The 57671-nt window shown below is 45.8% G+C and carries 48 protein-coding genes (1 of these 48 cut by a window edge); 20 read left to right on the forward strand and 28 right to left on the reverse strand.

The window, feature by feature from the left end:
• Positions 1-618 (forward strand): substrate-binding periplasmic protein (locus V1358_RS08970; RefSeq protein WP_347393296.1); only part of this gene is annotated, 618 nt, incomplete at its 5' end.
• Between the two features lie 86 nt (positions 619-704).
• Positions 705-1361, forward strand: coding sequence for a hypothetical protein (locus V1358_RS08975; RefSeq protein WP_347393297.1), 657 nt, complete (start codon positions 705-707; stop codon positions 1359-1361).
• Here the strand turns inward: V1358_RS08975 and V1358_RS08980 are convergent.
• From V1358_RS08980 to agaR, 13 genes are all read right to left on the reverse strand, one after another.
• Entirely contained in the window at positions 1344-2033 is a 690-nt protein-coding gene (locus tag V1358_RS08980; protein ID WP_440589703.1) for a hypothetical protein, read from the reverse strand. The two genes, V1358_RS08975 and V1358_RS08980, sit on opposite strands and share 18 nt — an antisense overlap.
• Complete coding sequence (locus V1358_RS08985) at positions 2033-2749, reverse strand: hypothetical protein (RefSeq protein WP_347393298.1); 717 nt, start codon at positions 2747-2749, stop codon at positions 2033-2035. Before V1358_RS08985 ends, V1358_RS08980 begins: the two co-directional genes overlap by 1 nt.
• Complete coding sequence (locus tag V1358_RS08990) at positions 2746-3084, reverse strand: cupredoxin domain-containing protein (protein ID WP_347389645.1); 339 nt, start codon at positions 3082-3084, stop codon at positions 2746-2748. Before V1358_RS08990 ends, V1358_RS08985 begins: the two co-directional genes overlap by 4 nt.
• Positions 3072-4358 carry a sensor histidine kinase gene (locus V1358_RS08995; RefSeq protein WP_347389646.1) on the reverse strand — a complete coding sequence of 429 codons (1287 nt, stop codon included), beginning with the start codon at positions 4356-4358 and terminating at the stop codon, positions 3072-3074. The genes V1358_RS08990 and V1358_RS08995 overlap by 13 nt, the downstream gene beginning before the upstream one ends.
• Before the next feature lie 2 nt (positions 4359-4360).
• Positions 4361-5029, reverse strand: a complete 669-nt coding sequence (locus tag V1358_RS09000; RefSeq protein ID WP_347389647.1) for a response regulator — start codon at positions 5027-5029, stop codon at positions 4361-4363.
• A 9-nt stretch (positions 5030-5038) separates the two neighbouring features.
• Complete coding sequence (locus V1358_RS09005) at positions 5039-5683, reverse strand: tetratricopeptide repeat protein (protein WP_347393299.1); 645 nt, start codon at positions 5681-5683, stop codon at positions 5039-5041.
• A 3-nt stretch (positions 5684-5686) separates the two neighbouring features.
• On the reverse strand, positions 5687-6472 hold the full coding sequence (locus V1358_RS09010) for an SDR family oxidoreductase (protein ID WP_347393300.1): 786 nt from the start codon (positions 6470-6472) through the stop codon (positions 5687-5689).
• Positions 6469-7158: an iron-containing redox enzyme family protein gene (locus V1358_RS09015; RefSeq protein WP_347389650.1), complete on the reverse strand. Its 690-nt coding sequence runs from the start codon at positions 7156-7158 to the stop codon at positions 6469-6471. Before V1358_RS09015 ends, V1358_RS09010 begins: the two co-directional genes overlap by 4 nt.
• A gap of 6 nt (positions 7159-7164) precedes the next feature.
• Positions 7165-8598 (reverse strand): AMP-binding protein, encoded by a 1434-nt coding sequence (locus V1358_RS09020; RefSeq protein ID WP_347393301.1) that lies wholly within the window; start codon positions 8596-8598, stop codon positions 7165-7167.
• The gene (locus V1358_RS09025) at positions 8595-9302 is read right to left on the reverse strand and encodes a thermostable hemolysin (RefSeq protein WP_347393302.1); all 708 of its coding nucleotides are present in this window, start codon (positions 9300-9302) and stop codon (positions 8595-8597) included. The genes V1358_RS09020 and V1358_RS09025 overlap by 4 nt, the downstream gene beginning before the upstream one ends.
• A 353-nt stretch (positions 9303-9655) precedes the next feature.
• Complete coding sequence (tatA, locus tag V1358_RS09030) at positions 9656-9811, reverse strand: twin-arginine translocase TatA/TatE family subunit (RefSeq protein WP_347389653.1); 156 nt, start codon at positions 9809-9811, stop codon at positions 9656-9658.
• A gap of 57 nt (positions 9812-9868) precedes the next feature.
• Positions 9869-12688: a TonB-dependent receptor gene (locus V1358_RS09035; RefSeq protein ID WP_347393303.1), complete on the reverse strand. Its 2820-nt coding sequence runs from the start codon at positions 12686-12688 to the stop codon at positions 9869-9871.
• A 306-nt stretch (positions 12689-12994) separates the two neighbouring features.
• Positions 12995-13759, reverse strand: coding sequence for a transcriptional repressor AgaR (gene agaR, locus V1358_RS09040; RefSeq protein WP_347393304.1), 765 nt, complete (start codon positions 13757-13759; stop codon positions 12995-12997).
• A gap of 148 nt (positions 13760-13907) precedes the next feature.
• Between agaR and V1358_RS09045 the strand changes: the two genes are divergently transcribed.
• The gene (locus tag V1358_RS09045; RefSeq protein ID WP_347393305.1) at positions 13908-15242 is read left to right on the forward strand and encodes a sugar MFS transporter; all 1335 of its coding nucleotides are present in this window, start codon (positions 13908-13910) and stop codon (positions 15240-15242) included.
• 35 nt (positions 15243-15277) lie between these two features.
• On the opposite strand, the gene V1358_RS09050 is transcribed toward V1358_RS09045, so the two are convergent.
• The 6 genes from V1358_RS09050 to V1358_RS09075 are packed head-to-tail and all read right to left on the reverse strand — an operon-like array spanning position 15278 to position 21995.
• A complete protein-coding gene (locus tag V1358_RS09050) occupies positions 15278-15775 on the reverse strand; it encodes a hypothetical protein (RefSeq protein WP_347393306.1) in 498 nt (165 codons plus the stop codon).
• Between the two features lie 2 nt (positions 15776-15777).
• Positions 15778-17478, reverse strand: a complete 1701-nt coding sequence (locus V1358_RS09055) for a GMC oxidoreductase (protein WP_347393307.1) — start codon at positions 17476-17478, stop codon at positions 15778-15780.
• A gap of 11 nt (positions 17479-17489) precedes the next feature.
• Positions 17490-18665, reverse strand: a complete 1176-nt coding sequence (gene nagA / locus V1358_RS09060) for an N-acetylglucosamine-6-phosphate deacetylase (RefSeq protein WP_347393308.1) — start codon at positions 18663-18665, stop codon at positions 17490-17492.
• Positions 18649-19566 (reverse strand): ROK family protein, encoded by a 918-nt coding sequence (locus V1358_RS09065; protein ID WP_347393309.1) that lies wholly within the window; start codon positions 19564-19566, stop codon positions 18649-18651. Before V1358_RS09065 ends, nagA begins: the two co-directional genes overlap by 17 nt.
• Before the next feature lie 21 nt (positions 19567-19587).
• Positions 19588-20703, reverse strand: coding sequence for an SIS domain-containing protein (locus tag V1358_RS09070; protein ID WP_347393310.1), 1116 nt, complete (start codon positions 20701-20703; stop codon positions 19588-19590).
• Positions 20704-20726: 23 nt separating this feature from the next.
• A complete protein-coding gene (locus tag V1358_RS09075) occupies positions 20727-21995 on the reverse strand; it encodes a D-tagatose-bisphosphate aldolase, class II, non-catalytic subunit (RefSeq protein ID WP_347393311.1) in 1269 nt (422 codons plus the stop codon).
• A gap of 280 nt (positions 21996-22275) precedes the next feature.
• Here V1358_RS09075 and V1358_RS09080 point away from each other — a divergent pair, with 280 nt between their 5' ends.
• The gene (locus V1358_RS09080) at positions 22276-23736 is read left to right on the forward strand and encodes a Gfo/Idh/MocA family protein (RefSeq protein WP_347393312.1); all 1461 of its coding nucleotides are present in this window, start codon (positions 22276-22278) and stop codon (positions 23734-23736) included.
• Between the two features lie 112 nt (positions 23737-23848).
• Here the strand turns inward: V1358_RS09080 and V1358_RS09085 are convergent, their stop codons facing one another.
• A complete protein-coding gene (locus V1358_RS09085; protein WP_347393313.1) occupies positions 23849-25300 on the reverse strand; it encodes a RimK family ATP-grasp domain-containing protein in 1452 nt (483 codons plus the stop codon).
• A gap of 73 nt (positions 25301-25373) precedes the next feature.
• On the opposite strand from V1358_RS09085, the gene rimI reads away from it, so the two are divergent.
• Positions 25374-26465 (forward strand): ribosomal protein S18-alanine N-acetyltransferase, encoded by a 1092-nt coding sequence (gene rimI / locus V1358_RS09090; RefSeq protein WP_347389666.1) that lies wholly within the window; start codon positions 25374-25376, stop codon positions 26463-26465.
• Between the two features lie 62 nt (positions 26466-26527).
• Here rimI and V1358_RS09095 read toward each other — a convergent pair whose 3' ends face one another.
• On the reverse strand, positions 26528-30511 hold the full coding sequence (locus tag V1358_RS09095) for a rhombosortase-dependent M36 family metallopeptidase (RefSeq protein WP_347393314.1): 3984 nt from the start codon (positions 30509-30511) through the stop codon (positions 26528-26530).
• Between the two features lie 79 nt (positions 30512-30590).
• On the opposite strand from V1358_RS09095, the gene V1358_RS09100 reads away from it, so the two are divergent.
• From V1358_RS09100 to V1358_RS09120, 5 genes are all read left to right on the forward strand, one after another.
• Entirely contained in the window at positions 30591-31016 is a 426-nt protein-coding gene (locus V1358_RS09100; RefSeq protein WP_347393315.1) for a serine protease external chaperone, read from the forward strand.
• A 183-nt stretch (positions 31017-31199) separates the two neighbouring features.
• Positions 31200-32381 carry a BamA/TamA family outer membrane protein gene (locus V1358_RS09105; protein WP_347393316.1) on the forward strand — a complete coding sequence of 394 codons (1182 nt, stop codon included), beginning with the start codon at positions 31200-31202 and terminating at the stop codon, positions 32379-32381.
• 65 nt (positions 32382-32446) lie between these two features.
• Positions 32447-33232 (forward strand): hypothetical protein, encoded by a 786-nt coding sequence (locus V1358_RS09110; RefSeq protein WP_347393317.1) that lies wholly within the window; start codon positions 32447-32449, stop codon positions 33230-33232.
• 268 nt (positions 33233-33500) lie between these two features.
• The gene (locus tag V1358_RS09115; protein ID WP_347393318.1) at positions 33501-35693 is read left to right on the forward strand and encodes a tetratricopeptide repeat protein; all 2193 of its coding nucleotides are present in this window, start codon (positions 33501-33503) and stop codon (positions 35691-35693) included.
• 17 nt (positions 35694-35710) lie between these two features.
• The gene (locus tag V1358_RS09120) at positions 35711-36166 is read left to right on the forward strand and encodes a methyltransferase family protein (RefSeq protein WP_347393319.1); all 456 of its coding nucleotides are present in this window, start codon (positions 35711-35713) and stop codon (positions 36164-36166) included.
• A 38-nt stretch (positions 36167-36204) separates the two neighbouring features.
• Here the strand turns inward: V1358_RS09120 and V1358_RS09125 are convergent, their stop codons facing one another.
• Positions 36205-37698: an arylsulfatase gene (locus V1358_RS09125; RefSeq protein WP_347393320.1), complete on the reverse strand. Its 1494-nt coding sequence runs from the start codon at positions 37696-37698 to the stop codon at positions 36205-36207.
• Positions 37699-37913: 215 nt separating this feature from the next.
• Here V1358_RS09125 and V1358_RS09130 point away from each other — a divergent pair, with 215 nt between their 5' ends.
• Positions 37914-39440, forward strand: a complete 1527-nt coding sequence (locus tag V1358_RS09130) for an arylsulfatase (RefSeq protein ID WP_347393321.1) — start codon at positions 37914-37916, stop codon at positions 39438-39440.
• A gap of 39 nt (positions 39441-39479) precedes the next feature.
• On the opposite strand, the gene V1358_RS09135 is transcribed toward V1358_RS09130, so the two are convergent.
• Positions 39480-40172 carry a class I SAM-dependent methyltransferase gene (locus V1358_RS09135; protein WP_347393322.1) on the reverse strand — a complete coding sequence of 231 codons (693 nt, stop codon included), beginning with the start codon at positions 40170-40172 and terminating at the stop codon, positions 39480-39482.
• A gap of 89 nt (positions 40173-40261) precedes the next feature.
• On the opposite strand from V1358_RS09135, the gene V1358_RS09140 reads away from it, so the two are divergent.
• Entirely contained in the window at positions 40262-40864 is a 603-nt protein-coding gene (locus tag V1358_RS09140) for an acyl carrier protein phosphodiesterase (RefSeq protein ID WP_347393323.1), read from the forward strand.
• Here the strand turns inward: V1358_RS09140 and V1358_RS09145 are convergent.
• The 3 genes from V1358_RS09145 to V1358_RS09155 form a co-directional block, all read right to left on the reverse strand.
• Positions 40861-42810, reverse strand: a complete 1950-nt coding sequence (locus V1358_RS09145; RefSeq protein WP_347393324.1) for an LTA synthase family protein — start codon at positions 42808-42810, stop codon at positions 40861-40863. The two genes, V1358_RS09140 and V1358_RS09145, sit on opposite strands and share 4 nt — an antisense overlap.
• Positions 42811-42963: 153 nt before the next feature.
• Positions 42964-43176: a transcription antiterminator/RNA stability regulator CspE gene (gene cspE, locus V1358_RS09150; protein ID WP_347389678.1), complete on the reverse strand. Its 213-nt coding sequence runs from the start codon at positions 43174-43176 to the stop codon at positions 42964-42966.
• A gap of 298 nt (positions 43177-43474) precedes the next feature.
• On the reverse strand, positions 43475-45019 hold the full coding sequence (locus V1358_RS09155) for a glutamate synthase-related protein (RefSeq protein WP_347393325.1): 1545 nt from the start codon (positions 45017-45019) through the stop codon (positions 43475-43477).
• Between the two features lie 243 nt (positions 45020-45262).
• On the opposite strand from V1358_RS09155, the gene V1358_RS09160 reads away from it, so the two are divergent.
• On the forward strand, positions 45263-45721 hold the full coding sequence (locus tag V1358_RS09160) for a hypothetical protein (RefSeq protein WP_347393326.1): 459 nt from the start codon (positions 45263-45265) through the stop codon (positions 45719-45721).
• Position 45722: 1 nt separating this feature from the next.
• Positions 45723-46166, forward strand: a complete 444-nt coding sequence (locus V1358_RS09165) for a hypothetical protein (protein WP_347393327.1) — start codon at positions 45723-45725, stop codon at positions 46164-46166.
• 34 nt (positions 46167-46200) lie between these two features.
• Here V1358_RS09165 and V1358_RS09170 read toward each other — a convergent pair whose 3' ends face one another.
• Positions 46201-46884, reverse strand: a complete 684-nt coding sequence (locus tag V1358_RS09170) for a M15 family metallopeptidase (protein ID WP_347393328.1) — start codon at positions 46882-46884, stop codon at positions 46201-46203.
• A gap of 85 nt (positions 46885-46969) precedes the next feature.
• Here V1358_RS09170 and V1358_RS09175 point away from each other — a divergent pair, with 85 nt between their 5' ends.
• Complete coding sequence (locus tag V1358_RS09175) at positions 46970-48346, forward strand: M14 family zinc carboxypeptidase (RefSeq protein WP_347393329.1); 1377 nt, start codon at positions 46970-46972, stop codon at positions 48344-48346.
• A gap of 61 nt (positions 48347-48407) precedes the next feature.
• Here the strand turns inward: V1358_RS09175 and V1358_RS09180 are convergent, their stop codons facing one another.
• The gene (locus tag V1358_RS09180) at positions 48408-53477 is read right to left on the reverse strand and encodes a S8 family serine peptidase (protein WP_347393330.1); all 5070 of its coding nucleotides are present in this window, start codon (positions 53475-53477) and stop codon (positions 48408-48410) included.
• A 376-nt stretch (positions 53478-53853) separates the two neighbouring features.
• Here V1358_RS09180 and V1358_RS09185 point away from each other — a divergent pair, with 376 nt between their 5' ends.
• From V1358_RS09185 to V1358_RS09205, 5 genes are all read left to right on the forward strand, one after another.
• Positions 53854-54696: a MipA/OmpV family protein gene (locus V1358_RS09185; RefSeq protein ID WP_347393331.1), complete on the forward strand. Its 843-nt coding sequence runs from the start codon at positions 53854-53856 to the stop codon at positions 54694-54696.
• Positions 54697-54708: 12 nt separating this feature from the next.
• Positions 54709-55083 carry a DUF3019 domain-containing protein gene (locus tag V1358_RS09190; RefSeq protein ID WP_347393332.1) on the forward strand — a complete coding sequence of 125 codons (375 nt, stop codon included), beginning with the start codon at positions 54709-54711 and terminating at the stop codon, positions 55081-55083.
• A 2-nt stretch (positions 55084-55085) separates the two neighbouring features.
• Complete coding sequence (locus tag V1358_RS09195) at positions 55086-55775, forward strand: response regulator transcription factor (protein WP_347389687.1); 690 nt, start codon at positions 55086-55088, stop codon at positions 55773-55775.
• Positions 55768-56967, forward strand: a complete 1200-nt coding sequence (locus V1358_RS09200) for an ATP-binding protein (protein WP_347393333.1) — start codon at positions 55768-55770, stop codon at positions 56965-56967. Before V1358_RS09195 ends, V1358_RS09200 begins: the two co-directional genes overlap by 8 nt.
• A gap of 204 nt (positions 56968-57171) precedes the next feature.
• Positions 57172-57671 carry the 5' portion of an endo alpha-1,4 polygalactosaminidase gene (locus tag V1358_RS09205; protein ID WP_347393334.1) on the forward strand. 430 nt of this gene lie beyond the right edge of the window, so only the first 500 of its 930 coding nucleotides appear in the window; the start codon lies at positions 57172-57174; its stop codon lies beyond the right edge, outside the window.

A 57671-nucleotide genomic window follows, 5' to 3' on the forward strand; every position in this document is an offset into this window, starting at 1 on the left:
AGCACCGACATCGTCAACCATGTTCTGCAAGAAGCTGATATTGAATCTCATATCCGCGTTTACCCATGGGCAAGGGCCTTTCATATCGCTAAAAGAATGCCCAATACCCTAATTTACAGTGTCGCTAAAACGCCGGAGCGAGAGTCTCAATTTCATTGGCTGGGTAAAGTTGCATATTTTCGGCTTGGTTTTGTCAGCCTTACTCAACGCGATGATATAAAAATCAACAAATTTGAAGACGCAAAAGCCTATCGCATTGCTGTACAACGTGGCGATATTAGTGCCTTGTATTTAGCTGAGAAACAATTCGCCATTGTTGAAACCACGGATATCAAGCAATCTTATCAGTTGCTGATATCCAAAAAAGTCGATTTGGTCATTGACGATCCTCAATACATTAACTCTATGTCGCAACACTTCAACCTTGCACCCACGCAGTTAAGTTTTATCAAAGCAATTGACGACTTGAGCGTTTATGGCTATCTGGCCGCGAATAAAGACACTGATCCTCAGCTTATTAAGCGGCTTCAAAAAGCGTTTGAAATAGTAGAAAAAACGAGTTGGTATCAGCAAAAACTGCTCAATCCCTACTACAATATCGAAGCGTTCAACGACTGAGGCTAACAATGAATACTGCGCAACGACCCACCCTCTCATCTCACACTTTTATTCGTTGCGCACTTATCAGCAGTTTGTTGCTGTTAATGTCTTTGCTCTGTCTCAAGGTGTTTAGTAGTGAGAAAGAGCCACAACTTCGCATCAGCTATATTGAACACCCCAGTGTCCAACAAACAGCGCTGCCCTTGGTTAAACTCGCGTACAAAAATGCCGGTATCGATGCTAAGTTCATCCGTCTTCCGGATTTCAGGTTTGTAAATGAAATTCACCATGAAAATATCGATGGTGACGTAGTGCAAATTGATTTCATCATAGATAAACACAGTGAACTCAAAAGAGTCGGCCCGCCAATTTCAGAGGTGGAGTTTTTGTTGATTTGTTCTAAGAAAGTTGAGTGTAAAAAGACCGTGCTGGGAGACAAAGACATCGCCATTGTTACCACCGATATTGGCAGGCGTGCAATTAAAACATTGTTCCCGCAAGCAGCCAACAACCGTTACTTCATCGTCAACCACCTTGGGAGGATGCCGAAAATTTTGGCAACCGGTCACGCCGACTACGCGTTTTATATTGTTTCGAGCTCTTGGTCACGCCCGGCAGAACTGACGTCTTTACAGCAAATTACATTATTCAAATCCAAGGCCTATCATATTCTTCACGAACGTCATGAAGAGCTTGCCGAGCGAATCGCCCCTGAAATAGAGGCTTTGCTTGCCAACCCGCCATCAGAACTCAAATTCTAGCGCTAAACGAAAGCTATGATCTTTACCACCATGGCCTACTTCGCTAATAAAGCCCGCTTCCCACTTTAACTGGTGTTGTCCATCGTAACGATGCAAGCCAATGAAGCCAGGGCCAACACCGAGGAAGTCTTCACCGGAATAAAGTTCTATCGAAGGTTGAAAAGCGCTGCGCAGACGGTAACGATATTGAGCACGAAATTCAGTTTCCCACTCGTTGTCAATGTCGTTGCCCCATTCATACACGGCGAAAGCATTCATTGTTAAGCTAGTTTGCCCAAATTCTTTTTCGAACAACAAGCCTGATGTAATTTCATAGCTGTCTTGACGATGTTGTTTTTCAATTTCAAACAACGCTCCCCAATCTGCCCAATAGCGACCTTGTTCAACAAGTTGCCAACGCAATTCGGCTTCATATGCTGAGAGTCCAAAGTCGCCGTTGTCATCGCGTTCACCAACGCCATAGAGTTCTAAACTCAAGGTCTCGCTAATTGCCCCGCCAACACCAAAGCGCTGCGCCAATATGTTGCCTTGGTCGGTTTGACGAGACACTAAACGCCATTCAACTTCTTTTTCGTAAGGCATAACATAAGGATGATAGACCTTGTCGACCACTATGCCATCAGCCCAGCTAAGAGAGCTAAACAGCAAGCACACAACACTTACGTAACGCATCATTGTAAACTCCTTTGCCACCTAGCTGCAGCAATCAAACTGAGCAAAGTGGACATATATACGACCGAGGAGAGCAAACTTGGAGTCGCTTCGTAACCCACCACCACTTTTGCTAAGCGCCCCAACACGGAGTGCTCATCTAGCACGAAACGCAAATCAAAAAACGCTGTGGGCATCGTCAGCACCCCAGCCCCCGCGGCTATATCAAGCATGGCCACCATACTCCCAGCGATGTGCATACTGAACAAAAGCACCACTGCGAACTGACCGTAGCGTACTTCTAGCCAATCTAAGAAGAAAAAGAACAAGATTGAAAAGCTGGTAACTATACCTACTCCGAGAAAAACACCTAAGCCCCGCGCTGCATCAAGCTCACCTTGCATCAACCAAGGCAAGTAATGGCTGGCATACAACCCTAATGCACTGGCTATCAACAATACAAACGCGGCCCAATGACGAAGGGCTAAACCAACAATTGCGCAAAGTGCCATAACAACGATAAGTAGCATTTGTGAGTATTCAAAGCCAAGGTAATCAAACCACTGACTGATGGATTGCATCGACTGGATATAAACAAATGTGGGGGCCAATACAGCACCAAGTACCCAGGGCCACTGATTGCGGGCGGGCGGGCATTTACAGAGGCAACGGGCGAACACACAAAGCACAGCCAGTGGTAATAATTGATTAATGGTCACCAGTAAGCTGTTGATCATGGCTGCCCCACCTTTTGCGGCACTGCGACTACTGAGCCGCGGGCTGTATCGGGAGCGAATTCTCCAAAGAAGAAATATTCCCCTGGCTCTAGAGGACCGATATAAATAACATTTACACGCCCGGGAAACAGAACTTTTTCTCGGTTAAGGTCGAAGCTGTCGAACTCTTCAGGGTCATTATCTTCATTCCTGATAAGCAGGCGTATCTTCTCATTGCTGGGGACTTCTAAGCGAGCTGGATAAAAGAGATGGTCTTTTAATACCAGCTCAAACTCTTTGAGTTGGGCTTGCGCAGAGACGCTGATGAAGAGCAATATACCGATTAATCGCTGCATAAAGTCTCCCGATGTACGCCAAGCGTTACCACCACTTCTAACCCACCCCATTGACTTTCTTGTAAAGCGACGTCGCCACGATACAAACCTACAACGTGCTGGACTATCGCCATGCCAAGTCCAGCGCCAGGAATGTGAGTAGGGTGTGAGTCACCGCCAACGCGGAAAAATCTATCGAATATGCGCTCACGTAACTGTGCAGGAATCCCTGGGCCAGAGTCGGAAACTCTCAGCTCTAGTTGTTCACCTTTATCTGCAAGGCTCACTCTAATTTTACCGCCGCGGGGCGTGTATTTTACGGCGTTGCTGATCAAGTTTTTAATCATAACACTCAAGGTGAAAGGCTCACCGATGACATGTTGGCACTCGCCATCGAGGCTGATCTCCAGCTCTTTGTCTTCTATCTGTGGGTAGAGCTGCGCAATAATTTGCTGACAAATAACAGGCACTGACTGGGGTTGTAGTTTATCTTGCCACTGCTGTGATGAAGTGCGACCTAATGCCAGCATTTGTTCGACTAAATGGTTGAGTCTGTCGACACTCAAATTGATTGCCTTGGCATCTTCATCATCATAGCGCTTCAGCAAATTATGAAGACTGATTTTCATCGCGCTCAACGGGGTTCTCAGTTCATGGGCTGCGTCACTGGCAAAATAACGCTCTCGCAAATATGCCTGCTCTGTACGGCGCAGCAGTGCATTCAACGTTTGTACCACAGGTTTAATTTCTTGCGCTTTGGGCTGTGTTTTAATCATAGAAAAATCATTAGCGGCACGGGCGCGTAATTCTTTGGAAAGTAACGTCAGAGGTTGCAATGCGCGCTTCACTACTAGACTAATAAACACCGCTAAGATGCCAATACCCAGCAACATGGGGGCCATGAGCGCCAAGATAAGCTGCTCAGATAAAGCGAATCGCTCAGCAATAGGCTCTGCCAGCACGGTGCATTGCCCATCCTTGCAATAGTTAGCGACTCGCAACCTTTGCCCTCGACTATTCACTGTTTGCAGCGGTTCTGTTGGAGCCGTTGCTAAGAGCTTGGCATCACCCGCAATTAAGGTTTGCCCATGCCATTTTTGCCACAAGGTTTCCCCTACAATCACGGTATTTTGCACAGGAATATCGCTAAGTAGTTGCGCACGCTCTAAAAGGTGGTTGTCGAACAAAGAATCAGCACGCTCAAGGCTGCGCTGATAGCCCTGCACCAAGGCAATAAACAGGATGAGTACCAGCATGGAGATAAGCAACATCACCAGTTTAGCCCGTATACTCACACCTAGTGCCCCTCGTGCTTATTCATTACATAGCCAATACCGCGCAAAGTTTTAATGGCATTGGAAGGTAATTTTTTACGTAAATGGTGAATATGAACTTCTATAGCATTGGAGCCTAATTCTTCTCCCCATTGATAAAGCTTCTGTTCAAGCTGCTCTTTAGATTGCACCCGCCCTTGATTCTCAAGCAGTGCTTTTAGCAACATGTATTCTTTGCGCGGCAGGTTCAACTGTGCACCATCAATAGTTACTAGATGGGCAGCCAAATCCATCACCACAGAACCACATTGCAACGTGCTCGAAGTTACACCACTCACACGTCGCCCAAGCACCCGCAAACGCGCTAAAAGCTCGTCAACCTCAAAGGGTTTGACTAGGTAATCATCAGCACCCAGATCCAAACCTTTAATTTTGTCATCGAGGGCATCTCGCGCCGTTAATATCAACACAGGTAAAGGCTTCTTTCTTCGCTTGATATCTGCAAGCAGGCTCAAGCCATCACCATCGGGTAACCCTAAATCGAGGATAACCAAGTCAACTTCGTCGTTGGCAACTAACGGGCGTGCATCCGCCAAACATAGTGTGGACTCAACTGCATACCCTTCACTAGAGAGCGTGCGCGTGAGCCCGGCATTAACCACTTGGTCATCTTCTACCAATAACAATCGCACCTAGCACTCCTATTTGCGACTTAGCTTGCGCTCCACTTTAGCCAAAAGTTCAGCCACTTCTTGTTGACGGTATTTGTCGGCAAGGGGTCTATCTACTCTGGGCGCAGCAGATTGAGCTTTAAGCAAGTGCGCTTTGGCTTTTTCATACTTTCTTTCATCATAGAGGAACTGTGCATAAAAGTAATTAATATCAATGCCATCTGGATTAATTGCCAAAGATTTATTAAACAACTCTTGCGCCTTTTTATCGCTACCGAAGCCAACGGGCCAACCTGGAACTTGCGCATATAAGGTCCCTAAGCTGGTGTAGGCCGAGCCTTGTAAGGCATTACCGTCGATAGCGATGGCTTTTTCGAAGTCCTTTTTCGCTTCCTTGGCTAACCCCAGTGCTCCGAGTCCACCTTTGGCACCCGCAAAACTAGAATGCACAATACCTGCCCAGATATGGCCTTCTGCTTGTCCGGGATGTGCTTCGCTATACAATGCGATCTCTTTGGCTAAACCTTCGAATGCCTTTTCCTGAGCATCACCGTCAATTTCGTAATTCACATGCGCCCACTGACGCATAATATTAGTTAAGTCAGCATCCACGGCGGCTGTTGCATTTGTTGACAGCAAAGCCACTAAGAATGCAGTTGCGATAAAAGGTTTCATAACTCACCTCATGGTTTGTTTAATTGTTGCTAGTTGTTTTGCCAATGCGTTATCAACCAAGTTTGGCCACAACGCATTTATTTTTGCGAAGAACGACTCCTTAGTACCCACACTGCGGCGGCGCTCAGTGGAGTCTAAAAGTTGGATAAATTGCTGAGCCACATACTCAGGCGAGTCCATGGTATTACCCAGCACTTTATTCAATTCATTCACTTTGTCTGTATTGATCGCGGTTTGGGTGGCGCGCGGCGCAAAATATTTTACTTGTACGCTCGAATCACTCAGCTCTCGAGCCAATGCTTCACTGAATCCACGCAATGCAAATTTACTGGCACAATACTGCGCTTGCAGCGGATAGCCGATTGCCCCGAACGAGGAACCCACATTGACGATGATGCCATTGTTGCGCTCAAGCAGCGGCAATAAGCCTTGTGCGAGCAGCATAGGTGCGCGCACGTTTACATCTAACGTGGCATCCAATTGCTCTTTACTGAGTGATGTAAACGGCACCATAGTGTTCACACCGGCATTGTTAACCAGCAAGTCGACCCGACCTATGTCATTAACCAACTCAATAACGCGGTCGAGATCCGCGTCACTAGCCAAATCCACTTGCAGCGCAATGTGAAAAGACTGCTCTTGACTCGGTAACTCGTTTTGCAAGGTCTCAAGCGCTTTCAAGTCCCTACCGAGTAACAGCAAACGATAGTTGCGCGCAGCCAACTGCTTGGCGATATGACGACCAATACCGCCACTGGCTCCGGTTAACACCGCTATTGGCGCGCTCATGATGCAACCTGTTCGAGTTCCAGAGCGCAAATACCATGGTCCTCGTTCAATGTATGGAAAATATCGCCATATAAACGGTAGAAGCGCTTCGCTGCGTGAATAATGATGTTTTGTTCTTTCTCATCAGTAATGCGGTTCATCAGACCTTCGAAAAACTTGACGTGTTCTTGGTCTAGAGCGCCGTGCGAAGTAAGATAAGTGAACGCTTTTTTTGGTAACCCAAGTTGCTCTCTGACTTGCGCCGCGGCATTATCAGCCAAAGCAATAGAGGTTCCTTCAAGCACATGCACCATACCGAAAAAACTCAGCGGTGAAATGCGGGCGATACTGTCATAGGCATAACTGACCATCATTTCAGTCGCAAAACTTGGTGCGCTGGCACGAACCTGTTCTTTGTCGAAACCACAAGCGGCAATGTCGTTGAGAATCCACTCTTGGTGCCCTAGCTCTTCTTCAATGTATTCAGCAATGGCGTTTCGTAACCATTCTTGCTTCTCATCAACGCGCGCACCACAGGCCATTAATAAAGGAACCGTATGTTTTACATGGTGATAAGCCTGTTGCAAAAATGCGACGTATAAATCCAAACTGACCTCACCCGCTAGGGCCTTTTGAATCACCTCAGCGCTCAATAAATACTGACGATCCTGTTGTGTTTGCTCTACAAGTTTTTGGAAAAATAGCATAGGGGACTACTCCTGAAATAACTGAGAAATCTGTGCTGCAAAACCGAGATTAATCGCATCGCGCTTAGGTCTTTGATTTGCACTTAAATAACCGTCGTCCACAGATAACGGCGTCGATAAACGTAAGAAATTGGCGATCTTGGCATAGCTGGGCAGTTGTTCATTAGCTGCGGCCACCAAGGCTGATAACTGCATGTTGTTTGCTCGCGGGTCACAATAAATTAGCGCACATAAACAGGCCTCCCCCTCCCCAACAACGACCGCTTGGGAGATTGCACTGTTGCTCAACAGGAGAGACTCCGGCCATTCCGGTGAAACATTGCGTCCATTGCTTAAAATGATTTGGTTTTTCTTGCGCCCAAGGATATGAATTTCACCTCCTTCTAGCGCAACGAGATCGCCCGTAGCATAAGCCTCTTCCTGCGGCGCGGGTTCACCGAGGTAACCAAGGAACTGTGGGCTTTTTAGGACCAACTCACCATTGATGATGTCGCAGTCAACGTGCTCAAGCGGTTGCCCGACACTGGCGCTATCCACGTCAATACTGCTTGCCAAACTCACTACTGAGCCCGCTTCGGACAAGCCATAACCTTGATAGACTGGTAAGCCTAGTTTGCGTGCACGCTCTATCAAGTCAGGCGCTACTTTTGCGCCGCCTACGGCGATAAAAGCGAGAGACTCGGGTGCGCTCCAGCCCATTTCGCAAGCGCCAACAAGCCCCTTGAGTAGCTCAGGAACGAGGATAAGGGTATTGGGCTGTACTTGCGAAATGGTCGCCAATAGTTTTTGCGGCTCTTTTAAGGCTGTGCCATCAAATCCTAAACTCGCCAGCGAAGGAACATGGATAGAGCCACCCGCCAACATCGGGGCATAAACACCGGCAACGTTTTCTAACAGCACTGCCAGCGGCAATAAACACAAATGTTGAGGTTGGCTTATGGCACAACGATTAACTAAACTCGCGCCGACCTGGAGTAACTGTTGTGCACTCAAACACACGCCTTTTGGCTGACCAGTTGAGCCTGAAGTAAAGGTGATTTTTTGGGTACCTTGTGGAAACTCGATAGACTCAACCGCCCCCATATCAACAACTTCTAACGCGATGTATTGCTCACCGATTGACCATAAATACTGCTCTTCGAATTCAGGTTTTGCCGCACGAATAATTAGCTGCGGCTGCGCTTTTTGCAGTGCATGCTCACGCTGAGATGCTGAGAAAAAATGTGGTAAAGGCAATGACACAATGCCTGCTTGCATCAACGCAAAATCGACAACTAACCAAGGCAGTCCGTTATCTAGCTCAACAGCAACACAGCGTAAGTTCATATCGCGTAGCTGAGTGCTCAGCGCTTCAACGTGTTGCCAAAATTCATTGGCAGACATACGCTGCTCATTTGCAATGACTTCGCCTTGCCAGCGAGTTACTAAATCCACCATCATAACTGCGCCACCTCAGCAGCAAGGTTGTTAATGTCCACAGCATAAGACTTTGCAAAAAAGGACAAGGTATCGATGGCGTCAACATGACTTGAAACTTGTTGCACATCCACCACACACACCTTAGGGCCGTTGGCATAATAGCTTCCCCAATTTTTACCATAATCGCTTAGGCGCTCGGGCAAAGCCTCTTCTAGCTCCTCGAAATGGGCACCAACGCGCATCAATAAATTGCGGATATGCGCAGTGGCACAAAACACCAATTTCTTCTTACCTGCTTGCTGCAAGGCTTTCGCTAGCACTACAAAGTGCGCTAAGGTCGCTTGGGAGTGGGTAGACACTAGGTTTCCTAGCTCCACACATTGGTTCGCTGCACAGTGCCACTGCTGAAGGTATTCCGACAGAGGTTGAGATAGATACTGACTTAAAAACAATGTGTTAGAAGCACTGCGTAAGCCGAAACAACAATAACGTTGTTGTGAATAGGCAAGACAGGCTAACAAAGGCATAAACTCATGCACTTTCGCGTCATAATGTTTGGCAAATCCGGCTTGGATACGCTCAGCTAAACGCGAGTACACGTGCTGGCCAAAATCATTTGGCTGCGCTTGTTTGTTGGCAACATAATACCCTTGGGATATATCGGCTGTTTCCTCATTTAGGTATTGAGGTTGGATTGCTGCAACATTAACTGACATTGTTTCCATAGCAATAACTCATAATTTAAGTCTCTAGGATTAAAGTAAAATCCGAAACTTAAGAAATTCTTAAGAAACCTTAAAAATTGAAAATTATTTCTCTATGGAGCTAGTTATACTGCCATAAGACTCGGCTAAACATATACAAACTTATGTATTTATTAGTTTTTATTACAAAACGAGGAGTTACCTAGGTAGCCAATTAATCTAGGAAATATAAAAAATAAAGCCACTTTTAATGGTGGCTTTAGCTACTGGGTTACACAGGATACAACTAACATCAGCTGACTTAAGTAGGTCGCCAGCCAATGCATACTTCACAGTTGATTTGAAATGACACCACTAGGGCAAAACGGACGCCATTAAGATTCTTGATTAGGGTTGTCCCCCACTGCTCGTTTAAACTCTTTTATCGACGTGCCGACGTCGGAGCCTAATCGCGATAATTTTTTTGTGCCAAATAGCAAAATAACAATTGCAGCAATAATAACTAATTGCCAAACACTGATCCCAGCCATAATAACCTCGTTATAAAAGGGAGTAAGCGCCCGATAACTGGGCGCTTGTGATAAGTGTTAGAAACTAGCACGAACACCTAATGCCACTTGCGTACCGAAGCGCTCAAGGTAACTCACCTGATCCGTGCGCTTGGTGTAACCCCAATAACGCTCGTTAGTTAAGTTTGTTGCTTCGGCAAACACAGTGAACTGATCGGTGATGTCATAGCTCATGCTGGCATCAAGTTGACCGTAATCCGAGATCCAGTATGGTCCGCCCCATGCATCTGGATCTGACAAGAACTTGCTGCGCCAATTATAAGCTAAACGCGCTTGGAAGCCGTATTGCTCATAGTAGACAACCGCATTGTATGAGTTCTTAGACATGCCTCTGAAAGGTAAGCCTGTTTCTTTTAGCTCTGGCTCGTCATAGCTACTGTCTACATAAGTGTAGTTAAACTGGAAACCCAAACCGTTGAATGGCTCTGGCAGTAGATTTTCTAACGATTGTTGGTACGCCACTTCCACACCTTGGATAGTTGCACCGTATTCACTCTTACCTGGGTAAGAAGCAAAATAGCGCACACCTTCAACTTCAACAGGACCTTCTACATAGTCGATAAATGACTTCAGATCCTTCACAAATATACCACCGCTTAGCGAGCTGCTGTCTTCGAAGTACCACTCAAGCGTCATATCTGCTTGATTAGCTTCTTCCGGTGTCAGTGATGGATCGGCCATTGATAGTTGCGGTAGGCCTTCACGATAAGTGTCGAAGTTTGGCGCTAACCATGGACGCAAGTAACCCAGCGAAGGACGGCTAATGACTTGCGCTGCTGAGAAGCGGTAGATTAAGTCATCGGCCAAGCTCAACTTGAAGTTCATGCTCGGCAAAATGTTGTTGTAGTCACCTTCAAATGATGTGTCTACCGTTTCACGCCAGCCGTTCTCTAGTGGTTTACCATCCTCTTGAAGCTGAATAAGAGATAAGTCATATACTGAACCTTTCGAGCTTACATCTGTTTGTGAACCACGAATACCCAGGTTCAAAGAGTACGGCATGTTTGCAATCGTGCTTTCAAGTGTGACTTGCGCGTAAGCCGTTAACACTTCCTCGGTAACTTCATACGTGCCTGATGTATTAAGTGATGCAACAATGCTCGCATCAGTCGCTGCAGCATTAATTGAACGGTAGTAAGCTAGCAGTTTATCGTAATCAAAGCTTGGCCATGGATCTGGCGTTACACTGCTTTCACCATCAAGGAAGTTATCAAAGTTTGCAGCAACGAATACGTCGCTTGGGATTTCAAATAGATTAAAATCACCGGCACTGAATACTGTGCTGTCATCAAACTCATAACCATCGCGTGTCAGGTACTGACCACCATTACTGAACTGGCTTGGGTTTTTCGAGGCGTACTGCAGTTGGCTCTTAGTTTGCTCAAGGTAAGTAATACCAAAGTCAACACGTGTGATGATATCACTGTCAGGGATGTAGTTACCGACAATCTTGAAGTCATTCACTGTGTCTTCAACGCCCGTACCTGTATTACGGCTGTAGTGCGCACCGTAAGACTGATCTTGAGTTAGACCTGGCGAGAGAAATACGTCAGGTAGTTTATTGCCAGTGTTGTAATCAATACCTATCGAGTCAATAAAACCACGGGCTACGATAAAGCGGTTATCACCAGCATTTTCGTTTTCTGCTTTTGAGTGGGCTAGGTCAACAGCAAGGGTTAAACCATCCATCGGATACCATTTAGCGTTCAACGCCACTTGGTATGTATCTGTTTTTCGAGGGTTTGTAAGGTTAAGTAGCTCAACCATAGTGTTACCCGTTTGCGTCATTGACACAACGCGACCTGAGTCATCAAACTCAGCGTCGGTGAATACAGGCGTACCCGGCGTCCAGCTTTCATCATAGTTTACAAAGCCAATCTGATAGCGGTGACCTTCGGTGTTGTAACGCGAATATAAAGCATCGAAGTTCACATCAAGAACATCACTGGGACGCCATTGCATTGCCAACGTTGCACCTAAACGCTCACGCACGTCTTGAGCGTTCGCAAAATACATATAACTTGGAATTTTTGAGGCAAAGATCTCACTTTGGCCATCGATTTCACCGTTACCGTTCATATCAACCGGTACACCGGCGCTGTCTGCGCCCCAACCTTCTTCTTCATCGAAGAAGCCCGCTGCTGAATAGGTATCTGCACGCAAGGTTTTCTTTGAGTAGGCACCCGAGAACAACACCCCAAAGGTGTCATCGTTAAAGTTATCACCGATGATAAAAGATGCGTGCGGGTGAATGTCTTCGGTACGTGATTCGTAAATACCTTTCGCAGATGCGCTCAAGGTGAAGCCATCTTGGTCCAGAGGCTTGCGGGTCTCGATATCAACAACCGCACCGATCCCCCCTTCGATAAGACGCGCCTCTGGTGACTTATTGACCTGCAGTGCACCAACAAGCTCCGATGCAATAGTATCGAAGTTAAAATCACGGCCAGAGTTTTCTGACGCGAGCTTACGACCATTCAAGGTGGTGATGTTGTAGCCGCCACCAAGACCGCGGACTAAAATGTTCTGACCTTCACCACCGTTACGTGTGATAGTGATCCCCGGAACCCGTTGCAATGCTTCTGCTAAGTTTTCATCAGGGAATTTACCGATATCATCGGCGACAACCACGTCTACGACGGTTGCAGCTTCTCTTTTACGAAAGTTTGATTCTTTTATACTGCTGCGGATACCCGTTACTTCAATGACTTCTACTTCTTCTTCAGGATTCGCTTTGTCATTTTCTGGTTCTTGCTGAGCGCTTGCTACAAAACTGACCGATGAAGCCAGAATCGAGCTAATCAACAAACTGAGGTATTTTGGTTTATTGTTTGCCACATTGATTTCCTCTATTGCATTGTCGAAATGTGTCACCATCGACGTAAGTGTGTAAGGTTTCGTTTGTAATCTATAACATTGCGAAACAAAAAATCAACAAATAAATAGAGATTGAAACTTTCGAATGTTTCACAAGATTATTCACCTTGTCCCAAAAATCATAGAAAAAGTACCAATAACAGCTAATTACTGCTCGAAAGTTACGACTTTTGGATGGAACATAAAGTTACAAATCGGCAAAGTTTATTTTCAATAGACATAAAAAAAGCAGCCCAGAGGCTGCTTCTTAAGAGCTAAATTGTCAGGTTATACGGTAATAACTTCGATACCCAAACCAATAAGTGACTCGACAAATTCGCTCGGCATTTTCTTGTCAGTGACTAGCACATCAATCGATTTTAGCGGCAATACGTTGTACAAGGCCCGCTTGCCAAACTTGGTTGAGTCCGTGACCACAATCACTTGATCTGCACGGGTGCACATAGAGCGATTAAGCATGGCTTCTGGTTCGTAATGCGTTGTAATTCCTGCATCTGTATCTATACCATCAACGCCTAAAATCACCTTTTTGAAGTTGTATTTGCTCAGCGTTTGTTCGGCTTCAGAAGAATAAAAAGACTGCGATTTTTTACGTAATTTACCACCGAGCATAAATACATCGGCATCTTCAATGTCGGCCAATACATGGCCGATATTTAAACCGTTGGTCATCACTGTCAGCTCTTTTTTACCTTTAAGCGCTTTTGCAACTTCTTCAGTGGTGGTACCTGAATCAATAATCAATGAGTCGCCGTCTTCGATAAGGTTAGCCACTGCTTTCGCCAGCTGCACTTTGATTTCATAATTTTCATTGTGCTTATCTTTCACAGACAATTCTTTAGCTATCTTATCGCACGCAACAGCACCGCCGCGAGAACGGATAACCAAGCCACGCTTTCCTAATTCATTCAAATCATGACGAATACTTACTTCAGAAATATCAAAGGTTTTAGCGAGGTCTTTAACACTCACTTTACCCTTTTCTTCGGTCATTAGGACGATCTTCTGTCTTCTTTCAATCGTGGTTAGCATGGCTGCTCCATTCCTTTTATAGATACTTTTACATTATACACTCTACACCGTCCAAGTCCTAAAATACACAATTCGAAAGAAAATAAAACTTTCAAAAGTTACATTTATTGTTTTATGATGGATAAAAATAAAACACTTCGGTAATAAAATGACAACACAAAATTCAACCGCAGCAAACGTGCAAGCAACCGACAACAGTCAGTTACTGCCGATGCTCATCATCGGCGGCTTATTCTTCTTGTTCGGGTTCGTTACCTGGTTAAATGGCTCACTAATCCCGTTTTTACAAATGGTATGCGATCTCAATCACATAGAAGCTTACATGGTAACCTTAGTTTTCTATATTGCCTATACCGTAATGGCATTACCCAGCGCCAAAGTATTGAAGCGATTTAGCTACAAGCATGGAATGTCGTTTGGTTTAGCTGTGATGGCAGTAGGTTCTATACTTTTCATTCCCGCAGCGAAAACGCAAGCTTACTGGTTGTTTTTGGTTGCCTTATTCACACTTGGCAGTGGTTTAACATTACTGCAAACAGCCTCAAACCCTTATATTGTGCTGCTTGGTTCGAAAGACACTGCAGCGGTGCGTATCAGCATTATGGGTATTCTCAATAAGAGCGCTGGCGTCGTCGCGCCTTTATTGTTTACTGCATTGGTATTCAGTGATATCGCTAATTTTAGTGCCGAGGCACTTGCCGCATTAGATGACACGCAAAAGCAATTGCAACTACAAGAGCTTGCTAGTCGTTTAGTAACGCCTTACTTGATGATGGCGGTTACTTTGGCTGTTTTAGCGGCACTTATTATGCTAGCACCACTGCCAGATATTGATGAACCTGAGTTAACACAAGGGCAGCAGGATAAGTCGATTTTACAGTTTCCACATCTGGTCCTAGGTGTTATTGCTTTATTCTTTTACATCGGTGCAGAAGTGATCGCCGGTGACACCATTGGCTTGTATGGCAAAGAGCAAGGTGTGTTGCAATTTGCCGAACTAACCTCCTATACCATGGGCTTTATGGTACTTGGTTATATTCTTGGCATTGCCCTTATTCCCCGTGTTTTTAGCCAACAACATGCACTCATCTTTTCCGCTGTAAGTGGCTCCCTGTTTTCATTGCTGATCATTTGGGTACCGACTCACCAAACAGTGATTGCGGACACCCTGTTGTTTTGGCTAGCGGATGGTAGCTTCCCTGATACCGTGTTATTTGTTGCCTTGTTAGGCTTATCGAACGCCTTGGTGTGGCCAACGATTTGGCCGATGGCACTGGCTAACCTTGGCAACAAAACACAAACGGGCGCAGCATTGTTAATAATGGGTATATCAGGTGGCGCACTGTTACCGTTAGTCTATGGGGTGTTCGCCGAGTATACGGGCGATTCACAGCAAGCGTACTATCTGCTCGTTCCCTGTTATGGCTTTATTTTGTATTACGCCTTAGTGGGACATAAGTTAACAAGCTGGCGTAAATCGTGATTTATGGCACCGAGGTCGGACTAACAACCTCGGTGCTAATTTTGCTGAGCAGTAAAATACCCAAGTAATAAGAATTCGCGCACAGTGAAAATGAACTTATACATCAAGTAACTCTTCTTGTGTGCCTCTTCTACCTCAGGTAATGGCAATTCTTGAACAGCCAAAATATGCTGTAATTGCCGCGCATCAATATCAAACAACGCGCGCAGAATGTCTTCTAATGTGCAAGCATGATTGCTCTTGGCGATGATAAGGTCACCGCCTTGAAGACAGACAGTGCGCTCTTCGAGAGCAACAGTGTGAGCCAACATTAAATCAACAAAGGCAACAAGGTTAAATATCGGCTTTTGGTGCTCATCGAGTGCGAGTATGAGATCGCTCATTTGCACCACAAGAGCGATTTGCGCTTTATTGAGCACCTCATAGCCCAAGGGCGTGTCACTTTGTTGTGTAAATAATCGCGCATGTGCTGATGGCGTAATTGCCCCGCCTATCAGTATCGAAATCGCTTTGAGTGCCTCACGCCTGTTCATTGTTATCCCGTAAACACGCCATTTTTGTAATGACGCACCGCATGGTCCGCCGCCCTCGCTGTGAACGCCATATAAGTTAAAGACGGGTTTTGGTACGCCGAAGAGCACATAAATGAGCCGTCCGTCACGTACACGTTGCGCACGCTGTGAATTTGGTTGTATTTGTTAAGCACAGAGGTGCGAGGGTCGTGCCCCATTCTCGCTGTGCCCATTTCATGAATGGCTTGGCCAGGTGCCGAGCCTTTGTCATAAGGTTGTACGTTGTTATATCCGGCCCTTTCTAACATAGCTACGGCCTCGCGTTTCATATCTTCACGCATTCGTCGCTCATTTTCGCCAAACTGACAATCAAAATTGACCACTGGCAGGCCCCATTCATCGCGTTGGCTTGGGTGCAAGGTAATTTTGTTGTGGTGATACGGTAAACACTCACCAAAGCCAATGAGAGCAATGGTCCATGGCCCGACTTTAGAAAGCGACTCTCGCATCTGCTTACCATAGGACAGCTCTTTAAAGCCGCGGCGCCAATCACTGCGAGTGGCATAACCTTGATAACCATAACCTCGCACAAAGTCCTGTGAGTTTCTTTGCTCTGGCGTCAAATTACGAAAACGCGGAATATGAAAGCCTACGGGTCGGTCGCCATCGCGTAATTCATTGTCAAAGCCTGTAGGCTCAGCGGTTGCACCCACACGAAAGTGGTGGTCCATGAGGTTATGCCCCAGCTCACCACTGTCATTGCCCAAGCCATTGGGGAAGCGTGCGGATTTAGAGTTCAGCAATAAAGCTGTTGACGCCACAGTTGATGCGCAGCAAAAGATAATCTTGGCATTAAAGTGCAACAGCTCTTTAGTCTGTGTGTCCACCACTTTCACCCCAGTAGCTAACTGACTTTTGGCATCATACACGATTTCTTTGGCGATACTGTTGGCACGAATAGTCAACCTACCTGTGCGCTGCGCCGCCGGTATCGTTGACGCTAGGCTACTGAAGTAACTCCCTGTTGGGCACCCGCGCATGCAGCGATTTCGTTTACTACAGATTGCACGTCCTTGCTCTGGCTTAGCTTGCGTTAGGTGCGCCACGCGCCCAATGGTGAGGTGTCGTTGGCTGTAATTATCTTGCAAAGTGGCTCTAAAATGTTGCTCGACTGCATTGAGCTCAAACGGGGGAAGAAAGTGGCCATCGGGTAATTGTGCTAAGCCAAGTGACTCGCCGATGACGCCGATATACCGCTCTACTTTGTCATACCATGGGGCAATGTCTTGGTAGCGAACAGGCCAGTCGACACCATGGCCATCACGGCGATTGGCTTCGAAATCTAAATCGCTCAGGCGCAAGCATTGCCGCCCCCAAGTAAGAGACCGCCCGCCCAAATGATATCCGCGGATCCAATCGAATCGCTGAGTTTCGTAGTATGGGTGCTGCACATCGTTAACAAACCAATGCTTAATCGATTGCTTGGTAGCGTAGCCTGTACGAGCTTGCTTAGCTTGCAAGCGTGCTTCAACCAAACTAGGACGGTCACGAAATGGCAGTTGCCAGTCTTCTTTAAATGCCGTTGTGTAGTCGCTGCCGTGTTCAACCATGCGCCCACGCTCAAGCATCAAGACGCTAAGCCCTTGCTCGGTAAGCTCTTTAGCCGCCCAGCCTCCAGTTATTCCACTGCCTATGACGATGGCGTCATACACTGTTGCCTGCATCGGTTGTCTTTCTATTGTGCCAAATAAATAGGTCGCCCTGCGCACAGCGTCGCTTGTACGTTAAAGTGTTGGTCTAAAACAGCAAAATTTGCCTCTTTACCCACTGCGATACTGCCTAGCTGCTGGGCCTTATCCAAGAATTTAGCAGGGACTAAACTAGCCATCTTGGTCGCTTCAACCAAACTCGCGTCGGTCAAATTAAAAAAGCGCTGAACACCTAGCTCCATGGTCAATGTGCTGCCTGCAAGTGAGCCTGATTCAGTGCATGCAACCCCCTGTTCAACCACGATTGGCATTTCACCGAGTTGATAGCGACCATCTTGCAATCCGCCAGCGCTTACACAATCGGTGATCAACGCAATCTTATCAGCCCCTTTAAGACGATAGACCATGTTCATAATGCTTGGATGTAGATGAATACCATCCGGGATCACCTCAACCATGGCTTTGTCATCCATGAGCAATGCCCCGGCACAACCTGGATCGCGGTGATGGATACCGCGCATCCCGTTAAAAATGTGTACGCCGCCACAAGCGCCATGCGCTAACGCTTCTTGCGTGGCATCAAAACTGGCATCGGTATGACCCAACATCACGCGCACGCCTTTGCTTGTAATGTAGCTGATCATATCGGCATTGTTGAGTAGCTCTGGTGCCAACGCAAACGACGTTAAACAGCCATCACACGCGGCATAGATCTCATCAAAGCGTTGCTTGGTAAGCTCTAAAAAGAACGACTCGTTGTGCGCACCTTTGTGTGCTTCGGCAAAGAACAAGCCTTCGTTGTAGGCACCTAATAATTGCGCCCCCGTCAAACCATTTTTGTAGGCGCTCGCCATCGCTTGATAGGCAGTGATAGACACAGCCCAATCCGCCGTCACCGTAGTACCGACAAAGCCTGTAACTCCGTGTTTAGCTAGCGATTTGGAAATAGTTTCAAGCGACTCCTGGGTGCCATCCATGATGTCGCAGCCTTCGCGACCATGAATGTGTAAATCGATAAACCCTGGAAACAAGGTGTTGTCACCTAAATCCACCACGTCAATGCCTGCTTCGCATTCACTGACAATCGCCGCGATTTTGCCATCATCGACCAACACAGCGTGATCAACTAACACTTCGGTTTCGGTGACTATTGTCGCTGCTTTAAGATAATAGCGGGTTAAGTCATCACTCAGATTGCGCATGCACACTTCCTATAATCGCAGCACCACGAACGCCGCTGGAATCACCAAATTTTGCTAATTTCACCTCAGGCACGGCAAAACCAGGGAACAGGTGCTTACCAATAGCATGTGGCAATTGTTCAACGATTTCTTCCACCAAAGACAAGCCACCACCTAGAATGATGACCTCGGGGTGTAAACTCTTGGCAATAGCAGCAAAAGTTTCACCGAGAATATCAAGGTGACAAGCGAGCACTTCAAGTGCGCCCTTGTCATTATTTTTGATTGCTTGCGCCCATTCAATTGCGGTTTTACTTTGCCCAGTAAAGTGCTCATTTAGCGCTTTGATACCCGGGCCCGCTATGTAGCTCTCAACGCATCCGGTCAAGCCGCAGCCACATTTCAAAATAGGGAGCTGGTATTTTTGCTGCAAATAAGCTGATAACGGCAAGTGACCATATTCACCGGATAATCCTAACCCTTGGTTGAGCAACTCACCTTGAATACACATGCCGCCCGCAGCGCCAGTGCCAAGAATAGCACCGAATACGCGTTCAAATCCCTGACCCGCACCGCCGTTCGCTTCTGATAAAGCGAAGCAGCGCGTGTCATTTAGAATGGCCACGGGGCGTTGTAACAATGCTTGTAAATCTTTGCCAATGACTTTGCCAGAGGCACAAGGCACATTTGCTGATAGCACCTGACCATCATCATTGACAATGCCAGGCATACCAATGCCCACTGCACCACAGCAACCACTGAGCTCATCGGCCTTTTGCACTTGTTGGCATATGGCGTCTAGCAGCGCTTGATAGTTCTGTGTTGGCGTAGCAATACGCCAACTTTGCAGCTGCTCTAAGTCATTGTTAAAAATAGCGGTTTCTATCTTTGTGCCACCGATATCGAGTCCAAAAACAGCCATACTGCGTCCTACCGATCCAAACTAGACATTTAATGGATAAATCGTTACACCTTTGACAACTCGATTTACCTCTCCCGTCGGGCAAGGATTATCGGGTGTTAGACCGAGCGAGATTGATTTATAAAAGGCGAACACCTGACAATAGACGATATAATATAGACCTTGCCACACATCTTCCAATGCTCTGGGTCGAGTTGCACCTTGTAACCGCGTGACCGACATACACTGCTGGTCTTTCAACAGCTCCTCATACAAGTCCGCATCATACTGGCTACTGTATGGGTGATTAGACGCCATTAAGACGATCGCCGTTTTGTCGTCGATAATGGTTTTTGGACCGTGACGAAAGCCAAGAGGCGATTCAAAATAACTGATCACATCCCCATTGGTGAGCTCCAAACATTTCAGCGCCGCTTCCTTTGCATAACCGACCAGCGACCCTGCGCCCAAAAACACAATGCGTTGCATCGGCGAATCAGCGAACTCTCGGATCTCTTCAAGCTGGTTTGCTAATAGGTGCTCACATTGTTCAGCGAGCGTTTCCAATTGCTGTTCGTCTGGCGTAAAAATACATAAAGTTGCCAACAGCATAGAGGTAAAGCTACTGGTCATAGCGAAACTTTCGTCTAAGGTTTCTGCGGGCATAAGTAGGCAGTAGCTATTGCTACGACCTTGCGCTTGTTGCGCAAGTTGGCCTGTCTCGTTGCAGGTGATCAGCAAATGAAAGCAGTTGTCCAGTACTTGGTCAGCCAACTTTACAGCAGCAACACTCTCTGGGCTGTTGCCCGAACGCGCATAGGAGATGAGTAAAGTCGGTGTATGCTGTTGCAAATAGCCAAGTGGGTTAGACACGATATCCGTGGTGCTGATAGCACGCACATCCAACGACGTTTTTTCAGTTACATGGGGGGCAAGTGCCTCACCCACATAGGCCGACGTACCAGCGCCAGTTAATATAATCTGCAAGCCAGGAAGCGCCAAGATTGGGCTCAAAAAATCGTTAATTGCAGCACTGTGTTGTTCAACTATTGCAGCGGTGTTGCGCCAAGAGCTCGGCTGCTGAGCAATTTCTTTCGCTGTCCAGTAGGCATTGTGTTGCTTAAGAGTAGTTTCATCAAGAGATAAAAAGTGCGTCATGGTCAATGTCTCCAAAACAACGCTTATTGATTGCAAGCAAGCGAATACACGTTCGTTACTTCCATTATTTTATTGATTACTAATTCACGCGGTGCAAGGCTAATTTCACCATTGCGGTATGCCTGATATTGATTTGGCATAAATTGGCTTAGCAAGGTTTCACGAATAGTCTGCGCTTCTAAGTTACTAAACAGGGTTGCGACCGCCTGTTGTAAAGCTGGCTCAGGCCAATAATAACGAATTCGGTCGCTGTAACTGTATGCACGGTATAAATGGGAATTTTCACCCGTTGTTGGGTAGAATTTATTCCAGTAACCCGGCTTTTCCAACATCACTTGCTCGCACACAGCCCTTAAATTTGATCGTTTACTTGTATCGCTGATCATTTGCTCTTCAATGTAAGACAATGAGAACAATGCTTCGCGCAGCGCATATGTTAACTGCGGACCCACTTTTAAAATTGCAAAATGGTCTTGCACCAATTCATGATAACGTTCGCTGCTTTGATAATCGGTTGAATGTGCTTCGTATACGAGGTTATCAACTGAAGTTATAAACTCTTTCAATTTCGTTGCTTCATGACGCTGATAATCAACAACCTGATGGTTATCAAATTCCACACCAGGTTGCACCACAACAGCAATCACACGCGACCACACATCAGCAACACCGTATTGCCCAAAGGCGCTTTGATGTAATTCAATAGTTTGGTGTACGCCCGCCACGTCGGATACCTCGACAACATCCAGTTCTTCTGTCGCCCCGCCCGGAGGAGGGACTTCAGTGCCGACAACGTAAAGAATGTCGCCATTTTCACTGGCCTGCTCGGCTGCTTGGCACAGCATAGCTGCACGGCGAGCAATTTCTGAATCTGCTAAGCGCTCACCATCGTCACTGCAAGGCATACTTGCGTCTAGGTGAATCTTTTTAAACCCAGCGCGAGCATATGCACTAACGAGGTCCAACGCCTTGGCCATTGCCTGCTGTGCAGGTTCATTCACCCAGCATACTGGGCCAAGATGGTCACCACCGAGAATAACTCGCTCTTGCGCTAGCCCGACTTTATTGGCAATACCATGAACAAATGCCACAAAATCTTCAGGCTTCATTCCTGTGTAGCCGCCAAATTGATTCACTTGGTTTGCCGTAGCTTCTACTAACAGCACACTGTCGTGATTAAGTGCTTGGCGCATGGCGGCTTCAATCACTAATGGGTGAGCACAGCATACAGAATAAATTCCCTGCTGTTGTCCCGCACGATTGTTATTAATGATGTTTTTTAATGCTTCCATGGTTCTCTCCAAGCAGCAACATTTCACAGTTAAACTAGTAATTTGAAACTACACTAACACAAATCGAAAGAACAAACAACAAAACAAAAGAAAGTGAAAGACTAAAAATAAATACCCACAAAACAATAGATTACACTGAATTAAGAACAAAACCACAGTGAAACATTAAATTTTCGAAAGATTTTGAAAGAAAGGCAATTGTATTCCCATTTGACATGGGTTATAAAGTAAGAAACTGAAACAATTCTCTAAAATAAATCTCAGTGACTTAGGTATCGTTATGACATTAGATAGACGTAAATTTTTGAAATCTGCCGCCGCTATGACAGCCGCGACAGTTGTTGCCGGATGCGCAAAAGGGCAACAAGGCGAAACACAGCAACCTGTTTTAGCTGCTCAAGGTAAGAGTGTGATGGGCCTTGCTGTACCAGCGATGGATGTAGTACGTGTAGGTTTTATTGGCGTAGGTCAACGTGGTAGTGGCCATGTTAAACACCTGTGTCATATCGAAGGTGTTGAAATCAAAGCTATTTGCGATACTGACTCTGTGATGCTTGAGAAGTCAGTAAACTATGTCACTGAAAAAGGCTTACCAAAACCAACAGCTTACACCGGTTCAGACAAAGCCTATTTAGACATGCTTGCACGCCAAGACATTGATATTGTTATTATCTCTACACCATGGAAATGGCACACGCCAATGAGTGTCGACACCATGGAAAGCGGTAAGCATGCCTTTGTTGAAGTACCCGCGGCCACAACGATTGAAGAGTGTTGGCAGCTCGTTAATACCGCTGAACGTACACAGAAAAACTGTATGATGATGGAAAACGTCAACTACGGTCGTGACGAACTGATGGTACTGAACATGGTTCGCAAAGGGATCTTTGGTGAGCTACTGCACGGTGAAGCTGCTTATATTCATGACCTGCGTTGGCAGATGAAAGAAATCGATCGCAGCACAGGTTCTTGGCGCACGTATTGGCACACTAAAGTGGACGGCAACCTATACCCGACTCATGGACTAGGCCCTGTTTCTCAATACATGAACATTAACCGTGGTGACCGTTTTGACTTCGTGACCTCAGTAAGTTCACCTGCGTTAGGCCGAGCGGCATATGCACAACGCGAGTTCCCAGCAGGACACGAGCGCCGCTCATTGAAGTTTATTGCCGGTGACATGAACACCAGCATTATCAAGACGGTAAAAGGCCGTAGCATTATGGTGCAACACGATACCACAAGCCCTCGTCCGTATAGCCGCCACAACCTGATTCAAGGAACTAATGGTACATTCGCAGGCTTCCCGAACCGCATTGCCCTTGAAAATGTGCCGCCAAGTATCGCGAAAATCTACGAAAAGCAGTACGAACAAGAGTTACAGCAATGGGAAGCGGCCGGCTCTCAAGGCTACAAGCCACATATGCAAAACTTCCATAGCTGGGATGAAGATATGGAGAAATGGCGTGCAGAGTTCGATCACCCGCTGTGGAAACGCATGGGTGAAGAAGCAGTGCGCAACGGTGGCCACGGTGGTATGGACTTCATCATGCTGTGGCGTATGATCTATTGCTTGCGTAACAACGAAGCTCTAGATCAAGATGTATACGACGCAGCAGCGTGGTCTTCAATCTTCCCACAAAGCATGGCGTCAGTGGCAGATAGAAGTAACAGCAAAACAATTCCTGACTTTACTCGTGGTGCTTGGCAAACAGGTAAACCACTGGGGATCGTCTCTTAATTCCTCTCCCCGGGAAACAACAAAGGCACGCTATGATGATGTGCCTTCAGTACAAAAAAACCTCACTTTAGTGAGGTTTTTTATTTTAAATCAGCAACTTAATGCGACTAAATCAGAAACCACGCATTTGCATACGACGTAAAAACTCAGTGACTATACGGTCATACAGTAAGTCACCGAGCAAGGCATCTTCAATATGATGATCTATGCTAGGGTTGTCATTGACTTCAATCACGTATGCGCGGTCATCAATTTCTTTAACATCGACACCGTAAATACCTGAACCAATTAAATTCGCCGCTTTGGTTGCCGCATCCAGTACACATTTGGGTACCATTTTAACATCCAAGGTTTCAAAGCCACCCGAGCTCACCCTGCCACTGTCATGGTGTTGATAAATCTGCCAATGACCGCGGCTCATCATGTATTTACAGGCATAAATTGGCTGACGATTAAGTACCCCAATACGCCAATCAAAATCAGTCGGTAGATACTCCTGCGCCAACACTAAGGCGCTTTTTTCAAATACTTTTTCGCTCTGTATGCGCAACTCCTGGTGATCTTTAACTTTCACTACGCCGATAGAGAACGCCCCATCCGGTACTTTCAACACCATCGGGAAACCGATTCGACTCGCGGCTTCTTCGAGCATTTCCGTTGCTCCAGCACGCATGATGGCACTTTTTGGCATCGGTACCTTGTTAACAGCTAACAACTCTGTGAGGAACACTTTATTAGTGCATTTGACGATTGAATCAGGGTCGTCCATCACCACAAGGCCAAGATTTTCCGCAGTTTTTGCAAACTTATAGGTAAAGTTAGCAATATTGGTAGTGGCGCGAATAAACAGACCATCGAACTCGCCTAAGCGCGCTAAATCGTTCGGGCCGATGACTTCCATGTTGATACCAATACGGTTGGCGGCGCGTTGAAATCGGCGTAACGCTTTAGGGTCAGACGGTGGCATTTTTTCATTCGGGTCCACCAACATCGCGATATCGTACCGATACTTTTTACTTTTTCGCTTACTGCGCCACACTTTTTGCGAGAACAATTCCAGTGACTCACCGAAGAAGTCTTGTTCTTCGTCCGCAAGTGATTGAAAGGCGCACGCCTCCAAAGACGCTAACTGCCATTTGCCATTAACGCGAATAAAACACGCTTTGAGCACTGGGATCATGAAATGCTCGAATACTTGCTGCGCGACCCTTTCCAACCCTAGCACCGTTGTGCGGCCAAAATAGATCATCGCTTGTACTTCGTCTTGGTCGTTAAAATGGCGCTCAAAATGGCTTTGTTTGAGGCGCAGCATAAACTGTTGGTCCAAGTCATTAATGGTCATGACTTTCGGGATAACGCGATGACCTCGCGCCTCAGCCATCAGCGAGCAGTAGTAACCACTGCTGAGGTAATCATATGATTTACAAAGATTAATGACCTGCATGCTTTTACTTTCGGTAAAGGCACCACTAGTGAGGTACTCATTGACGGTGACAACTTTTTCAGATGGGAAGTAGTCTTTCCAGTCTGTAGATTCGTCAGTAACAATGAGAATATTTGCCATGACTATAATTCCTATTGAGAGATATCAATTTTTGCTTTTAAATGACAACTTCGATGCGCGTCTTTGAGGTCTTATGGAATACCGTTGCGCCCTACTTTCTGATTTAGACGATTTACTGCACCTTGAAAACAAGGTGTTCAGCACTGACATGATCAGTCGCCGTCAAATGAAGCGGTTTATTCAATCCGAACACAGTATGCTTCTTATAGCATGTGCTGACGATAAACTCTCAGGATACGCCCTGTTACTTTTCAATCAGGCCACACAACTTGCACGGCTCTATTCCATCGCTGTATCACCTGATTTTCGAGGTCAAGGCGTGGGCGAACAGCTGCTTTCACACTGTGAAAAAAGCGCGGTTGAACGTGGATACATTACGCTAAGACTAGAAGTTAGGGAAGATAATTTTTCAGCCATAAAACTGTATGAAAAACATGGATTTAAACCATTAAAAACCCTCATACATTACTATGATGATCTCGCCGATGGGCTGCGTATGCAAAAGCGTCTGGGCACCCCTGGACCACGCACGGCGTTGACCATGCCCTTGTATGTGCAAACACTGCCATTTACCTGTGGCGCAGCGTGTTTGTTAATGAGCTTTTCAGCGCTCAAACACCCTCTGGCATTAACGCGCAAAAACGAGGTGCAGTTATGGCGCGAAGCCACCACCATCTTTATGGCAGGCGGCCATGGTGGGTGCAGTGGTCAAGGCTTGGCACTGGCTGCACATCGCCGCGGTTTTGCCGTGGAGTTATGGTCTCACTCGCAGGGCACACCCTTTATTCATTCGGTTAGAGACCCTGTAAAAAAATCCGTTATTGAGTTGGTGCATGAAGACTTTGAAGATCAACTCCAACAAACCGATATCAAAGTGAATACGGCACCACCGACGACAGAGCAAATTGAGCTGTGGATTGAACAAGGGGCCGCGGTGTTGTTGCTTATTAGTACGTTTCGTTTCAATGGCGCTAAAGAGCCACATTGGATAGTACTGTGTGGTATGAATGAGCAATTCTTTTACTTCCATGATCCGCTCGTTGAAGAACCGGGAGATGCAGTTTCCGCTGCCAACGTGCCCATTGGTAAAAAAGCGCTCAATCAAATAGTCGGCTTTGGCAAACAAAAGCACACTGCATGTGTGGTCATTTACCCAAATAAATAAACCCCTCAACAAGGTTGAAGGGTTTATAAATAACCTTGGTCTGTTTTGCTTGAATTGACGACTTAGTGCCTACGTAGCAAACGCATTGCAGCAAAGCCAAGCAGTGCAAACCACCCCATAGACCCTGAACCGCCTGACTCAGGCTGAGGCTCGGGATCGGGCGTAACAACTGGCGGTGCTACATTGTTAACCGTAACTTGTGCCGTTTGCTCAACACTGTCTGTACCATCACTGACGGTCACTTTAAACGCTAATACCTCTGTCGCTGTAACCTCTGGTGCCGTAAAGCTAGCGGTTGCGCTCGTATCATTACTCAGCGTCACCGCGGTACCTTGCGTTTGTTGCCATTGATACGTCAATGTGTCGCCATCCGCATCTTGAGCTTGCGCAGCGATCGACACCTGCGCGCCTTCATTAACAGTTTGCGCTGCAATCGCATTCACCGTTGGCGGGCGATTATCACAAACTGACGTATCGGGTGCGACGACAGTGTAAAATGCGGGCGTATCGATGCCCGATAACATCAGGTTATCAATCCACCAGCCAGCATCAGCGGTGTTGCCATCGCTACTGATACGAAAACGCAGTTGCACCTGCTTACCAGCCAGTGTCTGGGCAAAATCAATTTGCTCTTGATTACCTTTGATGCCACCAGCTTCATTGCGGCCCGTAAAGGTTTCACGCTGCTGCAACGATTGTGCTGGGTTATCGAACAACACACTATCGTAACCAACACTGAATGTCCCACCAGCAGCAGTCACATCTTGCCAGCCAGTATCATCAACATTGATTTCGATGACGGCACCATCCCAATCTTGCTCAAGTGCATAGTAATGCCAGAATGAAACGGAGAAATCGCTGCCTGTAGCCACAGTGAAGGCTCGGGTAGTTAGGGCAACATCCGACTCATAGTCGTTGTTATTCAAGAACAAACTTTGGTCGCCAAGATCCACCGGGCCAAGCTCAAACTCATCAATTTGTTCTGAATTGTCAAAGCTGAGCGTCGAGGCTGCTAGCGCTGACTCTTTGAGTAACACCAATGGAAGATTTTGCTTGCTGAGTACCGCACTTTCCATCGTATCTTGTTGCGCATTGGCATTGAGCGGCGCATCTTCGAACGCCAGTTGCACCACAAAACGGCCTATTTCACTGGCGGGTTCAACGGTGCTGTCACCCACTGTTTTTTCAGGAAAGCTCACCTGCACTTGTAATTCGCTGGCGATATCCGCACTGTTTAACGCCAGCGTAATGGGTGTACTCGATGCCGTAGCAAAAGGCTCGATTCGGGCGACGCTAGACATACCGCCATCACCTAATGTCACACCTTGGTTTGATAAGATTTCAAACTGCACAGGCACATTGGTCAGGGTTTCACTGCCTGTGTTGGTGATTTTCACGGACACAGTACCCACCTCACCGACATCTAAGAAGCCGTCAGCACTACAATAACTACTACCTTCAGGATCCAATGCAACCTCTTGCACTGCAAAGGCAGCAAGTTCAGTCTCAAACGACTCGACAACCCCTTCTAGCGTATCGCTGTAGCGTTCGGGTGACACTGCGCCCAAACCCATACCGCGTTTTGCAAACGCACCGAGTACTAAACGATAGTCACTGCTGCTTTCGGCGGCTATAGCTGCAAACAAGGCGTCCCGTGCCTCAGTGTATAAAGGCGCATTCGGTGTCATCTTGTAGCCACCAACTAAGTAGCGCATCATTCTATCTTGCGCTTCAGTGAAACCGTGCTCGTTGATTAACGCCACGTAGCTGTCCCATAACACTGTTGCCCATAACTCTCCTGGGGCATGCGGCGAGCCTACAAAGGTAGGCGGCAAACCTACATCCGCGCCAGCACCTTCAGTAATATGTCTAAAATTCAGAGGGTTAATATCTTGATTTGGTGTATAGGGTACACGGCGAATGCCAAAGTAAAAATCTTCTACGTACGTTCCTGTTGCGTAAGGCTTGGAGAAATCACTGTTGCCAACAATTTGTGCATCACTCGCTTTAGCAATAAAGAGTAATGAGTGGAAGTCGCCCCAACCTTCACCCATCGCTCGACCTTGGAAATTTGATAACCCTGATGCGTTACCTACTAGGCGATTGCTAATGTAGTGGCCCCATTCGTGGGCAATTATGCCGTTGTCGAAAGTACCATCTTTGAGCGCACGCGTACTGAACAAACGCACATTCACATCCGCCCCGCCAAGCGCGTTATATAGTGATTGCCCATCAGCAAAGTTTAAGCCCATGTTGGCGATAGTGACGGTCGCATCAGCTCCCCCCATTGGCGCCGGTGTGCCATCATCAACATTGTTGGTAATAATGGCAGCGATGGCCCCTGCATCTTGGGCGTTTTTAACTTTCACTGTGAAGTTACAACTGCCGCGTTCAATAATGGCGACTTTCCCCGCTAGGGTGCTGGCATCAACAGGCGCCTCACAACCATCATAAATGCTGCCAGAGTCGGTGTTGTTCCCGTCGTTAAATCGCGCCAACACACCACTGACGTCAAACTCTGCAGGCCCGAACTGCGAGCGTTGCGATGACGATAATGTGCCACTTGGGCCGACCACACCGTAATCTGCGCCCACGGCAATGTCTTTTGAGTCATACAAATACATTTGCATGCGCGGGCGACCACCATCAGCTGGCGTGGCCATATTGGCATTATTTAAACCACTGTAATCTTGGGCCTGCGCCTCAATCGGGTCACCATCCACACCACCACGACCATAGTTATCTAGCTGTGCTACCCCGGCACTTTCATTGAAACCGTAGTCATAGAATACGTCGTGCAGGAAGTTATTCATGTAGAACAAATTAACAATAGCCGCTTTGATATTCCCTTCACTGCTTGGGTCTGCACTTGGGTCGAGAGGGTAATCAAAAGTAAACGCGGAGGTGGTTTGAGCTGTTATATCACCTTCGCTAAAGCCTTGAGGTGCGACAATGTCGGCGTACGCGTAGACATTATTCCCCGAGGCTTGCGTTGCAGTGTCACTGAGCCATGGGTCTTGTGTTGATAAGCTTGAGTAGTAACTAAGACTGACCAACGGTGCTGTTAATACATCGGTTTCATCAACTTGATTTGGTCCATCCGCAGGGATCACGTCACCATGAGGGCCTTCAAGCGGATAACCCGTTTGTGTGTTTGCGTAAACGCGATAATTATAAGGCGTGGCATGGGATTGCAGATTCTTTTTGAACAGGGTTTTACCTGTAGAGCTGTCGATTACAAATGCAAAGTAATCACTTTCTAACGATGCCGCTGGCTTGCGCTCAATCTCTACATAATGTGCAGCGAGCAATTGTCCATTCAATGGGTAAAAAACGGGTTTTACGCGAATGTTGCTAAAGTGCTCTTGCGCTGTGGGGCGAGCATTATAATGAAGATACTGACCTTGCTTCGGCTGCGCATCAAGTTGCACTTCGGCATCAGAAAACTGACTTAGGGCAATGCGCAGAGCTTGTTCTGGGGTTGAGAATGCATCAAGCGCGGTGAAATATTGAGCCTGTTGCGGCACATCAGCGAAATACCCTGATCCTGCGACTAGCCCGCCTTGCTTGTTGAGCATCACGTTGTACTGGCGATTAAATACTTCGATCCCCTGCACATATTGTTGATAACGAGCAATAACCGCACCCTTACCGGTGTCATGCCAGTCGCTCAATTGGGTGTCGACATTCGCCATTTTACGGGCATTTAAACCGGACAACTGCTGCATGTACATGTGCGCTGTATCTGGCAATGACTTGCTAGCAACAGCGCTCAGCGTTTGCTTTTGTGGTGCCCAAACGAAGGTGGCGCGATTAAGTTGAGCATCGAAATGCGATGACAAACCAATTTGAGTTCGCTTGGCAGCAAGTTGCTGCTGGGCTTGGGATAGCGTCACAGGTTTATTGGACACTGCCTGAAATGAATCAGCTAGGTTATCCGCTGATTGTGCGTGTACTTGAACACCTGTTAGCGCCAAAACTACCGCCAAACTCAGTGCCGTCCTTGAGCAGTGCAAACGCGCGTTACGTCGTGTGTTGTTTTCCATAAATCACCTTGCTTTTGTGTTCGTCGTCGGTCTAACTTAAATGTAGACATCATTCTTGTTATACCCAACTGGAGTAGTAATGCGATCACCTTTGTTTTTGTTAGTTTGTTTAGCGTTAGCCGCGTGTAATGGCGAGTCTAACAGTGCGGATGATCAACCTCCCATAAAGTCGGGTACAAACATACACACTTTAGATAACAATGGCGATAAAATCCGCTGGCAAGCAGATAAACTACACCAAGGTGTTCAGGTCTTTAATCTATCGATGCAGGAATATGGTGTGGTGACGGGTGATATCATCGTCGTGAGTAAACAACTACCCATTGGAGAACTCGAAGCGCAATTCAACATTGAACAGCGCCAAGACTCTACTTATAGCCTAGCTTTAAAAGATGAGGGCGATCTCGCGGTCGCATTGCAACAACTCAAAGCATTACCACAAATTCAGATTGCAGAGCTGCAAATAGACTACTCGCCAATAGACAAAGCTGTGCCGACAATGTGACACTTGATGTACCCAGCTTGACGAATTTGGCAATGATATAGTATTCAATAAAATACGAATTAAACTTCGAAATTTAGAAGTTCAAATTTCAATCTCGATGGTTTATTTTCGTTCAAAAAGGAATATTAAAGCGTGTATTTGCTTGGTATACTGACTTGCTTAAAATACAGACAAAGAGACCCCATGCGCACGGATAAGCTTTACACCTACTCTCTTCTCTTCTCATTGGTTAGCGTATTAACTTGGGTTGGCACAGCATCACTTGCCCATGCCGAACAAGCCAATACCGCGACGACTCAAGATACCTCGGCTGAAGAGCCAATCACCATGTTACCGGTACCCACCATCATCACTGAGCCTGCTGTAGGCGCAGGGCTAGGTGGCGCGATGTTGTTTTTCCATGATTCAGATGAAAATAAAAACGTAGCAACCTCAGACACTCCGATGATGCCTACAGGTATCACCTTAGTCGGTGGTGCATACACACGAAATAAAAGCATGGTGCTAGGGTTTGGGCATATTGGCTATTGGCAACAAGATACCGTGCGATATAAAGGGTTCGTCGGTTACGGCGATATCAATCTCGATTTCTACAGCGTTGCAGGAATTGATTTGGCTGACCCTATTAAATTGAATTTAAAGGGTCCTGCAATGTTGCAGACCCTTAGTTGGCGAATCAACGACAGCAATTGGTTTGTCGGCGCAAAACAGACATTTCGTCATGTGGATATCGGCCTTGCTGAATCTCCGTTCAAATCTTACGAAGGACGTTTTTTTGATGAGTTGAATTCCATTTTAGAGCAATTGGAACTTGAAAATAACACCTCAGGTTTAGGTTTGATTGCTGAATATGACTCAACAGATAGTCCATTTGATCCAGAAAAGGGCTACAACTACCACTTTGAATATCTCGTTTTTGACGATGCCATTGGCAGCGATACTGACTACCACAGCTATATTTTATCCGGTTTAAACTATTGGCATCTGGGTGATAAAACCCGCATGGGGTTGCGCGTGGATTACGAAGGTGTGCGTAACCAAGGCGACACCGCACTGCCAGTCTATGTTCTACCATTTATTGATTTACGCGGTATCCCTAAATCTCGCTATCAAGGCGAAGATGTGATCGTTGCAGAAGCTGAGCTAAGCTACCATTTAACGCCGGATTGGAAAGTGCTGGGCTTTAGTGGCATTGGTAAAGCAGCCAACAGTTGGGGCGATTTAAACGATGCCAGCTCACGTGTGACATTTGGGGCGGGCTTTCGCTACCTAGTTTCACAGCGCTACGGTGTACGCATGGGGATCGATGTAGCCCATGGCCCGGAAGAAAACGCATTTTATATTCAAGCTGGAAGCAGTTGGTAAAACACACTAGGCTTAAGTCACCAAATCCTGACTGAGTTGGTTCAGGAATGTAATAAGGAAATCACATGCTAAAAACGCTTCTCTCTGTCAGTTGTGCAGCACTTTGTACGACAGCATATGCACAACAGGACGATGTTCAAGACATGTCTGACCCGCTAGCTATATACACTCAAGTGGGTGTGGGGTCTACCGACAAAGGTCTCAACTTTAAGCTAGGTAAAGCCTACGATACCGGTGATAACACCACCGCAGCGCAGTTTGTCGTGGAGGCAAAAGGCATATTAGGTGACACGTTGGGTTGGCGCTCTGACAGTCGCACCACACAATCTCTCGACTCTTTGCGCTTTCGAAACTTTGGCGTAAAGCTAACCAACATGCGTGCGACACAAATAGATGTGAACTATAACTTTCGCGGTAACTTGGTAGCAGACGAAAGCGCTGATATTTCTTATTCCATGATTCAAGCGCTAAAACCTATGGGACCTGTTACCCTCTTTCCCCTTGCAGGCGTGGGCACCTCCATCGGTAAAGATGAGCGCCAAAAAGATGGCTCAATCGATGATGGCTACTCTTTTATGGGCACCTACGGTTTGATTGGTATGTACTCGAAAATCACTATCACAGATAAAGTTTGGCTCAACTACAACCCGTTTTGGCTAACCACATTCACTGGCTCAAGTACTTACCGTGATAACTACTATGGCCGAGATGAAAGTAACATTCTCACCCATGAATTCTCTGCAAGCTACCAAATAAACCCACGCATGAACGTTCGCTATTTTGCCAACTGGAATGAAAATGTGGATGTATTCGATGGCGATCATCGTATTGAGTTCAACTACCAGTTATAAAGCTCGAGTTACACCAATCGAGGGAGCTGAACGCTCCCTTTTTTAGTTGTTCTGAGTATTTGACTACACCCGCGCACTCATCTCTAAAACCATGTTATTTCTTTGAAAAACGTTGCACTAAAGTGTATCAAACGATAATTTAGAGATTCACGTTCTTACATCTCAGTTTGAGCGCTCGTAATCGAATTCAAGGGACATCAACTTCATGCACGAAGGCGCGGCTAGATTTTTTCTCACATTAATATTGATACTTTTCGCAACACACGTTGTGGCCGAAGAAACATGTCAATCATGTCATAGCGAACAAGTTCAAGATTGGCAAAGTTCGCACCATTATCATGCTATGAACCCCGCAACGCCGGAATTTGTGCTCGGCGCCTTTGACGGACAGAAAGTGGATTACCAAGGTGCGTCTTTGACCCTCAGCCAAGACAATGGCACATTTTTCATCACTACAAAACACCCTGAACAAGGCATAAAAAAGCAAACAATCAAATACACCTTCGGCTATGAGCCGCTGCAGCAATACATGGTAGCTGATGAACGCGGTGGCTATGCTTTTATACCCCTAGCTTGGGACAGCAGAACTAAAGCACAAGGCGGACAAAGATGGTTTGTGCTGCATCCAGATCAAATGCCAAATGATGAGTTTCATCACACCCAAATGGGACAAAATTGGAACCACATGTGTGCTGATTGCCACAGCACGGATTTTGAAAAGAACTACGATTTGGACAAGAAACAATTTGCGTCACGCTATTCACAGGTCAACGTAAGTTGTGGCGCTTGCCATGGTGATAGCAATCAACATTTGGCTTGGGCAAAAGGTGACAAAGAGATAAAAAATAAAGGTTTTGCCAATAACATAGGCACACAAGTCGCCTTATTTACGCAACAAAGCGATGGCACCATGCAGGCTGTAGGTGAACAAACTTACTCAGAGCAGTTACAAGTGTGTGCCACTTGTCATTCACGCCGAGCTCAATTAGCCCCAAGGGATGACAGCAAAGATTTTCTCGATTTATTTCGCCCATCATTAGTGACTCCGGAGCTCTATCATGTCGACGGGCAAATTTTTGATGAGGACTATGTGTGGGGGTCATTTTTGCAAAGCAAGATGTTCGCCGCAGGTGTTACGTGCAGCAATTGCCACAATCCCCACTCGGGCAAACTAAAACTTGAAGGTAACCAAACTTGTACCCAATGCCACAGCGCCGAGCAGTTCGATAGTAAACAGCATCATGGTCACTCCCCTGGTATTGCGGGCAGTCAGTGTGTTGATTGCCATATGCCTGAAACCACTTACATGCAGGTCGATCCACGTCGGGATCACAGCCTTCGTGTACCACGCCCAGACTTAACCATAAAAACCCAAGCACCGAATGCGTGTAATACCTGTCACGAAGACAAAACGCCACAATGGGCAGTAAGTGCAATTAAATCTTGGCATCCAGATAGCACACGAATGGGTAGCGAACACTTTTCGTTGGCATTCCATGCCGCTGACCAAGGCCTACCCAATGCTTCACAGCTGCTCACACGTATTGCGCAAAACAGCCAATACACAGATATTATTCGTGCTTCTGCTTTAGCACGGATGCGTAATTTCCCAGATCAAAACACCCTCGTCGCTATTAGTCGCGCCGTCAGAGACGAAGAGCCACTAAAGCGATTGGGAGCAATCAGTGCCGCACAAGGATTCACACCCGCGCAGCGTTATCGATTATTGCAGCCTCTACTCTCAGACCCTCGACTCGCCATTCGCACAGAGGCTGCGCGCAGTCTTGCTGGTTTACTCAGCGTTCCTTTTCCAGACAACCTCAAAGGTAAGGAGCGTGAGCAGCTAGAAAAAGCGCTAGAGGAATACCGACAAACAGAACGTTTTAATGCTGAGCGCAGTAGCAGCCACACTAATTTGGGTAACTTAGCGCTGGAATTAGGTAAACCGGATGAAGCAAAAGCACACTATGAGCAAGGTATTGAAATTGAACCAATTTATATTCCTGCGTACGTGAATTTAGCTGATCTACATCGTCGTCTAGGCAATGAACAACAGGCACAAAAGGTATTGAAGCAAGCGCTTGAGATTGATGCTAATAATGCCGATGTGCACTACGCTTTGGCGATGAGTTGGGTCCGCCAAAAAGACAGAAAGAAAGCGAAAGATCATTTAAAAATCGCTGCTAAATACGGTTCAGTCAATCATATTTACACGTACGGGCTGCTGCTCAATGAAATGGGTGAACGCCAACAGGCTATGACGCAACTAGAAAAAGCATTTGCGCTCAATCCGAACAACCCTGATTTGTGCTACACGCTTGTGCAACTTCATATTAGTGCGCAAAACTACAAAGAGGCATTGCGCTTTGCGAGTAAGCTACAACAGCTGGTTCCTAATGATCCGCAAATACAAGCTTTAGTGCAAAAGTTAACTATGATGCAAAGTGTGTCAGGCAACTAAAGGCTAAAAGCTTCGCTATGTTAACGCTCCGTGTTCCACCTTTATTAGTGGTGTTGATTGTACTGTGGGTCATGTTTTTCACGGCTTTCAAAGTCCCTGATGCACACATAACGGTGCCACTACGTGAGTTAATTAGTAGTGCATTGACATTGCTTGGGGGTGTATGCGCCTTAGTTGCCGTAGTGCAATTTCGCCTTGCCCAGACAACGGTCGATCCGCGCATACCCGAGCAATCTTCGCACCTAGTAACCCATGGTCTCTATCGATATAGCAGAAACCCTATGTATGTGGGATTTTTGCTTATGCTGTTCGGTTGGGGAGTATTCCTAGGTAACTATGTGGCATTAATTTGGCTACCCGTTTTTGTACTTTATCTTAACCAACATCAAATCAAGCCTGAAGAAAAGGTATTACAAGAGATATTTAAAGATGAGTACGTCAAGTACTGCACAAAAGTAAGGCGGTGGATTTGAAAACCCACTAGGCACAAGGCCCAGTGGGAGAGGTGTTATTAACGATTATTCGCTGCTGATTTTGCTTTACTGATCGCTTCATTAATATTGAGTGAAGCAGCTTCTTGACGAGGTGGGAATTTCTCAAACGTCTTGATGTGCTCAGTTAACAATGCAATTGCAGGTTGCATTACCCAGCTCTTCTTCATGATCTGATGGAAACCAGTGACGTCGTCATAGTGTTCCATTGGATCTTTTCTTAAATTGAACAGCTTAGGCATGGTATGCGTTACCAAATCCTCGTAGTAACGACCGCCAGGCTTAGATGCAAAGTGCATTTTCCATGGGCCAACACGTACCGCAGTTAACTGCGACTCATAGTAATAGAAGAAGTGGTTACGCGCTGACTTATCCGTTTTTCCACGCCAGTAGTCTAGGTTATTCTCACCATCGATATAGACGTTGAATTCCTTCTCCATTGCTTTGCGTAGATTCTTTTCACCCACAGCAGCTGCAATAGTAGGGAATACGTCTTCATGTGAAGAAATACCATTTAGCTTCAAACCCGCAGGGATTTTTTCTGGCCAACGAACCATGAATGGTACACGCACACCGCCTTCCCATGTGGTCATTTTCTCACCACGGAATTTAGTGGTGCCAGCGTCAGGCCATGAGCTCTGCTCTGGACCGTTATCTGTAGTGTAAATAACAATGGTGTTGTCAGCGATTTTTAGCTCATCTAGCTTATCTAGCAGTTGGCCAACATGACCATCATGTTCTAGAAGGCCACTACCAAAGACGTCTTCTTCCGAGCTGATATGTGTTGCTAGGTGGCGACTTTCTGGTTTTAAATGCGTGTAAACGTGCATGCGACTTGGAGCGTGCCAAATAAAGAATGGCTTATCTGCTTTTACTGCTCGTTCCATGAAGTCTAAGCTTCGAGCAAGCACTTCTTCATCAAAGGTTTCCATACGCTTACGTGTAAGTGGGCCTGTGTCTTTAATACGACCATCAGCATACGCTTCGATGACTCCACGCGGACCAAACTTTTTCTTGAATGCTTCTGTTTTTGGGTAATCCTCTTGTTCTGGTTCTTCGGATACATTGAGGTGGTATAAGTTACCATAGAACTCATCAAAACCATGACGCGTCGGTAAATGCTCATCCAAATCACCGAGGTGGTTTTTACCAAATTGCGCCGTCATGTAGCCTTTGTCTTTTAAAAACTCCGCAATTGTTGGGTCGGCTTCTTTAATGCCAAGCGGATTACCTGGCTGACCAACCGTAGTCAAACCGGTACGAACGGGAAGCTGCCCCATCAAAAACGCCGCTCGACCTGCCGTACAACTCGGTTGTGCGTAGTGGTCTGTAAACAATGCACCTTCGTTAGCAATACGGTCAATATTTGGGGTGTTATAGGTCATACCATGTGAATAGGCGCTAAGCGAAACCTGTGCAACATCATCGACCATAATAGCCAAGACGTTGGGGTCCTTAGCTTGAACTGACAGGGAAAGCATCCCCGCGACTACACTTACTAATGGCAATTTCATCATTTCTCCTTGTGTATTAGTAAGATACAAATTGAATTCGATTAGAATCACTGCAATCTTTAATCCAAGCTTTACTATAGCTCACTCTACCCAAGACATTGATAATTTTTTTCAAAAAAGGAACGAAAAATGACTGAAATCAACTCACTTCCCTATTAATTAAACACATATCTGCTATAAATAATGTGGACTCATTATTAATCAAGGAGAGAGCCATGCTACGACTCGTAGTATTTATATCTAGTCTACTTACCTGTATTCCCATTTTCGCCGCAGATAAACCCAATATTCTCGTCATTTGGGGTGATGATGTAGGCATGTGGAATATCAGTAGTTACCACCGCGGTATGATGGGTGGAACCACTCCAAATATTGATCGCATTGCCAATGAAGGCATGATGTTTATGGATCATTATGCGCAAGCTTCTTGTACTGCGGGCCGCGCTGCGTTCATCCTCGGCCAGTACCCAATTCGTACCGGCCTGAGCACTGTAGGTCTGCCCGGCGCTAAAGAGGGTATTCAAACTTCCGATCCGAGTTTAGCAACGATGCTTAAATCGCAAGGCTACACGACAGGTCAGTTTGGTAAGAACCACTTGGGCGACCGTGACGAGCACTTACCAACTAATCACGGCTTTGATGAGTTTTACGGTATCCTTTATCACCTTAATGCCGGTGAATATGCTGAGCAATATGACTACCCTAAAGACAAAGCAGCACAAGAGAAAGTTGGTTTGGCTCCGTTACGTGGCATCGTGCATTCAAAAGCATTGGGTAATGGCAAACAAGAAATTAAAGACTTAGGTCCATTTGGCCAAGAAGTACAACGCAATATGGATGAAGAAGTACTTAAACAGTCAAAGCGCTTCATTCGCGATGCGGTTCAAGCGGACAAACCTTTCTTCGTGTGGCACAACACAACCCGCATGCACTATCGCACTAACCTTAATGAATACTATGAAGGTCGCAGTGGCTACGGTATCTATGCCGACGGCATGATGGAGTTAGATGATGATGTTGGTGAGTTACTCAACTTGCTTGACGAATTAAAAGTGGCTGACAATACCATCGTCATGTTCTCAACAGACAATGGTGCAGCATCAAACTCATGGCCTGATGGCGGTAACCAACCATTCCACGGCGAAAAAGGTGTTGGTGGCTGGGAAGGCGGATTCCGTGTGCCTATGCTAGTTAAATGGCCAGGCAACATTCCAGCAGGTGTAAGCACTGGCGAATTCATGACGATGGAAGACTGGATGCCAACTATCATGTCATGGGTCGGTGAGAAAAACCTTAAAGAAGAGCTTCTTAAAGGTAAAAAAATCAACGGCCGTAAATACAAAGTACACCTAGATGGTTACGACCAAAGCGACCTATTACTTAACAACGGTAAGACTAAGCGTAAAGACTTTTACTATTTTACCGAAGCAACCTTCCATGGTCTGCGCTATGGCGACTGGAAACTGCTGTTCACAGAACAAAATCATTGGTTCCGTGCAACACAAGAGGCGCTTACATCACCGTACTTGATCAACCTTAAGCTTGACCCGTTCGAGCGCTTCACAGAAGCACGTGGTTATGACGAGTGGGCGGAAAACCGCACTTGGATTATGGGACCAGCAGGATTGCAAATTGGCAAGTTTGTAGAGACATTCAAAGAATTTCCACCAACTCAAAAGAGCATGAGCTTACAAGTTGATGAAGTGAGCAAATTCATTAATAGTCAAGCGGTTAGCCGCTAATAAGTTAGAATCAAAAAGCAGGGCAATCGCCCTGCTTTTTTACTTGCGCACCAAGTGCCACGTTGCATTAAACGCAGGATGGCAACCTTTTATTCCTTCACTTACCCCTTTATTTGCCAACAAATCTAAGTCGTACTGCTGTGCATACAACTCATTCATGTGATCATGGGTAATTGATTGTGGCGTGCTGTCTGCATCGGGTTGAGGGTACTCAACCGTAACCACCAGCTGATTTGCTGTCGGGCACAATTCGCAAAGCTTGTTAGCGTACTTAACACGCAGATCATAAGGCAGCGCAACCAAGGCTGCGCGGTCGTAAATGGCTGATACTTCACCCAGTTGCTGAGCCGTTAAGTCAAAAATATCACCCACGAAAATTCGTAAATTGCCATGGTGATAGCAGGTGTGGTCGCCATTCTTTTCTACAGTAGGCTCAATCTCTAACCCAGCAAACAATGATTGCACTGCGCTTTGGCTGAGCTCAACGCCAGTAATCTCAAAACCTTGCTCCAACAGCCATATAACATCGATACTCTTGCCACACAGAGGCACAAAAATATGTGCACCATCACGCAAATCCAATGCACTTAAGTATGTGACTAAGTTAGTGTTAGGCTGAGCTTGATCAAAACCAATATCCCCAGTTTGCCATCGTGACAACCAATATTGTGGCTCCATAATATCCCCTGTACTGCTTTGCAAAGCGCAATGCGCTTCTTTGAACCGTGCCATTATATGTTAACTTATGCATAATAAGCAGGAGTAATCGAAATACACTAAGTGCATTTTAAGTGTGCTATTTTGCTTCGTACAGGAGTGTGATGAACTACCTTGCTCACCTTTATCTAGCCCAACCAACCGCCGATTCTCATATGGGGAATCTGCTCGGCGACTTTCGCCGTGGTGTTGACCCCCACACCCTGCCTAAGGCGGTGAAATTAGCGCTAGATAACCACTTGTTAGTAGACAAGTTCACCGACCATCACCCACTAGTGAAGCACACCCGAGCCCTTTTTAGCCCACATCGACGCAGATTCGCTGGAGTGGCCACAGATGTCTTGTTTGATCACTTGCTGATCCAGCACTGGTCAAAATTTACCGACCAGCCGTTTAGCGATTTTTGTGCGCTTAGTTACCGCTTATTGCAATCTAGATCAGACGCTATGCCCACGAGAATGCAGCATGTCGTAAAACGTATGTGTGAGGATGATTGGTTTGCAACGTATGCCTCACTCGATGGCGTGGATTTAGCTTTAAACAACATAGCTAAACGTATCCGTTTCAACAATTCATTTGCCGGGGCAGTGCACGACATTGAAGCGCATTTAGATGATTTCAATGCCGTGTTTTTAACATTTTTCCCAGAGCTCGTGGCACATGTAACTAGTTACAATATTGAGCAAGCCACAGAATTTCGACGCTAGTCCTGCAAACGGTATAACTGCTGCTGATAGGCCATAGAGCTAAATAGAACATGGGCAAGCGCTTTGTGACTAATCACTTTCATACTCGCATCTTCTGGTACTTCTTTTTGCTCTTTGGCGTGTTTGTCATAGTGCCAATAGCTCACTTTTTTCCCCGGCATAAGTATGCTGGCAGTGTTATTTTCAATGTAAGCAAAATTGTCGTAGTACTGCATCATTGCCCGCTCTACAGGATACTCTTTAGTAAGGTCCAAGCCAGTCATCGGAGTCGGCGCATCAACACCAACAAGGGATAGCAATGTGACGGGTAAATCAATTTGGCTCACCAAGCGCTGATCTCGCTTTTGCACTCCAGCGTTGAGTATCACCGCTGGGATGTGGAAAGATTTAATGGGCACTGGCTCTTTGCCGTAAACCCGCACATCATGATCAGCAACGACTAAGAACACCGTATTTTGCCAATATTCTTGGCGTTGCGCTGTGGTAATAAATTCACCTAACGCTTTGTCTGCATACATAATGGCCTTGTCTCGCGCAGGGTTGTCACTACTAAATCCCTCAGGTAGCTCAACACTGTCTTGTGGTATCTCAAATGGATCATGGTTGCTTGAGGTAAAAATAAGACTGAAAAACGGTTTGTCTTGAGCATTTAACTTAACCAGCTCTTTGTCAGCTTGGCGGAACAGATCAACGTCACTGGCGCCCCACGATGACACAAATTGTGGGTCTTCTATGTCATCAAAATCGACGATGTGCTGCACTCCATTTCCCAGAAAAAAGCTCTTCATATTGTCAAAGTGGCTTTCGCCGCCATAGACAAACTGTGTTGTATAACCCTGATTTGCCAATATTTGTGCAATTGTAGAGAAGTGCTGTTGGGATTTTGAAAGCTTCACTACCGAACGCGAAGGTGAGGGTAAAAACCCAGTCATGACCGCTTCAATGCCTCGTACTGAACGCGTGCCCGTGGCATATAAGTTATCGAAGCCCCAACCTTGCTCGTAGAGCTTATCGATATGTGGCGTGAGACCTACTCCACCGAGTGCACCGACAAAACGCGCACCCAAACTTTCTTCTAAGATAATCACAAGGTTCTTTTTAGGCCCTTGATTGAAGGGCGTGTTGGTTGCAAGTGTCGGTATTTGCTCAGATACAAACGATGCTTTGTAGCTCTCCTGCTTTACAACATCAATGATTTCATTTTCGTCCATTGTGCCATACAGCTGCTGAGCACCCTGCTCACTACTCATATTTTTGAAGGCAAAAGCAACGCTGTAAAGCGAGTTGAGAGTCAGAGAATTGACCAGTGCATCCTGAGAAAAATACACCAGCGCCGGGTTAATAGGACGGTGTCCAAGAGTTCCTCGGGCTGCCAATGCGACAAGCGGTAAAACCAATAAAGACAACAAGATAGCGCTGAAAAAAGACCGCGATTCCTGCATATTTCGTCCTGTTCGAGTGAAATATTGTTTAGCGATAACAAAGGCAGCAGCCGCCAATACTACACTAACTACCAGCGTTGCTAAGTGGCCATTTACCAACATCGAAAATACTTCGTGTGGATAAGCAAGGTATTCGATGAATAGCCGATTTGGGCGAACATCGTATTGGTTGATAAAAGCGGGCGTAGCCAATTCCATCAACACCACTAGGGTTACGACAAAGGCACTGTAAATTGTCGAAAAGCGATTAATGCGATGCATTACACTGTTGCCCACAAAGGAGCTGAGTAGCACGACAACCAGCACTGGCACGCTTAAGTAGACGCTCGTACTAATATCAATACGTAAGCCACCTAAAAATAATTGTGTGGTGTTGATGTCTCCAATACGTTGTTGCAACCATAGGAGTAAAGCGAGCCGACTAATTGAAAAAATAGCCAACAGTAGAAAAACCAGAGCGAGATAAGGTCTTAAAAGAGTGTAAAGGTGGTTTATTGTTTTCATAACATACTACAACAATGACGCTGTTAGCAGGTTATAAAATGAAACTTAAGAAAAACTTAAGAGAGTCTTTAGTGTGAGTATAGTGAATTGATCGTGAGGAGTACTTTGAGATTTAAGAGCGAAGCGTGTGCTTCGCTCATTCGTATCAGCTAATTAGATAGCTTTAACGTCAGAAGCTTGAGGGCCTTTTTGACCTTGCTCTACTGTAAACTCAACGCTTTGACCTTCCTGTAGAGTGCGGAAACCGCCTTCAGCTACGATTGCACGGAAATGTACGAATACATCTTTGCTACCGTCAGCAGGAGTAATAAAACCGAAACCTTTTGCTTCGTCGAACCATTTAACTGTACCAGTTGCTTTAGACATAATGTGTCTCCAAAAAAATAATATATATCAATGTGTTGCTTTCGCAACGGAATTGCCGAGTTAAGTACTAGCTAACACGAGAGGCTTACGCTGCTTTAATTCGGGGTGGAACATTTCTTGGATAGAACACACGTAGAACTGAAGTACAAAAGCAAATATCGAATCTGGGTAGAACTCATCAGACGCGAGCATATTAACACAGCACTTTCACTTTACCTAGGCATTGAGTGTAATTTTTGTACAAAAAACACTCAACCCAATCAAAGTTAACGTTTTAATGATGTCATTAACCGTAATACTACCCTATCGGCGGCAATAACCCACTGTATTGGATGCCACTGAGTAACGCCATATCGCGATTCCAAGTGGCGATATCATCTGGATTGAACTGATTTAATGAGTCGTGACCACATGCTCTTGCCATTACTTGCATAAGCTCGGTACTCGCGGTTAGAAAATTACTTAGCCGCCGCGCCGAAACATCTATATTCAGACGTGCTCTTAATTCAGGCTTTTGTGTTGCGATGCCCGCGGGGCAATTATTGGTATTACACATGCGAGCACCAACACAACCAATTGCCTGCATGGCTGAATTTGCTATGGCAACCCCGTCAGCACCCAAGGCGAGTGCTTTTACAAAATCAATCGGCACGCGTAACCCTCCGGTAATAATGAGTGTTACATCGCCACTTTTCCCATAAGCATCGAGATAATGACGTGCACGAGCCAACGCTGGGATTGTCGGCACACTGATATGATCGCGAAACATCTCAGGCGCAGCCCCCGTGCCACCTCCTCTACCATCAAGAATGATGTAATCAGCGCTGGCATCCAATGCGAATTGGATGTCGCGTTCAATGTGATTCGCACTCAATTTGAACCCAATAGGGATGCCGCCCGTTATTTCTCGGACTCTGTCGGCGAATCGCTTGAAATCTTTGACTGTGTGTAAGTCTTTGAACGTTGGCGGGGAAATAGCGGGTTCACCTTCTGCAATACCACGCACTTGTGAGATTTTGCCAATATTTTTATTACCGGGTAAGTGTCCACCCGTGCCCGTTTTTGCGCCCTGCCCACCTTTAAAGTGAAACGCTTGCACGTTTTTGAGCTTTTCTTCATCAAAACCAAATTGAGCACTGGCTAGCTCATAAAAATAACGGGAATTCGCCTGCTGTTCTTCTGGCAACATACCACCTTCACCTGAGCAAATGCCGGTTCCAGCCAACTGTGCGCCCTTCGCTAGGGCAATTTTTGCCTCTTCTGATAAAGCTCCAAAGCTCATATCCGAGACAAATAAAGGAATATTCAATACCAATGGCTTTTTAGCCTTAGGCCCAATCACTAACTCAGTGGATACAGGCACATCTTCCATCAAAGGCTGCGTTGCCATTTGCGCCGTCATGATTTGAATATCGTCCCAATGCGGCAACTTATAACGAGGAACCCCCATGGAAGTCATTGGCCCATGATGACCAAAGGTGGCAAGACCGTCTTTCGCCAACTGATGAATGAACTCAACCGTAGGCTCTTCTTTTGTTGCCTTCGCTTGAGGCGCACCACCTTGCTTGTCTTGTTGTTGAGGCCCTTCGCTTCCGACATCTTTGGCGTCAAACTGTTTATGCGTGCCATCACAAAATGGTGTATTCGCGCTGTATTTGCATTGGCACAAATAAGCATCGCCCGTTTCCTGCGCTACAAACGACTTTGGTTTGAATTCAGTTCCAGCATGGGAGCCATCACAAAATGGTTGGTTATTGGAGCGACCGCAGGCGCAAAAATAGTATTCCTTTCCTTTCGTTAAGTTGACTTTGGCAGGTTTGTTATCGGCTATGACAGGTTTCATATTTCCCTCGATGACGGATAAGGCGCTTCAATCTTGAATTACTGTGAATACACCTAACTATAGACGCTGAATATGATTTAATTTGTACCTCAAATAAAACCAATTAGAAACTAGAAAGTTAATTCAATAAATGTAACTATCTGCTTTAAGGCGTTATCGCGATTTTTAGCCGTGTCTTAGTGACACTAAAAATCGCCTACGCGCATTACAACTTCCTAAAAATAAAGATAGAAAGGACATCTTATGAATCGATTGCTCTGCTCTTGGATTGCTGCCAGTGCTCTTTTTTTGAGTGCTCAATCGCTTGCGGAACCTACTGTTTTTGAATATCAAAAAGTGTCAGGTGGTGTATCTGCTAAGAAAATGAAGGCCATTTACGATCTGATCCCCAACCCCACGGGGGACGCGAAAAAAGCGCGCTTGGCTATTTTGCAAGGTATGCAACAAACCAAGGGGGTGGCTTGGTTAGTAGAAGGTGAAGGAGATGGGTATGTATTGGCTCGCTGGGATTACAAAGGTCATGCGATCATCCACCGCATTGAATACAATAATGACGCTGTGCAAATAAAATATGCTGGCGGTGTGAATGACTATCAATGTGCCATCCAAAAAGGTGATTTTTGCTATAAAACGCACCGCAATTATTACAAATACAATCGCTCGTTGGTAAAAGAGCTCAAGCGTGCTTTGGGGAATGTGTAAAATGAAATCATTACAACGATCAGTGCGCCTGTGTATCGCGGGCATCAGCCTAGGTTTAGCTGCAAACGCAATTGCCCAGACTTCTGTAGAGTACACCTTCTATAATGATCCCTTTTATCTATCAGACTATGTGACCGACCCCGCTGCAGTTATTAATAAAGGGCTGAAGCAGTATGAATGGCAAGTTGTAGAGCAATCACCCGGCCTTGTGCAAGCGCTATTGGATCACAAAGGCTATAAACTGCGTCTCAATATTCATTATTCCGATAGCAAAATCTGGTTTGATGAAGTATCCGCAGAAAATAACAACTGTTCAAAGAAACCGTGTGAGGTTGAACAGCGCCATATCGATCGCTGGCGTATGGGTTTACGCCGCGGTATCGCCAAAGCTATTACTGACGAAGCAGTAAAAGACGCCTACAACGCGGTTTACAGCAACAAATAAAACTAAAAACGGCGCTTGTATTAGCGCCGATTTTTTATTTCACAACGAAATCAAAATAGGTATCCGCGTAGGGCTGCGGGTTAAGAGAGAAATGCCACCATTCCATTGCGTATGGGGCAAATCCATTGGCGACCATAATATCGCGCAACAAATAGCGATTTGCTCTTTGCGCCTCTGTTATACGCGGATCATCGGTGTTTGACAGTGTATCGAACATATCAAACGGCGAACCCATATCCAGCTCTTCACCCGTTTTGTTGTCGACGAGGGTTAAATCCACTGTCGCACCGCGACTGTGACCAGACTTAGCTGCGATGTAACCGCCAAGTAGCTCGTCCTTACCTAGATTAGGGTAATATTCTGACTTAGTTTTAAGATCGGTTTCATCATTCACCCAACGTACAAAGTGGTCCACTGCACGTTGTGGGCGATAACAGTCGAATACCTTAACTGTGTAACCTTGCTTGCTGGCTTGTTCTTGCGCCGCCGCCAATGCCTTTGCTGCATCACGATGCAAAATACATTTGGCCGCTTCATAACCATCCACAGGAGCACCAACAAAGTTATCGTCGGAGAAATAGCGAATGTCTTGTATAACATCAGGCGCGATTGATGCTATCGCTACAAACTCCTCTTTATCTTGATTAGCAGGCACCTCCGTCGCCGCTGCATTGAGCGACAGTAACAAGGTGGTTGCAGCATATAGATAAGCTCTCATCGACTTTCCTTTTTTATGTTTTTAGACGCGACACGAAAAATACATTATTCTCAATTAAAATTATAAACAGAATAATGGTTTCCTTATGTTTAAAACTACACTAGTTTGCGGTGCTTTGTTAACCCCCTTTACAGTTATGAGTGCAAATAATCCTGAGCATGCAAGCATTGCCAACACCTACATAGAGAGTTTCAACGAACTCGCTATCGCGCCGGATGACATTTACCCTGTTATCGAGTCCTTAGCTAAGCACGATAATATCAAAGTCGAACTGCTCGGCAATTCATACGAGCAGCGGCCAATATATGCTATCACCCTTGGTAACGGACCAACCAAAGTGTTGATGTGGAGCCAAATGCATGGTGATGAAAACACAGCGACCAAAGCGTTATTTGACTTCTTATCCTTCACCTTAGATAACAACCAAGCCCAGTGGCGGCAAACGTGGCAAGATAAGGTTACGGTGAAAATTATTCCAATGCTGAATCCAGACGGTGCAGCTAAGCAGACGCGGCGCAACGCTCAAGGAATAGATATTAACCGAGACGCCAAGGCACTCAATACTCCCGAAGGTAAAATCCTGATGCAAGTAGCCAAGGATTTCGAAGCTGATTTCGCATTCAATCTTCACGACCAAAATGCCTATTATGGTGTGGGCCAAACAGCCAAGCCCGCTACTATTTCTGTGCTGGCACCCGCTTATAATCACGCTCGCGATATCAATACGAGTCGTGGTGATGCCATGCGTTTAATCGCACATTTAAGCACCAGCATAAACCAACACATTCCGGGGCACCTTGCTAAATACGATGATAGTTATTCCTATCGGAGTTTTGGTGATACCTTCTCGGAAATGGGCATGCGCACCATTTTGATTGAGTCTGGCGCTCATTTTAATGACCCCAAACGCGACGTTGCGCGACGTCTTAATCGCATTATGTACAAAGAAGTTATCGATAGCATCGTCGCCAAATCCTGGCAAACAGCCGAAATTGCCGTGTATGACGCGATACCTTTCAATTCCAAAGACGCCTTCGTGGATGTATTAATTAAAAACGTCACCGTGCGCGGTCCATATGGAAATTACCAAACAGATTTAGCCATCAAAGATGAGGGAATTTTTGCAAGAGTTAATGAGCTAGGAGATGTAGCCAGTGTTCGCACTGGATTTCAAGAGTTAGACGCACAAGGGCTATTTTATCAACCTCCTCTTCCTTTGGACAGCCAAGCAAGTACCGAACTAACACAACAGCAATTCACAGAAGCCCTAAAACAAGGCCAAGGATGCACTGAATCACTTACCCCAAGAGTCAAGTCAGCTAATAAATATCCGGTGTTACCTTGCCCAAAACAGGCATTCCCTTATCGCCATCAAAGCGCAGCATTTTTATTAAGCGATGATAAGGGCCAAGTGCACTATGGTATTTTTGGCACAGATGTAGTTAGGGTTAGTACCAACTAACAGCAAAAAAAAGGGCTCTTAACGAGCCCTTTGGGTTTCTATGAAGTCTGTAGCTGATTGCTTAGCTACGCTTACGTCTCAATAGCGCAAGAGGGCTCAGTAGTAACAACCATGCTAGTGAACCTGAGCTTGATTTTTCAGGCTTAACTTCTGGCTCTGGTGTTACAACAACTGGTGCATCTTCACCATCAGATACCACTGTAAGGTTGAAGGTGCTTGATACTGCATCAGCTGGATTCTCAATATCTTGAACCGTTACTGTTACTTCGATATCACCGTGGAAGTATTGCTCCGGAGTGATAGTCACAGTGTCGCCCTCAACCGTTGCGGTCATATGATCACCAGTTACGATGATTTCATTCGCTGAGTTGTGCTCATCTACATAAGTTACGTCGAACGAGATAGCTTGGTTCTCATCAGTTTCCATATCATCAAGCTCAACCATAACGATGTTGCTTGGTACAGAAAGTGTATGAGACTTAACCATAGTGTCCATGCCATCTACTTCGATTGTTGCAGTGAACTCCATGTCACGACCTGCTGACGCAGTTGTGATATCAGCCCATGCTGTCACTTCGAATTGTGAAGACTCAGGACCTACATAGTCCATACAAATGACCATGTCGTCTTTAACCACTTCATCAATTTCGTTGAAGCTAACTTGCTTGCCAAGGTATCCACTCAATGGACCACGGTTGTATGAAGGACCTTTATAGCCTTGAATACCGATACTGCCGCGCGTATCTGTTGAACCGAAGTCAATGTTGTCATACGCCAAGTAGATCTCATGCTGGTTCTCACCAAAGCGGGTAAACGGTGTGAAAATCACTTCGAAGTCGAAAGAGTTGTCACGTTTAGTCCACTCATATGAACGCGTAGCACGGTCATAAATTGGGTCACCATAGTCAGCTGCGTTATCCCACTCAACAATTGCCCAAGTGCCTGTAGTCGCAAGAGTGATACCTTCTTGAGCACTTAGACCAACACTCATCACGTCATTTGGATAACCAGGGAACCAACCACGCCAAAGTGCACCAATACTCTCATATGGGAATGAGTCGTATGGGAACGCCATCGCAAATGGAGAGAAGTGGCGTGTTGGGCCAAATGACACTTTACCGTTACCGTGCACAGACATAGTGCCATAGCTTACGTTCGTCGCATCAGCGTTGTTGTATAGGTTCACATCATCAATACCGTTGAATAACGTATTTACCGGTAATGTGTAACCACGGTCGAAAGTGATCAGATTGTTTTCATCGAAGCCTGAAAGAATCGGTGTCAAACCAAATCTTGACAAGTCAACGTAACCACCTGGATTAGGATTGCCAAAATCTGGAGTACGACAGAACTCATCTGTAATACTGTCAGTTACGATGTAATCAGGTGCCAAATCACGTGTGTCTTCTTGCGTACCAGAAACAATCAATTTGCCATCAGCGACTTCGATGTTCACATCTTTACGCGAGCTCAATACATTTTGAGCGTTGATGTTTAATCCCTCAGGGATATCAGCTGTGAAAGTAAAGTTACGGTCCATACCTGTGTTGTTTGGCAACACTTCAAACGTAAATGGAACCTTTTCACCAATCTTAGCTTTGCTCTGAGGTACATCAAGGTGCACGCGGTCTACGCCACGCTCAAGCTTAAACGGGATAGAGCCAATATTATCTGGGTTTACATCAGATGTACCCACATCAATAAGGCTGTAGTAAACGTCGTCTTGTTCCATGTCCATGTTCCAAGAAACGTTCATGTCTACCGTGTTGATACCATCACTTGAAGGCAACGATGCCGTAATTGCGCTGTCTAGTTCGTCAGTAACAACAGCAACCGCATATTCGAATGTCTCTTCTAAACCTTCATAACCATTATCGCGATGGTTATAAAGCATGTACCAATAGTCGCCCTCTTCTGGGTTATTGATATTACAGAAGTTGTCGTAAATCACGTGGCTAGATACACAAAGAATTTCATCTTGCGGCTGTATCTTGCCATCGCCATTGTAATCCTTACCTACGTAGACTGCAGGGTTACCAACCGCTAGAGTTTTCTCAAGCTCTGAATCAGCAACATTCAACATTTCTACGATTAAACGCTTAGAGTTAGGACCAACATTAACAAAGCCTGTGTGCACTGCTTCATCAATAATGTCTTCCTCTGCAGGTACAGTTGTGCGGTTCATTGCCCATGGGAATGTACCTTCATCATCTTTTGGAATAACAACTGATTGAACATCCGCTTTAACTGGTTTGTAAGCGCGCGCTACTGGGTTGTCTACCAGTGGCATGACGATGTCTTTCGCTACATAGGTATCATTATCAGCGTGAGCTGTCGCACCTAAACGTGAAGGTAAATCACCACGGTCATATTTAAATGCCATTGGCCAATGCGCGTCTGGAATGCCCGCTTCCTGTGCTTGGAAGATAAGGTTAGTGTGTAGCTCAACTTCTGAGTTAGAGAACCAATCTTGCGTATCCATCACAGATGCTTTAACAACGATTGTTTGCGTTTCACCAGCCTTAAGTGAGAACGTTTTTGGCGTTACTTCGATGTTCACACCGTTTTGCGCAGACTGAGAACGCATATCGAACGCCCAGTTTACAACATCTTCATGGCTCACTGTCCATGTACCGTCTTTGGTTGCTTTAACAGTACGCACCCATTGACACTCAGGCGCACACGAGAAATCAACTAGGTTAGGCATGTTTAGCTGATGCGGTGTACCACCATTGTAAGGATCAGCTGCTAGGAAGTTCGCTGCAGTTTCATCCATTACAAGACCAGATTTAACTGCGTTTTCTACGTTGATACGGCCAGTACCTGCACGGTAGATACCTGCTTTGTCCGACTCTGAACCTTCTTGGTTTAAACGCCAGTACTGAACTTCGTTGTCAGTCGTCATCATTAATGCAGATTGTACTTCTGATGCCGTCCACTCTGGGTTAGCTTGACGAATAAGCGCCATCGCACCCGCAACGTGAGGAGAAGCCATAGATGTACCGCTAAGCGCAGCGTAATCAGCACCAAATGGTGTTGATACGAATGGGTGCTCATCTGAGAATGCAGCGTAAATGTCTACACCCGGAGCAGCAACAGTCGGCGCTAGGATTTCAACGTTTGAGTATGAAGGACCACGTGAAGAGAATTTTGCTAACCAATCCGCGTTTTCTTCATTGATACGACGCTCAATTGCAGTCGGTTTGATAGTGATCATGTGACCTTTTTCACTGAAGCTATCAACCCAGTCTTCAAGGCCATCGTCAGGATACACACCATTCCACTGGTTGTAAGTGAAGTGTACACCCGGTAGAGAGTATGACTGAGGAACAGTACCTTGGTCTCGATTTTGGTTGTACATGATGTAACCATCTGCACCACCAGCCTTAACATTGTCTACTTTTGCAGTACGCGCATTACCATTTGGATCTTGTGGATCGTGACGCTGACAAATTACGATAACGTTAGTTTCACCCGTTGCCGCACCTGGAATTTCCGAACCGTCTTTGAAGAAGTCGAACGTGCCCGCAGGGTATTCAGTTACACAATAACCTTGGCTGTCTTTTTCACCATTGATGTCTTCGTAGTCTTTTGCCCAAACTACCACACCGGTAATTTCGGTATCATTAAGCGCACCACCCACTAGACCCATGTCAGCCCATTTAGGTACTTCTGAACCCATTGCTGGGTCGATAAAGCCTGCATATTCAACAACAGTATCAATTGCCACTTCACGGCCGTGAGTTGTTGCTGCAACTTGCGCTAACCAAGGTGACGAGTTATCAAGGTAACCCATACACTCTGAACCACCACATACGCCAGTGCCCGAGTTACCGGCTGCAGCTGCAACGTTAATACCTGCTTCACGTGCAGAAAGGAAAGCTAGTTGAACTGGGTCAGCCCATACATTTGAGTCAGCACCACCGATTGAGAAGTTGATTACATCAACACCATCGGAAATCGCATCTTCGATACCTGCTACAAGTGCTTCACCAGGACAGCCACGGTATCCTGATTCATTGTCAGCGTGACAAACTTGGTAAGAAATAATATTTGCGTGTGGTGCAACACCTGAAATTTCAGGGAAAAGTGCATCAGCTAGAACAACACCGTCTTGGTTTTCACCCACACCGGCCATCATGTAAGGTACATCTTTTACAACGTTACCCGCTGCTGTAGACGCTACGTGTGAACCGTGACCTTGGTAGTCTTCACCGATTGCTGGCCAGCCAGGGATCATGGCAGAGAAAGTATCTGTGATAATGTCGTAAGAGCGCACACCGATTAGTTTGTCGTTACACTGGATGTGCTCTGCATCTTCAACACAATCACCAACGTATTGACCTGGTCCCCACGGGTTAGTGTGATCGTAACCGTCACCGCCTACGTCCGCGAAAGAAGGGTGATCTGAGTTAATACCCGTATCGATGATACCGATGATTTGACCTTCACCTTTGTGTTTAATACCTGTTGGTGATGCCGCACCTGACCATACTTTGTCAGCGTGAATTGTCTTTGGACCTTCATCACTAAGTAAGTCGTAATGCTTTGAACGCATTACTGAGGCAACGCTGCCTAGGTTCGCAATGTTAGCTGCTTCTTGTTCAGTCATTTTCACCGAGAAGCCATTAATAGCTTTAGTGAACTGACGACGCATTTCTGTGCGACCTGTTACCGCTGTCACTTCTTGCATTACGCTTTGTTGTTTGTTGCGTAGTTCACGCTCGTACATTACAACCGCTTTAGAAGTAGGCTGGCCACGCTCGAACAATTTGCCGCCAATAGTGCCACCCATGCTGCGAGTAAGCGCTGAGTTAGGATCTTGAGCTGCTACAGCTACCGCCGCGTCGCGAAGACGAACAATATAAATGTGCTCACCTTCGATGTTTTCCTTAACAAATTTACCTGCTTGCGCATTTAACTGAACGTTAACGCCATCAGCGTATGCACCATTAAGACCCTGTGTGTCTAATTCTTTTTGCAGTGCCTGAACGTCTGCAAGGTTAAAGCTAGGCGCTTTAAGTTTGTTATCTACATTGGCCGTTTGGCCACTTGCGTTAACTGCTGCATACAATGATGTTGCACTGAAAAGTGCCACACCAACAGCAGTTGCGATAGTTGTCTTCTTCATAATTAACCCTAACTATGTGTATAAAAGAGGATGAATTTCGAACACGTCGAAAATATTTAACATCTCGATTCAATCACATTAACTCAGGGCACAACTAACAACTCCGTGTACACTTTTGTACATTGGTGATACAAAAATATTAATTAGTGTTAACACTCTAAATGCCATTGCAACCTAACATTAGTTATGTAGCTTTTTGTACACTCCTAAAGATTTTATGAAAAAAAAGAACATTTAAATCAGTGGGTTAGTTGTTGGTGTAAATTTTATACTGGTTCTGAATGCTACAAAGGTGAGAGACTGTCGAAACCCATGTTGCACAACTGCGCCAATTAATTAAGATTCAGTTAACACTGAAAAGGAACACACTTGAGTTATGAATAAATACATACTCTTAGTATGCACATTATTTCCCCTATCAGGCTTTGCGCAAATCGAAGAACCTGAAGCTGCGCAATACATAGAGGTTGGCACATTTGAAGCATCTATCACTGTGGGATACGGTGGTATTGAGAATCCTATTCGTGGCGCTGAACACGTAAGCTCTGTATTTTTACCCCATTTTGCCTATTACGGCGAAAACTGGTACTTCGATGATTTTTCATTAGGCTACAGCCTGTATCAAAATGAGTCTTTTTATGTTGATGTTGTTGGCACATTCAATGAGGATGGTTTTTTCTTCGAGCTAGATGGTATCGACAACTTATTTGCAGTGAATGCAGTGCGTGATCTAGAGCGACCAGGCAGACCACAAGCAACCCCAATCTATTTAACCCCCATAGAAAGAAGTATCTCATATGAGGCGGGTGTCACTTTTGGCTATGCTGGGAAAAATTGGGGAGCGGAGTTGACTACTCTGCACGACATCACCAGTGTTCACAACGGGTCTGAAAATAAGTTTGTTGCATACTATGCAAAAACACTACTCGGTGGCCAATTTGTCGGTGAAGTCGGTGTAACGCAAAAAAGTAACGAGTTAGTAGAATACTATTATCGCGTTCAACCCACTGAATCTATCACCCGTATTCCTAGATACGACTTAGGCGGTGCTGCTGTAAATTATCATGTAAGACTTGAGTACACTTACCCACTGAGTGAGCACTTTAGTGCTATGCTAAGTATCTCAAATACGTGGATTGATAAAGATTTAAGTGATACTCCTATGTTCGATAGAGACCAATATATGACGGGCTTCTCGGGGATTACATTTGAGTTTTAAACGAACAACCGCATGCTAATTGACTACTTTGTTGCTTTAGCTTTAATACCCTCTGCAATGCAGGACAACGTCGCGCCCATGCTGGACGTGACGCCACACACGTGTATTCAAGAAAATGAAGCAACAAGGTGCAAAATGGAAGTCCATGTGAGCGCTTCATCTTCTGCTCACCATACCTTGTGTATCGTTATTGATTTACCCAAGGTGCAACGAGAATGTTTTGTCGGTAATCGGGTGAAAACGACATACAGTTTGACTCTAGAGACAACAACACATATCTCCTTGAGGAGTGAATCGGGCGAAATACTCGCTCAAAAGAAACTCACAGTGGGAAAACTGACTTCTAAGAATTATCGCGTAAGAAGACGCTTTGGTTGGGGTATATAGCATTGAACCATCAAGTTTTATTAATAGAGGACGACAAGGAATTAGCCAACTTAATTAGTCGTTTTTTGAGTCAAAACGGACTTGATGTCACCACAGTTAACACCATTGCCCAATTTAAAACGGGCTACTCCCAGTTTCACCCAGATATCATTTTGTGTGATGTGATGTTACCTGACGGCAATGGTTTTGAACTTTTCCCGATGTTAAAGAAGAACTTTAGCTGCCCCGTTCTCTTTTTAACAGCATTAGATTCAGACCGCTCGCAAATTAAAGGATTAAATTTAGGAGCCAATGATTACCTAATTAAACCAATTCGCCCGGAAGTATTACTCGCCAGAGTTAACAACAGTTTGCGCCTCAGTGGCAAAGGGGAAGCGAGTAAGGCTATCGGCCCTGTAAAGCTTGATACGGCGCATCGAACCCTGATTTGCCACAATCAACAAATCAACTTAAATGACGATGAAATTCGTTTATTTACACTGTTCTTCCAAAATTACCCAACGCCATTGTCACGGGAAACCTTGTTTAAAGAAATTATCGGGCGTGAATACGATGGCTTAGATAGGGCTGCGGATTTAAAAATCAGCCGATTAAGACGCAAAATTCGTGACCATGGCATTGAAGGTCTAGATATCATCTCCATCCGCGGTGAAGGCTACTTGCTGCAAATACCAAACGAGCCTCATGCGTAAGCAATTTTTTCGCCTTTATGCGTTCATCATTTTTAGTGTCATAGCTGCGTTAATCGCATTTGGCCAGATTTACCAAAATTACTTGTTCGAACAAAGTCCAAGCATCGCATTACCTATTTCTCAGTGGCCTGCGCTAATTGAGGATAAAAGCAATACCATGGCTGTGCTTGAGCGCCAAGAGCTCGCTTTGCCTCCCTCGCTAGAACAACACCTTAATACCAACAAAATGCTCACCGTCTCGCAAGAAGAGGGCAACTTCGTATACTTACTCAGTGACGATGCAAGCAGCAACAAGGTATATCGCATTGGCCCCATTACCGTCGCGCCCCCACAAGAAGAACACAGCATTTACTTCTTATTGGCCTACAGTGCCATTGCGTTGTTAGTTATGTCGTTTATCTGGCCAGTATTTAAAGATTTAGCGCGTTTAAAAAGAGCAGCTCGTCGCTTTGCCAAGGAAAAGAAAGCCTTTAAAACCAATGTAAAGCCCAGCTCCACTGTGTACCCGTTGGCGCAAACGCTGAGCGATATGTCGGAGCGAATCAGTAAGTTTATTCAACTGCATGAAGATTTATCGCGGATTATCTCTCATGAGATCCGCACCCCCTTGTCACGTATGCGCTTTATCCTTTCACTGCACAACGACATTGATGATGAGCTTGAGCAAACCATACACCGAAATATAGACGAAATAGAAAACCGCCTATGTCAGTATTTAGACTTCGCCCGCGTTGAATATCTCACCAAGCCGTTAGAGCTCAAAGGGATTGATGCACACCAATTCATTTCCCTAGAAGCGAGCAAGAATCAAGTGTTCACTGATGTCACCATTGAAACGCAAGTAGCTGTTAGACAACTATTTTGTGAACCCGCTAGTTTCTCGGTGTTGGTGCAAAACTTGTTATTCAATGGCGTAAAATATGCGCAAAATAAAGTGGTGTTAACATTAACAGCCGATGGCGATAACCAAATTCTTGAAGTGTTCGATGACGGTCCTGGACTGCCTAATGATGCTGACTCGCTACTCGATCCTTTCTCCTCATCTAAGGAAAGTGCCGTTGCCAGTGGTTATGGTTTAGGTTTGTATATTGTTGACCGCATTTGTCTATGGCACGGCGGCCATTTAACTCTGAATAATCACTCACAAACGGGCGGCGCGCATATTACTGTTGTGTGGCCAAAAACAAATTAGCACCAATATCTTTCTCGAAGATCTCATTTGTAGCACTCATCGCGCTTAATTCATTCCTAGCTTGGTACTTTGTTACATTACACAGCTACAAACCAAAACCAATACTTTAATCTCATTTTTTAAATATTAGTTATTAATAACTAGTTAAATAGCATGGTTAGGCATACACTTTCGCCTGTCTAAACTAACACTTTAGGATTGGCCATGTACCGATTACTCAGTATTTTAGTACCACTTTTAGTTACAGCAATGTTCTCATTCAATGTCGACGCCGCAGGGGCAAAAGACGTCACAACTCAGGGAAAGAAGACGCAGGATCCCGACTCTGGGCAGACATGCCGTCCTCGTAAGCATTGCCAACCTGAAGAACCACCAACAGATCCTGAAGATCCGCCAGCTGAGCCACCAGCAAGCACATTCCTAAACGCTGGCGCGAGCTATCAAATGCAGTTGCAAGGGGCTTTAAACCTAGAGTACACAGTAGATGCCTATGTATTTGACTTGTTTGATGTTAGTGCTCAAACAATCGCAGATATTAAAAACTCTGGTGCCAAAGCTATTTGCTATTTTTCCGCGGGTACGTTTGAGGAGTGGCGCGAAGACGCCAGCGATTTTGCGCCAGAAGCCTTAGGAGAGCCATTGGGTGATTGGCCAGGAGAATACTGGTTAGATACAAGGCACGAATCTGTACGAGCAGTAATGCT

Source organism: Pseudoalteromonas pernae (genome assembly GCF_039831865.1).
GTDB classification, from domain to species: domain Bacteria; phylum Pseudomonadota; class Gammaproteobacteria; order Enterobacterales; family Alteromonadaceae; genus Pseudoalteromonas; species Pseudoalteromonas pernae.

Excerpts from the sequence above, each read along its gene's own strand:
- V1358_RS08975 (WP_347393297.1), top strand. The coding sequence starts at position 705 with ATGTCTTTGCTCTGTCTCAAGGTGTTTAGTAGTGAGAAAGAGCCACAA.
- V1358_RS08980 (WP_440589703.1), bottom strand. The coding sequence starts at position 2,033 with ATGCGTTACGTAAGTGTTGTGTGCTTGCTGTTTAGCTCTCTTAGCTGG.
- V1358_RS08985 (WP_347393298.1), bottom strand. The coding sequence starts at position 2,749 with ATGATCAACAGCTTACTGGTGACCATTAATCAATTATTACCACTGGCT.
- V1358_RS08990 (WP_347389645.1), bottom strand. The coding sequence starts at position 3,084 with ATGCAGCGATTAATCGGTATATTGCTCTTCATCAGCGTCTCTGCGCAA.
- V1358_RS09005 (WP_347393299.1), bottom strand. The coding sequence starts at position 5,683 with ATGAAACCTTTTATCGCAACTGCATTCTTAGTGGCTTTGCTGTCAACA.
- V1358_RS09010 (WP_347393300.1), bottom strand. The coding sequence starts at position 6,472 with ATGAGCGCGCCAATAGCGGTGTTAACCGGAGCCAGTGGCGGTATTGGT.
- V1358_RS09015 (WP_347389650.1), bottom strand. The coding sequence starts at position 7,158 with ATGCTATTTTTCCAAAAACTTGTAGAGCAAACACAACAGGATCGTCAG.
- V1358_RS09020 (WP_347393301.1), bottom strand. The coding sequence starts at position 8,598 with ATGATGGTGGATTTAGTAACTCGCTGGCAAGGCGAAGTCATTGCAAAT.
- V1358_RS09025 (WP_347393302.1), bottom strand. The coding sequence starts at position 9,302 with ATGGAAACAATGTCAGTTAATGTTGCAGCAATCCAACCTCAATACCTA.
- tatA (WP_347389653.1), bottom strand. The coding sequence starts at position 9,811 with ATGGCTGGGATCAGTGTTTGGCAATTAGTTATTATTGCTGCAATTGTT.
- agaR (WP_347393304.1), bottom strand. The coding sequence starts at position 13,759 with ATGCTAACCACGATTGAAAGAAGACAGAAGATCGTCCTAATGACCGAA.
- V1358_RS09045 (WP_347393305.1), top strand. The coding sequence starts at position 13,908 with ATGACAACACAAAATTCAACCGCAGCAAACGTGCAAGCAACCGACAAC.
- V1358_RS09050 (WP_347393306.1), bottom strand. The coding sequence starts at position 15,775 with ATGAACAGGCGTGAGGCACTCAAAGCGATTTCGATACTGATAGGCGGG.
- V1358_RS09055 (WP_347393307.1), bottom strand. The coding sequence starts at position 17,478 with ATGCAGGCAACAGTGTATGACGCCATCGTCATAGGCAGTGGAATAACT.
- nagA (WP_347393308.1), bottom strand. The coding sequence starts at position 18,665 with ATGCGCAATCTGAGTGATGACTTAACCCGCTATTATCTTAAAGCAGCG.
- V1358_RS09065 (WP_347393309.1), bottom strand. The coding sequence starts at position 19,566 with ATGGCTGTTTTTGGACTCGATATCGGTGGCACAAAGATAGAAACCGCT.
- V1358_RS09070 (WP_347393310.1), bottom strand. The coding sequence starts at position 20,703 with ATGACGCACTTTTTATCTCTTGATGAAACTACTCTTAAGCAACACAAT.
- V1358_RS09075 (WP_347393311.1), bottom strand. The coding sequence starts at position 21,995 with ATGGAAGCATTAAAAAACATCATTAATAACAATCGTGCGGGACAACAG.
- V1358_RS09080 (WP_347393312.1), top strand. The coding sequence starts at position 22,276 with ATGACATTAGATAGACGTAAATTTTTGAAATCTGCCGCCGCTATGACA.
- V1358_RS09085 (WP_347393313.1), bottom strand. The coding sequence starts at position 25,300 with ATGGCAAATATTCTCATTGTTACTGACGAATCTACAGACTGGAAAGAC.
- rimI (WP_347389666.1), top strand. The coding sequence starts at position 25,374 with ATGGAATACCGTTGCGCCCTACTTTCTGATTTAGACGATTTACTGCAC.
- V1358_RS09095 (WP_347393314.1), bottom strand. The coding sequence starts at position 30,511 with ATGGAAAACAACACACGACGTAACGCGCGTTTGCACTGCTCAAGGACG.
- V1358_RS09100 (WP_347393315.1), top strand. The coding sequence starts at position 30,591 with ATGCGATCACCTTTGTTTTTGTTAGTTTGTTTAGCGTTAGCCGCGTGT.
- V1358_RS09105 (WP_347393316.1), top strand. The coding sequence starts at position 31,200 with ATGCGCACGGATAAGCTTTACACCTACTCTCTTCTCTTCTCATTGGTT.
- V1358_RS09110 (WP_347393317.1), top strand. The coding sequence starts at position 32,447 with ATGCTAAAAACGCTTCTCTCTGTCAGTTGTGCAGCACTTTGTACGACA.
- V1358_RS09120 (WP_347393319.1), top strand. The coding sequence starts at position 35,711 with ATGTTAACGCTCCGTGTTCCACCTTTATTAGTGGTGTTGATTGTACTG.
- V1358_RS09125 (WP_347393320.1), bottom strand. The coding sequence starts at position 37,698 with ATGAAATTGCCATTAGTAAGTGTAGTCGCGGGGATGCTTTCCCTGTCA.
- V1358_RS09130 (WP_347393321.1), top strand. The coding sequence starts at position 37,914 with ATGCTACGACTCGTAGTATTTATATCTAGTCTACTTACCTGTATTCCC.
- V1358_RS09135 (WP_347393322.1), bottom strand. The coding sequence starts at position 40,172 with ATGGCACGGTTCAAAGAAGCGCATTGCGCTTTGCAAAGCAGTACAGGG.
- V1358_RS09140 (WP_347393323.1), top strand. The coding sequence starts at position 40,262 with ATGAACTACCTTGCTCACCTTTATCTAGCCCAACCAACCGCCGATTCT.
- V1358_RS09145 (WP_347393324.1), bottom strand. The coding sequence starts at position 42,810 with ATGAAAACAATAAACCACCTTTACACTCTTTTAAGACCTTATCTCGCT.
- cspE (WP_347389678.1), bottom strand. The coding sequence starts at position 43,176 with ATGTCTAAAGCAACTGGTACAGTTAAATGGTTCGACGAAGCAAAAGGT.
- V1358_RS09155 (WP_347393325.1), bottom strand. The coding sequence starts at position 45,019 with ATGAAACCTGTCATAGCCGATAACAAACCTGCCAAAGTCAACTTAACG.
- V1358_RS09160 (WP_347393326.1), top strand. The coding sequence starts at position 45,263 with ATGAATCGATTGCTCTGCTCTTGGATTGCTGCCAGTGCTCTTTTTTTG.
- V1358_RS09165 (WP_347393327.1), top strand. The coding sequence starts at position 45,723 with ATGAAATCATTACAACGATCAGTGCGCCTGTGTATCGCGGGCATCAGC.
- V1358_RS09170 (WP_347393328.1), bottom strand. The coding sequence starts at position 46,884 with ATGAGAGCTTATCTATATGCTGCAACCACCTTGTTACTGTCGCTCAAT.
- V1358_RS09175 (WP_347393329.1), top strand. The coding sequence starts at position 46,970 with ATGTTTAAAACTACACTAGTTTGCGGTGCTTTGTTAACCCCCTTTACA.
- V1358_RS09180 (WP_347393330.1), bottom strand. The coding sequence starts at position 53,477 with ATGAAGAAGACAACTATCGCAACTGCTGTTGGTGTGGCACTTTTCAGT.
- V1358_RS09185 (WP_347393331.1), top strand. The coding sequence starts at position 53,854 with ATGAATAAATACATACTCTTAGTATGCACATTATTTCCCCTATCAGGC.
- V1358_RS09190 (WP_347393332.1), top strand. The coding sequence starts at position 54,709 with ATGCTAATTGACTACTTTGTTGCTTTAGCTTTAATACCCTCTGCAATG.
- V1358_RS09200 (WP_347393333.1), top strand. The coding sequence starts at position 55,768 with ATGCGTAAGCAATTTTTTCGCCTTTATGCGTTCATCATTTTTAGTGTC.